Origin of the sequence: Bacillus sp. SIMBA_026, from assembly GCF_046535335.1 — a bacterium.
GTDB lineage: Bacteria > Bacillota > Bacilli > Bacillales > Bacillaceae > Bacillus > Bacillus velezensis.
In genome coordinates this window covers 1-57,671 of the sequence record NZ_JAWRWX010000005.1, presented here as the reverse complement: position 1 = coordinate 57,671, position 57,671 = coordinate 1, and the positions used below count along the sequence as shown (strand labels likewise).

At 47.9% G+C, this 57,671-nt stretch carries 56 protein-coding genes and 1 pseudogene (1 of these 57 running past the window's edge); 43 read left to right on the top strand and 14 right to left on the bottom strand.

Annotation, left to right across the window (positions count from 1 at the left end; genetic code table 11):
* From SB847_RS19250 to cyoE, 17 genes are all read left to right on the top strand, one after another.
* A protein-coding gene (locus SB847_RS19250; protein ID WP_032872342.1) for a tRNA dihydrouridine synthase crosses the window boundary here: on the top strand, positions 1–603 show its 3' portion. Its footprint begins 381 nt before the window's first position; 603 of the gene's 984 nt are visible here — the last part of the coding sequence; its start codon lies beyond the left edge, outside the window; it ends in the stop codon at positions 601–603.
* A 145-nt stretch (positions 604–748) separates the two neighbouring features.
* Positions 749–1,249, top strand: a complete 501-nt coding sequence (locus tag SB847_RS19245; protein ID WP_410565085.1) for a DUF6884 domain-containing protein — start codon at positions 749–751, stop codon at positions 1,247–1,249.
* Between the two features lie 255 nt (positions 1,250–1,504).
* The gene (gene acoA, locus SB847_RS19240; RefSeq protein ID WP_003155540.1) at positions 1,505–2,506 is read left to right on the top strand and encodes an acetoin:2,6-dichlorophenolindophenol oxidoreductase subunit alpha; all 1,002 of its coding nucleotides are present in this window, start codon (positions 1,505–1,507) and stop codon (positions 2,504–2,506) included.
* 1 nt (position 2,507) lies between these two features.
* Positions 2,508–3,536: an acetoin:2,6-dichlorophenolindophenol oxidoreductase subunit beta gene (gene acoB / locus SB847_RS19235; RefSeq protein WP_410565090.1), complete on the top strand. Its 1,029-nt coding sequence runs from the start codon at positions 2,508–2,510 to the stop codon at positions 3,534–3,536.
* A gap of 14 nt (positions 3,537–3,550) precedes the next feature.
* Positions 3,551–4,750 carry a dihydrolipoamide acetyltransferase family protein gene (locus SB847_RS19230; protein ID WP_410565093.1) on the top strand — a complete coding sequence of 400 codons (1,200 nt, stop codon included), beginning with the start codon at positions 3,551–3,553 and terminating at the stop codon, positions 4,748–4,750.
* 14 nt (positions 4,751–4,764) lie between these two features.
* On the top strand, positions 4,765–6,144 hold the full coding sequence (gene lpdA / locus SB847_RS19225; RefSeq protein WP_410565096.1) for a dihydrolipoyl dehydrogenase: 1,380 nt from the start codon (positions 4,765–4,767) through the stop codon (positions 6,142–6,144).
* 106 nt (positions 6,145–6,250) lie between these two features.
* Positions 6,251–8,059, top strand: a complete 1,809-nt coding sequence (locus tag SB847_RS19220; RefSeq protein ID WP_410578342.1) for a sigma-54-dependent Fis family transcriptional regulator — start codon at positions 6,251–6,253, stop codon at positions 8,057–8,059.
* Positions 8,060–8,124: 65 nt separating this feature from the next.
* The gene (locus SB847_RS19215) at positions 8,125–8,307 is read left to right on the top strand and encodes an H-type small acid-soluble spore protein (RefSeq protein ID WP_003155535.1); all 183 of its coding nucleotides are present in this window, start codon (positions 8,125–8,127) and stop codon (positions 8,305–8,307) included.
* A gap of 170 nt (positions 8,308–8,477) precedes the next feature.
* On the top strand, positions 8,478–9,827 hold the full coding sequence (gene glvA, locus SB847_RS19210; RefSeq protein WP_375005083.1) for a maltose-6'-phosphate glucosidase: 1,350 nt from the start codon (positions 8,478–8,480) through the stop codon (positions 9,825–9,827).
* Positions 9,828–9,895: 68 nt separating this feature from the next.
* Positions 9,896–10,657: a MurR/RpiR family transcriptional regulator gene (locus SB847_RS19205; RefSeq protein ID WP_406529583.1), complete on the top strand. Its 762-nt coding sequence runs from the start codon at positions 9,896–9,898 to the stop codon at positions 10,655–10,657.
* Between the two features lie 16 nt (positions 10,658–10,673).
* Positions 10,674–12,260 carry an alpha-glucoside-specific PTS transporter subunit IIBC gene (locus SB847_RS19200; RefSeq protein WP_108654886.1) on the top strand — a complete coding sequence of 529 codons (1,587 nt, stop codon included), beginning with the start codon at positions 10,674–10,676 and terminating at the stop codon, positions 12,258–12,260.
* Positions 12,261–12,447: 187 nt separating this feature from the next.
* Entirely contained in the window at positions 12,448–14,772 is a 2,325-nt protein-coding gene (locus SB847_RS19195) for a peptidase G2 autoproteolytic cleavage domain-containing protein (protein ID WP_410578339.1), read from the top strand.
* A 294-nt stretch (positions 14,773–15,066) separates the two neighbouring features.
* The gene (locus SB847_RS19190; protein WP_410565108.1) at positions 15,067–16,800 is read left to right on the top strand and encodes an ABC transporter ATP-binding protein; all 1,734 of its coding nucleotides are present in this window, start codon (positions 15,067–15,069) and stop codon (positions 16,798–16,800) included.
* Positions 16,781–18,598: an ABC transporter ATP-binding protein gene (locus tag SB847_RS19185; RefSeq protein ID WP_410578337.1), complete on the top strand. Its 1,818-nt coding sequence runs from the start codon at positions 16,781–16,783 to the stop codon at positions 18,596–18,598. Before SB847_RS19190 ends, SB847_RS19185 begins: the two co-directional genes overlap by 20 nt.
* 166 nt (positions 18,599–18,764) lie before the next feature.
* Positions 18,765–19,169 carry a DoxX family oxidoreductase CatD gene (catD, locus tag SB847_RS19180; RefSeq protein WP_410578335.1) on the top strand — a complete coding sequence of 135 codons (405 nt, stop codon included), beginning with the start codon at positions 18,765–18,767 and terminating at the stop codon, positions 19,167–19,169.
* A gap of 16 nt (positions 19,170–19,185) precedes the next feature.
* A complete protein-coding gene (gene catE, locus SB847_RS19175; RefSeq protein WP_101670547.1) occupies positions 19,186–20,043 on the top strand; it encodes a catechol 2,3-dioxygenase in 858 nt (285 codons plus the stop codon).
* A 362-nt stretch (positions 20,044–20,405) separates the two neighbouring features.
* On the top strand, positions 20,406–21,353 hold the full coding sequence (cyoE, locus tag SB847_RS19170; RefSeq protein WP_045207003.1) for a heme o synthase: 948 nt from the start codon (positions 20,406–20,408) through the stop codon (positions 21,351–21,353).
* A 37-nt stretch (positions 21,354–21,390) separates the two neighbouring features.
* Here cyoE and SB847_RS19165 read toward each other — a convergent pair whose 3' ends face one another.
* The gene (locus SB847_RS19165; protein ID WP_044801988.1) at positions 21,391–21,942 is read right to left on the bottom strand and encodes a PadR family transcriptional regulator; all 552 of its coding nucleotides are present in this window, start codon (positions 21,940–21,942) and stop codon (positions 21,391–21,393) included.
* Positions 21,943–22,175: 233 nt separating this feature from the next.
* On the opposite strand from SB847_RS19165, the gene SB847_RS19160 reads away from it, so the two are divergent.
* The 5 genes from SB847_RS19160 to bstA all read left to right on the top strand — a co-directional run bounded on the left by SB847_RS19160 (position 22,176) and on the right by bstA (position 27,455).
* Positions 22,176–22,778, top strand: coding sequence for an NAD(P)H-dependent oxidoreductase (locus SB847_RS19160; protein WP_032872373.1), 603 nt, complete (start codon positions 22,176–22,178; stop codon positions 22,776–22,778).
* Entirely contained in the window at positions 22,769–23,857 is a 1,089-nt protein-coding gene (locus tag SB847_RS19155) for an acyltransferase family protein (RefSeq protein ID WP_410578331.1), read from the top strand. Before SB847_RS19160 ends, SB847_RS19155 begins: the two co-directional genes overlap by 10 nt.
* A 323-nt stretch (positions 23,858–24,180) precedes the next feature.
* Entirely contained in the window at positions 24,181–26,592 is a 2,412-nt protein-coding gene (locus tag SB847_RS19150) for a PEP/pyruvate-binding domain-containing protein (protein ID WP_410578329.1), read from the top strand.
* Between the two features lie 22 nt (positions 26,593–26,614).
* Positions 26,615–26,887 (top strand): ribonuclease inhibitor Barstar, encoded by a 273-nt coding sequence (locus tag SB847_RS19145; protein WP_007408543.1) that lies wholly within the window; start codon positions 26,615–26,617, stop codon positions 26,885–26,887.
* Between the two features lie 25 nt (positions 26,888–26,912).
* Complete coding sequence (gene bstA, locus SB847_RS19140; RefSeq protein ID WP_410578327.1) at positions 26,913–27,455, top strand: bacillithiol transferase BstA; 543 nt, start codon at positions 26,913–26,915, stop codon at positions 27,453–27,455.
* Here the strand turns inward: bstA and SB847_RS19135 are convergent.
* Entirely contained in the window at positions 27,415–29,007 is a 1,593-nt protein-coding gene (locus SB847_RS19135) for an MFS transporter (RefSeq protein ID WP_410578325.1), read from the bottom strand. The genes bstA and SB847_RS19135 overlap by 41 nt on opposite strands.
* A gap of 108 nt (positions 29,008–29,115) precedes the next feature.
* Positions 29,116–29,598 carry a MarR family transcriptional regulator gene (locus SB847_RS19130; protein WP_410578323.1) on the bottom strand — a complete coding sequence of 161 codons (483 nt, stop codon included), beginning with the start codon at positions 29,596–29,598 and terminating at the stop codon, positions 29,116–29,118.
* 168 nt (positions 29,599–29,766) lie between these two features.
* Here SB847_RS19130 and mprF point away from each other — a divergent pair, with 168 nt between their 5' ends.
* The 3 genes from mprF (at position 29,767) to SB847_RS19115 (ending at position 33,977) form a co-directional block, all read left to right on the top strand.
* Positions 29,767–32,337: a bifunctional lysylphosphatidylglycerol flippase/synthetase MprF gene (gene mprF / locus SB847_RS19125; protein WP_224182374.1), complete on the top strand. Its 2,571-nt coding sequence runs from the start codon at positions 29,767–29,769 to the stop codon at positions 32,335–32,337.
* A 94-nt stretch (positions 32,338–32,431) separates the two neighbouring features.
* A complete protein-coding gene (locus SB847_RS19120) occupies positions 32,432–33,316 on the top strand; it encodes a PhzF family phenazine biosynthesis isomerase (protein ID WP_410565138.1) in 885 nt (294 codons plus the stop codon).
* Between the two features lie 76 nt (positions 33,317–33,392).
* Positions 33,393–33,977 carry a nitroreductase family protein gene (locus SB847_RS19115; RefSeq protein WP_410565141.1) on the top strand — a complete coding sequence of 195 codons (585 nt, stop codon included), beginning with the start codon at positions 33,393–33,395 and terminating at the stop codon, positions 33,975–33,977.
* A gap of 38 nt (positions 33,978–34,015) precedes the next feature.
* Here the strand turns inward: SB847_RS19115 and SB847_RS19110 are convergent, their stop codons facing one another.
* The 3 genes from SB847_RS19110 to SB847_RS19100 form a co-directional block, all read right to left on the bottom strand.
* Positions 34,016–34,207 carry a YfhD family protein gene (locus SB847_RS19110; protein WP_003155508.1) on the bottom strand — a complete coding sequence of 64 codons (192 nt, stop codon included), beginning with the start codon at positions 34,205–34,207 and terminating at the stop codon, positions 34,016–34,018.
* A gap of 71 nt (positions 34,208–34,278) precedes the next feature.
* Positions 34,279–34,389 carry a YfhE family protein gene (locus SB847_RS19105; RefSeq protein ID WP_003155504.1) on the bottom strand — a complete coding sequence of 37 codons (111 nt, stop codon included), beginning with the start codon at positions 34,387–34,389 and terminating at the stop codon, positions 34,279–34,281.
* A gap of 57 nt (positions 34,390–34,446) precedes the next feature.
* Positions 34,447–35,346: a TIGR01777 family oxidoreductase gene (locus SB847_RS19100; protein WP_410565145.1), complete on the bottom strand. Its 900-nt coding sequence runs from the start codon at positions 35,344–35,346 to the stop codon at positions 34,447–34,449.
* Positions 35,347–35,437: 91 nt separating this feature from the next.
* Here SB847_RS19100 and recX point away from each other — a divergent pair, with 91 nt between their 5' ends.
* The 3 genes from recX (at position 35,438) to SB847_RS19085 (ending at position 37,888) form a co-directional block, all read left to right on the top strand.
* The gene (gene recX, locus SB847_RS19095; protein WP_029325989.1) at positions 35,438–36,229 is read left to right on the top strand and encodes a recombination regulator RecX; all 792 of its coding nucleotides are present in this window, start codon (positions 35,438–35,440) and stop codon (positions 36,227–36,229) included.
* Between the two features lie 6 nt (positions 36,230–36,235).
* Positions 36,236–36,547, top strand: a complete 312-nt coding sequence (locus SB847_RS19090; protein ID WP_003155501.1) for a YfhH family protein — start codon at positions 36,236–36,238, stop codon at positions 36,545–36,547.
* 147 nt (positions 36,548–36,694) lie between these two features.
* Positions 36,695–37,888 (top strand): MFS transporter, encoded by a 1,194-nt coding sequence (locus tag SB847_RS19085; protein WP_025284446.1) that lies wholly within the window; start codon positions 36,695–36,697, stop codon positions 37,886–37,888.
* 39 nt (positions 37,889–37,927) lie between these two features.
* Here SB847_RS19085 and SB847_RS19080 read toward each other — a convergent pair whose 3' ends face one another.
* The 3 genes from SB847_RS19080 to SB847_RS19070 form a co-directional block, all read right to left on the bottom strand.
* Complete coding sequence (locus tag SB847_RS19080; protein WP_007610158.1) at positions 37,928–38,317, bottom strand: DUF2606 family protein; 390 nt, start codon at positions 38,315–38,317, stop codon at positions 37,928–37,930.
* Entirely contained in the window at positions 38,280–39,191 is a 912-nt protein-coding gene (locus SB847_RS19075) for a trypsin-like serine peptidase (protein WP_265973544.1), read from the bottom strand. The genes SB847_RS19080 and SB847_RS19075 overlap by 38 nt, the downstream gene beginning before the upstream one ends.
* Positions 39,192–39,335: 144 nt before the next feature.
* Positions 39,336–39,488 (bottom strand): small, acid-soluble spore protein K, encoded by a 153-nt coding sequence (locus SB847_RS19070; RefSeq protein WP_003155495.1) that lies wholly within the window; start codon positions 39,486–39,488, stop codon positions 39,336–39,338.
* A gap of 123 nt (positions 39,489–39,611) precedes the next feature.
* Here SB847_RS19070 and SB847_RS19065 point away from each other — a divergent pair, with 123 nt between their 5' ends.
* The 6 genes from SB847_RS19065 to SB847_RS19040 all read left to right on the top strand — a co-directional run bounded on the left by SB847_RS19065 (position 39,612) and on the right by SB847_RS19040 (position 45,627).
* A complete protein-coding gene (locus SB847_RS19065; RefSeq protein ID WP_003155492.1) occupies positions 39,612–39,881 on the top strand; it encodes a YfhJ family protein in 270 nt (89 codons plus the stop codon).
* Positions 39,882–40,012: 131 nt separating this feature from the next.
* A complete protein-coding gene (locus tag SB847_RS19060; RefSeq protein ID WP_044801977.1) occupies positions 40,013–40,540 on the top strand; it encodes an SH3 domain-containing protein in 528 nt (175 codons plus the stop codon).
* Positions 40,541–40,625: 85 nt separating this feature from the next.
* Entirely contained in the window at positions 40,626–40,961 is a 336-nt protein-coding gene (locus SB847_RS19055; protein ID WP_007408558.1) for an SdpI family protein, read from the top strand.
* The gene (locus SB847_RS19050) at positions 40,954–41,814 is read left to right on the top strand and encodes an alpha/beta fold hydrolase (RefSeq protein WP_410565154.1); all 861 of its coding nucleotides are present in this window, start codon (positions 40,954–40,956) and stop codon (positions 41,812–41,814) included. Before SB847_RS19055 ends, SB847_RS19050 begins: the two co-directional genes overlap by 8 nt.
* Positions 41,815–42,024: 210 nt before the next feature.
* Entirely contained in the window at positions 42,025–43,005 is a 981-nt protein-coding gene (locus tag SB847_RS19045) for a glycosyltransferase family 2 protein (protein WP_032872409.1), read from the top strand.
* 36 nt (positions 43,006–43,041) lie between these two features.
* Entirely contained in the window at positions 43,042–45,627 is a 2,586-nt protein-coding gene (locus tag SB847_RS19040; protein WP_410565157.1) for a YfhO family protein, read from the top strand.
* On the opposite strand, the gene SB847_RS19035 is transcribed toward SB847_RS19040, so the two are convergent.
* A complete protein-coding gene (locus tag SB847_RS19035) occupies positions 45,624–46,607 on the bottom strand; it encodes a metal-dependent hydrolase (RefSeq protein ID WP_003155481.1) in 984 nt (327 codons plus the stop codon). The genes SB847_RS19040 and SB847_RS19035 overlap by 4 nt on opposite strands.
* Positions 46,608–46,832: 225 nt before the next feature.
* Between SB847_RS19035 and mutY the strand changes: the two genes are divergently transcribed.
* Entirely contained in the window at positions 46,833–47,930 is a 1,098-nt protein-coding gene (gene mutY, locus SB847_RS19030; RefSeq protein WP_007408562.1) for an A/G-specific adenine glycosylase, read from the top strand.
* Positions 47,931–47,935: 5 nt separating this feature from the next.
* On the opposite strand, the gene SB847_RS19025 is transcribed toward mutY, so the two are convergent.
* Positions 47,936–48,160, bottom strand: coding sequence for a hypothetical protein (locus SB847_RS19025; RefSeq protein ID WP_007408563.1), 225 nt, complete (start codon positions 48,158–48,160; stop codon positions 47,936–47,938).
* 81 nt (positions 48,161–48,241) lie between these two features.
* Here SB847_RS19025 and fabL point away from each other — a divergent pair, with 81 nt between their 5' ends.
* From fabL to SB847_RS19000, 5 genes and pseudogenes are all read left to right on the top strand, one after another.
* Positions 48,242–48,994 (top strand): enoyl-[acyl-carrier-protein] reductase FabL, encoded by a 753-nt coding sequence (fabL, locus tag SB847_RS19020; RefSeq protein ID WP_003155478.1) that lies wholly within the window; start codon positions 48,242–48,244, stop codon positions 48,992–48,994.
* Positions 48,995–49,077: 83 nt separating this feature from the next.
* Positions 49,078–49,230: pseudogene (locus SB847_RS19015) on the top strand (gamma-type small acid-soluble spore protein); the annotation flags it as partial.
* A gap of 159 nt (positions 49,231–49,389) precedes the next feature.
* Positions 49,390–49,656: a YgaB family protein gene (locus tag SB847_RS19010; protein WP_003155476.1), complete on the top strand. Its 267-nt coding sequence runs from the start codon at positions 49,390–49,392 to the stop codon at positions 49,654–49,656.
* Between the two features lie 135 nt (positions 49,657–49,791).
* The gene (ntdP, locus tag SB847_RS19005) at positions 49,792–50,322 is read left to right on the top strand and encodes a nucleoside tri-diphosphate phosphatase (RefSeq protein ID WP_003155475.1); all 531 of its coding nucleotides are present in this window, start codon (positions 49,792–49,794) and stop codon (positions 50,320–50,322) included.
* A gap of 81 nt (positions 50,323–50,403) precedes the next feature.
* Positions 50,404–52,146 carry an ABC transporter ATP-binding protein gene (locus tag SB847_RS19000; RefSeq protein ID WP_130571779.1) on the top strand — a complete coding sequence of 581 codons (1,743 nt, stop codon included), beginning with the start codon at positions 50,404–50,406 and terminating at the stop codon, positions 52,144–52,146.
* A gap of 79 nt (positions 52,147–52,225) precedes the next feature.
* Here the strand turns inward: SB847_RS19000 and SB847_RS18995 are convergent, their stop codons facing one another.
* Entirely contained in the window at positions 52,226–53,290 is a 1,065-nt protein-coding gene (locus SB847_RS18995; RefSeq protein ID WP_007610190.1) for an aromatic acid exporter family protein, read from the bottom strand.
* 210 nt (positions 53,291–53,500) lie between these two features.
* Complete coding sequence (locus SB847_RS18990) at positions 53,501–54,790, bottom strand: glutamate-1-semialdehyde 2,1-aminomutase (RefSeq protein WP_308826586.1); 1,290 nt, start codon at positions 54,788–54,790, stop codon at positions 53,501–53,503.
* A gap of 158 nt (positions 54,791–54,948) precedes the next feature.
* Here SB847_RS18990 and bcp point away from each other — a divergent pair, with 158 nt between their 5' ends.
* On the top strand, positions 54,949–55,422 hold the full coding sequence (gene bcp, locus SB847_RS18985; protein WP_003155466.1) for a thioredoxin-dependent thiol peroxidase: 474 nt from the start codon (positions 54,949–54,951) through the stop codon (positions 55,420–55,422).
* Between the two features lie 124 nt (positions 55,423–55,546).
* Complete coding sequence (gene perR / locus SB847_RS18980; RefSeq protein WP_003155465.1) at positions 55,547–55,984, top strand: peroxide-responsive transcriptional repressor PerR; 438 nt, start codon at positions 55,547–55,549, stop codon at positions 55,982–55,984.
* A gap of 34 nt (positions 55,985–56,018) precedes the next feature.
* Here the strand turns inward: perR and SB847_RS18975 are convergent, their stop codons facing one another.
* Positions 56,019–56,372 (bottom strand): YgzB family protein, encoded by a 354-nt coding sequence (locus SB847_RS18975; RefSeq protein WP_007408568.1) that lies wholly within the window; start codon positions 56,370–56,372, stop codon positions 56,019–56,021.
* Between the two features lie 202 nt (positions 56,373–56,574).
* On the opposite strand from SB847_RS18975, the gene SB847_RS18970 reads away from it, so the two are divergent.
* Positions 56,575–57,459 (top strand): nucleotidyltransferase-like protein, encoded by an 885-nt coding sequence (locus SB847_RS18970; protein WP_007610197.1) that lies wholly within the window; start codon positions 56,575–56,577, stop codon positions 57,457–57,459.
* Positions 57,460–57,671 lie beyond the last annotated feature (212 nt).

Genomic DNA, 57,671 nt, shown 5'->3' with positions numbered 1-57,671 from the left:
GAATTAATACAGGCGGCGAAAGCAGGAGGTCTGCCGGTAAGTGTGAAGACCAGACTCGGCTACACGGATATAGACGAATGGCGCGGCTGGCTGACACACATACTGAAACAAGACATTGCGAATCTTTCCATTCATCTGCGTACAAGAGCGGAAATGAGTAAAGTAGATGCGCATTGGGAGCTCATCCCGGACATTAAGAAACTTCGTGACGAGATAGCGCCAGAGACCCTTTTGACGATCAATGGAGATATTCCTGACCGGGAAACCGGCTTGAAACTCGCTGAACAATACGGTGTTGACGGGATTATGATTGGACGGGGCATTTTTACTAATCCATTCGCCTTTGAAAAGGAGCCGAGAGAGCATAGCAGTAAGGAATTGCTTGATCTTTTGAGACTGCATCTGGATCTTCATGATGAATATTCAAAAGCAGAAGCTCGAGCATATAAACCGCTCCCTCGCTTTTTCAAGATATATCTCCGCGGATTCCGGGGAGCAAGTGAATTAAGAAATCAATGCATGAATACAAAGTCAACAGATGAAGTGCGTGCATTGCTCGATGACTTTGAGAGAAAGTATCTTGATGGGATGGAGCAAGAGTGACATAAACAACTCTTCATCCGGCCCGGAGTTCGGTTTGAATTCCGGGTCTTTTTGTGTGCAGCTTTTACCCAGACATATCCGTCATGCAGAAATAAACGAATAATGGTACATTGATAGGAGATACATCATAAAGGGGGAGAGAAAAATGAAACGACTGTGCATCATCCCCTGCGGCAAGAAAAAAATTTGGGATGTCCATTCAGATACAGGGCCGGTAAGGGCGGAAGACGCTTATCTCAGCCCGTTTCACCAGGCGTGCGAGCAATATGCGAAAGCATTTTTCGATGAGTGGGTGATTTTGTCGGCGAAGCACGGATTCCTTCGTCCGGATGATATGGTTCCCGGAAATTACGATGTCACTTTCGGAACCGGTCATCCGGAGATCATGGCAGCGGACGAGCTGCGCCGTCAATTTCATGAAAAAGGCTTTTCCGACATCGACGAGCTTGTCATGCTTGGCGGGAAAAAATACCGAAGCGTCCTAAACGCCGTCATCGGAGAGCATCAGCATATCACCTGGCCCTTGTCATCGTATAAAGGCATTGGCTACATGCTTCAAGCGCTGAATCGGGCTGTTGAAGAAAAGCATGAACTTGCAGCACGCGGATATGAAAAAAAGAGTGTAACCACTCAAACGCCGCGATAGACTGTATGCAGAAGAATGAAGCAGTTAAAAGATTTCCGAGGAAATAAATACGTCGATCATTGTCAAAGACAGGGTGATGCCCGGTCTTTTTGTATGCCTTAAAACGAGACAAAAGGAACAGATCGAGACAAAATGAGACACCTGTCTCAAACTGTCTCCATTGTAAAAATAAAAACATTCATTTTACGGGCTTCAAAGGCTGGCATGCTTCTTGCATTTATAAGTGTGAACCCTAAATAGAAGGAGGCGCACAAAATGGAATTGTTAAAACGAGAAGGCTTGTCATTAACTGAGGAGAAAGCGCTGTGGATGTACCAAAAGATGCTGGAAATCAGGGGCTTTGAAGACAAAGTGCATGAACTGTTCGCGCAAGGAGTGCTTCCCGGATTCGTCCATTTGTATGCCGGTGAAGAAGCGGTAGCTGCAGGCGTGTGCGCTCATTTAGATGATGGCGACAGCATTACAAGCACGCACAGGGGACATGGCCATTGTATTGCCAAAGGCTGTGATCTGGACGGCATGATGGCGGAAATATTCGGAAAAGCGACCGGACTGTGTAAAGGCAAAGGCGGTTCTATGCACATTGCGGATCTTGATAAAGGCATGTTAGGCGCAAATGGAATCGTCGGGGGCGGATTCACGCTCGCGTGCGGATCAGCGCTCACGGCTAAATATAAACAAACTAAAAATGTAAGCGTTTGCTTCTTTGGGGACGGAGCCAATAACCAAGGGACCTTCCATGAAGGGCTGAACTTAGCGGCAGTATGGAACCTTCCTGTCGTGTTCATCGCCGAAAACAACGGCTACGGCGAAGCGACGACATTTGAGTACGCGTCAGCCTGTGATTCAATCGCCGATCGGGCGGCTGCCTACAACATGCCGGGGGTCACGGTGGACGGAAAAGATATTTTAGCAGTTTATCAGGCAGCCGGGGAAGCGATAGAAAGAGCAAGAAACGGCGGAGGCCCGTCTTTGATTGAATGTATGACTTACAGAAACTACGGCCATTTCGAAGGGGATGCCCAAACTTATAAAACAAAGGATGAAAAGACTGAGCATCTTGAAGAAAAGGATGCCATTCAAGGCTTTAAAAACTATCTTCTAAAAGAAACAGATGCAAATAAACTGTCAGACATCGAACAGCGTGTCAGCGAATCGATTGAAAAAGCCGTCTCGTTCAGCGAGAAGAGTCCATATCCGAAAGAGTCAGAGCTGTTGACAGACGTCTACGTGTCATATGAAAAAGGGGGAATGTGAGATGGCGAGAGTCATAAGCATGTCGGACGCGATCAATGAAGCAATGAAGCTTGCGATGAGAAAAGACGACAATGTGCTTGTAATCGGTGAAGATGTCGCCGGGGGAGCGGCGGTCGATCATTTGCAGGATGATGAAGCATGGGGCGGTGTACTCGGGGTCACAAAGGGGCTCGTACAGGAATTCGGGCGCAACCGAGTGCTGGACACACCGATTTCTGAGGCGGGCTACATGGGTGCGGCCATGGCTGCGGCATCCACGGGGCTGAGACCGATTGCGGAACTGATGTTTAACGATTTTATCGGAACGTGCTTTGACCAAGTGATCAACCAAGGGGCGAAATTCCGCTATATGTTCGGCGGTAAAGCGCAAGTGCCGATCACCGTCCGCACCACATACGGAGCCGGGTTCCGGGCAGCCGCTCAGCATTCGCAGGCGCTGTATGGCCTGTTCACCAGCATCCCGGGTCTGAAGACGGTTGTGCCGTCCAATCCATATGACGCCAAAGGTTTGCTGCTTTCGGCAATAGAAGACAATGATCCGGTATTCTTTTTTGAAGACAAAACGTCCTACAACATGAAGGGTGAGGTGCCGGAAGATTATTATACAATTCCGCTCGGAAAAGCGGATATCAAACGCGAAGGCAGCGACATCACGCTGTTTGCGGTCGGCAAGCAGGTTAATACCGCGCTTGAAGCGGCTGCACAGCTTTCTGAGAAAGGCATCGACGCCGAGGTGCTTGATCCCCGGAGTCTGTCTCCTTTAGATGAGGAAGCGATTTTCACATCGTTAGAAAAAACAAACCGGCTGGTCATCATTGACGAAGCCAATCCGCGCTGCAGCATCGCCACGGATATTGCTGCGATTGTCGCCGATAAGGGCTTTGATTTGCTTGATGCGCCGATTAAGCGGATTACAGCGCCGCATACACCGGTGCCGTTTTCGCCGGTGCTTGAAGATCAATATTTGCCGACACCAGACCAAATTGTCAGCGTCACGCTTGAATTGCTTGGCGAGCCGGCAATGAATTAAAGGAGGGATATAGAATGGCTGTAAAAGTAGTAATGCCGAAGCTGGGAATGGCGATGAAGCAAGGTGAAGTATCCGTCTGGAATAAAAAAGTCGGCGACCCGGTTGAAAAGGGAGAAAGCATCGCCAGCATCAACTCGGAAAAAATAGAAATGGAAATAGAAGCGCCTGAAAGCGGCACGCTTCTTCATATTAAAGTCAAAGAGGGAGAAGGAGTCCCGCCGGGAACGGCCATCTGTTATATCGGGGAAAACGGCGAAGAAGTGCGGGAGAAGGAGGCGCCGGCTCCTGAAAATGCAGGGAAACCGCAATCTGAACCTGAATCTGAACATATTCCTGCTCCTAAAGCCGTGCAAAAGCGTAAACACCGCGTGAAAATATCTCCCGTTGCCCGAAAAATGGCGGAGAAAGCCGGGTTGAAAGTTGATACGCTGAACGGGACGGGGCCCGGAGGCAGAATCGTAAAAGCTGACGTCATCAAGGCCATGAAGACGGAATCTGAACCGCAGTCTTCGGTTCAGACGACACAGCCGGAGGGAAAACCGGCTTCAGCGATGAGAAAAGTGATTGCAGACCGAATGCACAAAAGCCTGCAAAACAGCGCCCAGCTGACGCTGACGATGAAAGCGGACATTACGGAGCTTGTAAAATGGCAGCAGCAGCTCGCCGACAGCGCGAAAAAGCGGAGCGGTGTTAAACTGACGGTCACACATTTCGTATCCCGGGCCGCGGTGCTTGCGCTGAAACAGCATCCTGAGCTGAACAGCTCTTATCAAGAGGAGCGGATCATCACCTATCCATATGTCCACCTCGGGATGGCGGTTTCTCTTGAAAACGGTCTCGTCGTGCCGGTGATCCGGGATGCGGAAAAGCTTTCATTCCTTGAGCTTGCGGATCACATCAGCACATCGGCACGCCGGGCGCGGGAAGGCAATGCTTCCGGAGATGATCTGCACGGATCGACATTTTCTATTACAAATCTTGGAGGTTACGGAATTGAGCATTTCACCCCGATTCTTAATCCGCCTGAAGCCGGTATTCTCGGAGTAGGCGCAAGCTATGAAACGCCTGCGTTTAAAGGAGATGAGCTTGTCAAAAGCACCATGCTGCCGCTGAGCCTTACCTTTGATCACAGAGTATGTGACGGCGCACCGGCTGCGGACTTCCTGAAAACGGTCAAAGCGCTGCTTGAAGAGCCGGCCGGATTGATTTTATAGAGAGGGTGAAGAGATTGACACTAGCCATTATCGGCGGCGGGCCTGCCGGATATGCAGCTGCCGTGACTGCCGCGCGGAGGGGAGAAGAAGTCGTTCTGATCGACAAAGGGCCGCTCGGGGGCACTTGTCTCAATGAGGGATGCATCCCGACAAAGTCGCTTTTGGAAAGCGCGAATGTGCTCGATAAAATCAGGCATGCAAATACATTCGGCATCGAACTGCCGCAAAACATTACACTCAATTGGGCCCGCATGCAGGGGCGCAAACGGCAAATCGTCAGCCAGCTCGTGCAGGGAATTCAATACTTAATGAAAGCAAATCAGATTAAAGTCATCAGCGGGACAGCTTCATTTCTCACAGAGCAGACATTGCTTGTTGAAGGAGAAGGAGGCGCAAAAGACATTCTGGAAGCGGATCGGATATTGATTGCATCCGGATCTGAACCGGCGGAGCTGCCGTTTGCCCCATTTGACGGCGATTGGGTGATCGACAGCAAAGACGCGCTTTCTTTACAGAAAATCCCTTCTTCCCTGCTTATTGTCGGGGGAGGTGTGATCGGCTGTGAATTTGCCTCTTTATTCAGCCGGTTTAAAACGAAAGTGACGGTGATTGAATCGGCTGACCGGCTGCTCCCGGCAGAAGACGGGGAAATCGCCGCCGTTTTTGAAGACTCTTTAAGAGACAGCGGGGCTGATATTCAGACAAAAGCCGCCCTTCAGCGGATTGACAAAGAAAGGAAAACCGCCGTGTGGACAAAAGACGGCAAAGAAATTGAGGCTCAGGCTGATCACGTTTTGGTTGCAATCGGGAGAAAACCGCGTTTGCAAAAGCTGAATCTGGATCAGGCCGGCATCCGGTATTCTCCGCGCGGCATTGAAGTCAATGACCATATGCAGACCAATGTGCCTCATATATACGCATGCGGCGATGCGGCCGGAGGAATGCAGCTCGCGCATGCCGCCATTCATGAAGGTATCACAGCCGCCGCGCATGCCTCGGGAAAGGACAGCAAAGTCAATATGCGGGCGGTGCCCCGCTGTATTTATACATCACCGGAAATGGCCGCTGTCGGGCTGACGGAAACACAGGCGAGAGAGACATACGGAGATGTGAAAATTGGAGAATGCTCATTTTCTGCTAACGGAAAAGCGTTAATTAAACATCAGCATGGCGGCAAAATGAAAATCATTGCCGAACCGGAATTCGGAGAAATCGTCGGCGTGTCAATGATCGGGCCGGACGTGACGGAATTGATCGGTCAGGCGGTCATGATGATGAACGGTGAAATGACGGCGGATATGTCGGAGCACTTTATCGCGGCGCATCCGACTCTGTCAGAAACGCTTCAGGAAGCCCTGCTGAATGTCACCGGACTTGCGGTGCATTCCGTATAACCGGAATACCCTTTCTCAGATGAGAAGGGGTATTTTTCGTTGAAAGCGCTTTATTTTTCCCCTACAATATATGAAAAGATGGTCTGAACAGGGGGGAGCGAATACAATGAATGTCATTCGGAATGATTTTAAAACCTGGAAGCGCTTTGTGAAAGAAGGTGTGCTTGATGAATCCCGTATTCAGAAGCGGGTGGCCGCCTCATGGCACCGCTGCAAAAAAGCCGACGTCAACCCTTATCTCGAAAAGGGGCCGAATGTAATGCCGGCAGATCATTTAGAAAGGCAGGCCGAGAAGCATTCATTATTTTTAGCAGCCTCAATGCCTCATGCAGAAAGAATGAAAACGGCAATGCGGGAAATGGAAATGATGGTTCTCCTGATTGATTCAGACGGCGTTGTCCATTCAGTTGACGGTCACCCGCGCACCATTCATGAAGCGAACCGCATCAATTTCTTAAAAGGCGCCCGCTGGACGGAAACGGCCGTCGGCACGAATGCGATCGGGACGGCTCTTTATACAAATGAGCCGGTCATGATACACGGCTCTGAACATTATTCGCTCGCTTCTCATCAATGGAGCTGTTCCGCCGCGCCGATCCGTTATGAAGACGGGCGGCTGGCGGGTGTCATTGATATTTCCTGCCCCGCCGCCCGCGCTCAGCCTTTTATGCTCGGAATTGCCTCCTCCATCGCTTATACGGCGGAACGGGAGCTTGCCCTAAAGATCAAAATGACAGAACTTGACATGATCAGCAAATTCACCGGGCTGACCCGGTCACACGATCCAATCGTGCTTTGCAATGAAATGAGCCGGGTTATCGCCGGAAGCCGTCCCGTTCAGCATTTTACCGGACATATGCTGCGCGAGCTTGAGGAACAGGGCTATCACATCAAGCAGGCGAAGCGGGAGGAGAACGGTTACACATGCGTTTATTTATCCAAACGAGAAGAAAAGCCGTCTTTTATATTCCATGGTGCGGCAGGCAAAAGCCCGTCATCCCGCCATATGCTTCAGCAGCTGGAGCTTGTCGCCCGAACGGACGCAACCGTTTGTCTTACGGGAGAAACCGGGACGGGAAAGGAGGTTGCCGCCCGGGCGATTCATAACAACAGCTCCAGGAAAAACGGCCCGTTTATCGCCGTCAATTGCGGAGCGGTCCCCGAAAAGCTGATTGAAAGCGAACTGTTCGGCTACTCGGAAGGCGCCTTCACCGGGGCCAAACGGAAAGGACATAACGGCGCTTTGCAAAAAGCCGATAAAGGCACGCTTTTCCTCGATGAAATCGGAGAAATATCACACTCCATGCAGGTCGCTCTGTTACGGGTGCTGCAGGAACGGAAAGTCACCCCGGTCGGCGGGACAAAAGAGATTCCCGTTGACATCAGGATCATCACTGCCACCCACACTGATCTGAGACAGCTTGTCGAATGCAAAAAGCTGAGAGAAGATTTATTTTACCGGCTTCACGTCTGTCCGATCCATCTCCCTCCATTAAGAGAACGCACCGAAGACATTCCAGGACTCTTCCTTGAATTTCAGCGAAATCGCGGCTGGCGCGGGGAGCTTCCTGATGACTTTTTAGACCTATTAAAGAGCCGGAAATGGCCGGGGAACATCAGGGAATTGTTTAATGTATTTGAACGTCTTTCCGTCATGTTCCCGGACGGGCGGCTGTCAGGGCGCCCCATCGCAGCCCTGCTTGAAGCGTCAGGTCTTAAAGAGGCGGCCGAGTCTTATGAACAGGAAGAAGCGTCCCCTGTCTCCATCCGGGAGCACATTCAGAAAAACATCATCGTAAACGCGCTTGAATCGGCGAAGGGGAATGTCACGCTGGCCGCCAAAATGGCCGGAATCCCGCGGAGCACGTTTTACAAACGTCTCAAAAAATTCAAACTCACCGCCGGACAATTGTAAGAAACAAGCATACTTCTCTTGGCTGCCGGACACGTTATGTGTGAGGCCTAAAGGAGGTTTGAGACGTGAATACACAGCGTGCGAAAGACATTTCGGAATCCGCCGCCATGGCGTATGTGACGTATGAAGGAGTTCCGATTTATATTCAGCATGTCAACGAAGACAAGGAAACAGCCAGAATTTTTCCGATCGGAAATCCTCAATTTGAGCAGGAAGTGCTGCTTTCTGATTTACAAGAGCATTTTTGAGAATGGGTCTGCTGATGACAGCAGGCCTCTTTCTTACCTGTGGGAACTTTCCCGCTTTTTGAGAAAAATAACTAAAAATGATTAAATGATCTAACTCCTCCAAACCCGGTACAGATCGGACCTTCTCATGATATAAATAAAATGTAAACGTTATCAGAGGAGGGCTTCACATGACAGACAAATCATTCTCAATCGTTATTGCAGGCGGCGGCAGCACATTTACCCCCGGAATTGTATTAATGCTTTTGAATCACCTGGAAGAGTTTCCGATCAGAAAGCTGAAACTTTATGACAATGATAAAGAAAGGCAGGAGCGGATTGCGGGTGCGTGTGAGGTATTCATAAAAGAAAAAGCGCCGGACATTGAATTTTTGGCGACTGATGACCCAGAGACGGCTTTTACGGATGTTGACTTCGTCATGGCGCATATCCGCGTCGGAAAATATGCGATGCGCGCGCTTGATGAACAAATCCCGCTGAAGTACGGCGTGGTCGGCCAGGAAACATGCGGGCCGGGCGGAATCGCATATGGCATGCGCTCTATCGGCGGTGTTCTGGAGATTCTTGATTATATGGAAACGTACTCGCCTGACGCATGGATGCTGAATTACTCCAATCCGGCGGCGATTGTGGCTGAAGCTACACGACGCCTAAGACCGAATTCAAAAATATTGAACATCTGCGACATGCCGGTCGGAATTGAGGATCGCATGGCGAACATCCTCGGATTATCTTCACGAAAAGAAATGAACGTCCGTTACTACGGCTTAAACCACTTTGGCTGGTGGACGTCCATCACAGACCGGCATGGCAATGATTTAATGCCGAAGCTGAAAGAGCATGTCCGTGAATACGGCTACGTTCCGAAGACGGAGGCCGAACAGACTGAAGCAAGCTGGAATGACACATTCAAAAAAGCGCGCGACGTACAGGCGGCTGATCCGGATACGCTCCCGAACACATATCTGCAATATTACTTATTCCCGGATGATATGGTGAAAAAATCAAACCCGAACCATACGAGAGCCAATGAAGTTATGGAAGGGCGCGAAGCTTTCATTTTCAGCCAATGCGATATGATTACGCGCGAACAATCATCGGAGAACAGTGAAATTAAAATTGATGATCATGCTTCCTATATCGTCGACCTTGCCAGGGCCATCGCCTACAACACAGGGGAGAGAATGCTGTTAATCGTTGAAAATAACGGCGCGATCGCAAACTTTGATCCATCAGCCATGGTTGAGATTCCTTGTCTCGTAGGCTCAAACGGACCGGAACCCCTCTCGGTCGGGAATATACCGCAATTTCAAAAAGGCCTGATGGAACAGCAGGTGTCTGTCGAAAAACTGACGGCTGAAGCGTGGGAAGAGCGGTCATTTCAAAAGCTATGGCAGGCGCTGATCCTGTCAAAAACAGTGCCGAATGCCCGTGTGGCAAGACTGATTCTTGAAGATCTGATGGAGGCTAATAAGGACTACTGGCCTGAGCTTGATATGAGTCCGTCTCCTATTTCCTGATGACAATCTTCCCCGTTTTCTTTATCTGTTATTCTATATAATAGAAAGAAAACGGGGGGATTTTTGGGATGAGTCTTGAAGAACTGGTTAATCAGCATTACACGAAATTAAATGACAACGATTTTTATATTTTAAAATATATATTGAATCATAAACATACGTGCTACCATCTCGGTATCAATGATATGGCGAAAGCCTGCAATGTCTCTCGGTCTTCCATCCTGCGGCTCGCCCAAAAGCTGGGCTTCAGCGGCTACAGTGAATTCCGGGTTTTTCTGAAATGGGAGGATCAGCCTGAAGAGGGCGAGAATATGACGTTTGAAAAGCTGCTGGATGATATTGAAGCCAATGTAAAATATGTGAAGTCAAAAGATATGACGGAGATGTGCCGGCTGATAGATGAAGCAAAACGGATTTTCGTTTACGGATCGGGCACGGCTCAGAGGGTGTGCGCCCGTGAGCTTCAGCGGATGTTTGTATCCCGGCGGAAGTATCTGATTTTAATTCAGGACATCACAGAGTTTGATATCATGTGTGATGATTTTAAGGTTGATGACGTATTCATCATTATTTCTTTATCAGGCGAAACACCCGAATTAATTCCGCAGGTAAGGACCCTGTCCGCAAAGGGAGTTCCGTTTATTTCAATCACCAATCTGAAAAACAACGTACTGGCGCAAACGACGCCGTATAATCTTTATGCGACCAGCAAGCCGGTGACGTTAAGCGATAAAACGGAAATCGTCGCATTTGCCCCGTTTTTTCTGGTGGGCGAAGCGTTATTCCGTGCATATGTTGATTATAAAGAGCTCGAAAATTTTGATAAATAGCGGGAGGTCACGTGAAATGATGCAAAAAGTCCAGCGCTTCGGCAGCGCGATGTTTGTGCCTGTTTTGTTATTTGCATTTTCCGGTATTATTGTCGGTCTGAGTACGCTGTTTAAAAATAAAACGCTGATGGGGCCGCTGGCTGATCCTGACGGGCTTTGGTATCAATGCTGGTACGTCATTGAACAGGGCGGCTGGACCGTCTTTAATCAAATGCCGCTCCTGTTTGCGATCGGCATACCTGTCGCCTTAGCGAAAAAAGCGCAGGCGCGGGCTTGTTTGGAAGCGCTTACAGTTTATCTGACATTCAATTACTTTATCAATGCGATTCTGACGGTTTGGGGCGGGGCTTTTCACGTCGATATGAATCAGGAAGCCGGCGGAACGAGCGGGCTGACGATGATCGCCGGGATCAAAACGCTTGATACGAATATTATCGGCGCCATCTTTATTTCATCTATTGTCGTGTATTTGCACAATCGTTATTTTGATAAAAAACTGCCGGATTTCCTGGGGATTTTTCAAGGATCTTCATACATCGTTATCATTTCTTTCTTCATTATGATACCGATTTCACTTGCGGTGGCATACGTATGGCCGATGGTTCAGTCCGGAATCGGCTCGCTGCAAAGTTTTCTCGTTTCTTCCGGGGCGATCGGCGTGTGGATTTACACGTTCCTGGAGCGGATTTTAATTCCGACCGGCCTGCATCATTTTATTTACTCGCCGTTTGTTTACGGTCCGGCTGTGGCTGAAGGCGGTATCGTCACCTATTGGGCCCAGCATCTCGGGGAATACTCTCAAAGCGTCAAACCGCTGAAAGAATTGTTCCCGCAGGGGGGCTTCGCGCTTCACGGAAACTCGAAAATCTTCGGCATTCCGGGAATCGCGCTCGCTTTTTACGCCACGGCTTCAAAGGAAAAGAAAAAAATCGTCGCCGGCCTATTGATTCCGGTCACCTTGACGTCCATTGTCGCAGGAATTACAGAGCCGATTGAATTTACATTCCTTTTTATCTCGCCGTTTTTATTTGCGGTTCATGCTTTACTTGCCGCTTCCATGGCAACCGTCATGTATATGGCCGGCGTCGTCGGAAATATGGGAGGCGGTTTGATCGAAGCTGCGACCTTGAACTGGATCCCGCTGGCGTCAAGCCATGGCTTGACGTATGTATACCAGATCATCATCGGGTTGTGTTTTACCGCTGTTTACTTTTTCGTCTTCCGTTTCCTCATTCTCAAATTCAACATCGCCACACCGGGCAGAGAAAAAGAGGAAGGACAGGAAACAAAGCTCTATTCGAAAAAGGAGTACAGAGAACGGAAGCAGGCTTCAAAAGAAACAGCGGCGGCAGACGAAACACAGCGGGATACAGCCGCTTTGTATATTGAAGCGCTGGGCGGAAAGGACAATATTACGGAGGTCACCAACTGCGCCACCCGTCTCCGCGTCACTGTCGCTGATGAATCAAAGGTCAAAAGTGACGCCGATTTCAGAGAGCTGGGAGCCCACGGGGTCGTCAGAAAAGGCAGGGCGCTTCAGGTCATTGTCGGATTAGGCGTTCCGCAAATGCGGGAGCGTGTCGAGAAAATATTGAATGGCTAAAATACTGCAGCAGCAGACAATGTGCAGAGCGCTTGTTAATCCGGCGCTCTTTTTATGTTTTGAAAAAATGTATGAATTTGTCATACCTTTGCCACCTGTACATGCAGGAGTGAAAATGAGAGGGTGCAAAAAACGAAATGACTTCTGCGGTATTTAAAATAGCAATTCAAAAATAGGAGGTAAGGCAATGACAAACTATACGACTTTCTTAGGACTTTACAAACCCGATAAGACGGAGGGGATTGAGGTTGAAAGCATTGCTCAAAATTTTGAAGCGATTGACAGCAAAATCGGTGCTGCGCTTAGCAATGGCACGTCAACTTATGAAAATTTAAACGAAAGACTTAACATGTATGAAAACAGATTTGAACATGTGACAGAGCGGAACGTTATGGATTTTGGAGCTAAAGGTGACGGCGTAACGGATGATACGCAGGCATTTCATGATGCCATGGCCGACGGAGGTTATGTCGTAACAGTTCCCGCGGGTGTATTCAGAACATCGGGATTGTTTGTTCCTTCAAATACAATGCTTGTCGGAGCAGGCAAGAAAAGAACGGTCATTAAATTATTAGACGAAACACCGGTCGGCCATTCTGTTCTGACCAACAGTGATTATACGAACGGTAATGAAAATATTTATGTCGGCCATCTCACTTTGGATTGGAACAAGGATACGCGTCCTGCCGGCTGGAAGATTCCGAAAGGCCCCACTTCAAGCTGTTTGCTTTTTGCGAATGTTGACTATTCTTTTGTTGAGCATGTGTTTGCGAAGAACGCCGGCCTGCACGGCTTTGATTCCACGAGCCCGAACTATAACAGACATGGAGAAAAAGATGATCCAACTTATTATCAGCCCAACGGCTGTAACTTTGTAACGTTTTCACATTGTGAAGCAACAGGGTCCGGGGATGATAACTTTACTTGTCATTTTGGATTCCACACTACTTTCAGCCACTGTGTTTCCTATCACCCGATGGGAAATGGGAATGGCACGTCAAATTCAAATTGCTTTGAGATCGATGACGGTTCTCAAGATGTATTTGTAGATAGCTGTGTTGCAATTGGCGGTGCACGCGGTTTTGAAATTAAGGCGCATGACTATGCACCGGCGGCTAAACGAGTTCAACTGGCTAATTGCCGTGCTTACGAAAATGCGATCGGTTTTTGCATTAGACATATTGGCCATCATTTATCGGCTGAGCCGACATCAAAAACTGCCCATGATGTCCAATTAGTAAATTGTCAGGCAACAAATCCTAAACAAAATTCTATATATAAAGGCGTCGGAGCGAGTGCGTTGGTTGTTTCGGGCTATGATTCAGTTAATATAGTGAATTTCCAAGCTATCTGTGAAGATCGTTCATACGATTACAGCAATGACACGATCATTATGATTTATTACAAAGGGCGGTATGTCAATCTGAAGAATATTACGATCCGCGGGTTCCGCTCCGCTGCTCATGATCTGTATGTTCTTGGCGGAGAAAATGCGGTAGGTAAGTGCATGATTGACGGCGTTTTTCTAGTTGACGGCGGCACGACGGGGCTTGCTTTTGGCGGAGGCGTTGATAATTGTACAGTGAGCAATGTATACGGGCATAGATTGGGAGCTGGCAGCGGAACGGTCGGACTTTATTCTTCGGGTCCGGATCTGAATATATCAAATATTGATTTTCAAGGATATGAAACAACATTTCATGTAGGCGGTAAAAAAACACCGTATGAGTTGTTTAAACATAAAGGATCTTCTGTTATGGCATCTAAAGATTCCCATGTTACAGGAACTAATGGCTTTGTCTTCGGTTCTGTCCGGGGACAGGCTGCAGGAGGTTCTCAATCTGGAGTAATCGGTTCATATAATACGATTAACCCAAATGCGAACTCAACTGTATGGGGCTGGGGTTCCGGCAGCACTCCGTCATCAGCCAACAGAAAGATTGAGCTTCACGCAAAAGAAGGAACAATTAAGGCTACGGGAGGCGTAACAGGTTCCTCGACATTCTCTGACTACGCCGAGTATTTTGAGAGCCTGAGCGGGGAAAAGATTCCGACGGGAACACTTGTCACACTTGAAGGTGATAAGATCAGGCAGGCTGAAAAAGGTGACCTCATGCTTGGGGTCATTTCCGAGACCGCCGGAGTGATTCTTGGCGAGTCGAGTTTTCACTGGTCGGGACGATACGTAAAGAATGAATTTGGCGGCTATGTTTATGAAGAACAGAAAGATGCGAACGGCCATACGGTCATGGCGCCAAAGGAAAATCCGGACTTTCGGCCTGAAGAAGACTACGCTTCAAGAGAGGAGAGAGACGAGTGGAACATTGTCGGACTCATCGGCCAGGTATATGTCAGATGCGATGAGACTGTGAAACCGGGAGATTTTATTCACGCTCATAACGGGATTGCAACAAAATCTGATGCTTCAAACCAGCGCTGGCAGGTCATGAAAGTGATCAATGAGTTTGATGCTGGTAAAGGATTCGGGGTCGCTCTCGTTTTCATTCGTTAAATGAAATGACAAAGCATAAATGACCATCCTGAATAGCGGACGCCTTTTTAAAGGCTCCGCTAATTCATTTTAAAATCAAGGCTCCGGTTCAGGAGCTGGTAATAAGAAAAGATAAGACAGCCTCCATATATCTGCACCCCTCATTCCCTCAATTTTTATCCTCAATGATTTCCGTTTTTTTACACAAAGTACATAATAAAAGTACGGGTTCAAGGGTTAATCCTTTATTCATTTAAGACAAACAAATAAAATAAATATACATACATATTGAACAAAGGATTTGGAGGCTTACACATGTCAAAGGCTTTATCATATGTAAAACCGTATTCTCTTTTGGCGGGAATCGCTCTGTTTTTCATGCTCATCGAGCTTGCGGTAGAGCTGATACAGCCCCTGCTGATCGGGAAAATCATTGACGAAGGAATTTTAAAGCAGGATCTCGGTACGGTTTGGCTGTGGGGCGGCGTGATGATCGGACTGACCGCTGTTTCATTCGCATCGGGCATTTTAAATTCATTCTACTCCGCCCACATCAGCCAGAGCTATGCGTATGATACGCGAAAAGGGCTTTTTCAAAAAATTCAATCCTTCTCTTATTCGACGTTTGCACAATTCTCATCCACATCGTTTATCACCCGGCTGACAAACGATGTGACACAGGTCCAAAATATGCTTTTCATGAGTCTCCGGTTTATGCTTCGTGCGCCGTTAATGATCGCGGGCGGCATTATTCTCTCGCTGACCGTCAATGCGAAACTCGGGTTTTTTCTGCTGATCACGGTGCCGATTTTGCTTTTGTTTTTGCTGTGGGTGCTGAAAAGAGGCGGCGCGCTGTTTCGGTCTGTGCAAAAGCGGCTTGATCAGGTCAACACGATCATGCAGGAAAACCTGACGGCGATCAAACTGATTAAAGCGCTCCTCCGTGCAAACCACGAAGTGAAACGTTTTTTGAAATCGAATACGAAGCTGATGGAAAAAACGGTCTCCGCTTTTCGTCTCGTGGAAGCGGCGATGCCGATTTTAATGCTGCTGATGAACATTTGCATTTTGTTTATCTTATGGTTCGGCGCCAAAAGCATTGCTCAGGGCGGAGCGCAGGTCGGCGATGTCGTTTCCGTCATTAACTATGCGACGCGAATTACAGGTGCGCTGTCCGTCCTTCCTTTTCTCATCATGGTATTTTCCCGGGCGAAGGCTTCCGGGGAAAGAATCGGCGAGGTGCTGGAAACAGAAGGCGGCGAGGGAACGGGGCAGGACCCGGCACGGGCGCTTGCAGGCGGGATTGAGTTTCGCGAAGTGTCCTTCCGCTATCCGGGCATGGAAAAAGACGCGCTGCATCACGTGTCCTTTTCTGCCAGCCCAAAAGAGACGGTTGCCATTATGGGCGCGACAGGCTCAGGAAAATCAACGTTTTTTCAGCTGATTCCGCGCCTGTACACGGCTGATTCGGGCAGTATTTTCATAGACGGCAAACCGATCGGTGAATTCTCCGCTTGCGGGCTGCGCAGGGAAATCGGCTATGTTCCGCAGGAAGTGCTTCTGTTTTCGGGCACAATCCGTGAAAATATCGCCTGGGGGCGGGAGGATGCTTCACTAGATGAAGTAATGGAAGCGGCCAAAGACGCGCAAATCCATGAAACAATTATGAAGCTGTCAAACGGATACGACACGGTGCTGGGACAGCGGGGCGTCAATTTGTCAGGCGGGCAGAAGCAGCGGATTTCCATCGCGCGCGCTTTTATCAGAAAGCCGTCCCTCCTGCTGTTAGATGACAGTACGAGCGCGCTTGATCTTCAAACGGAAGCGAAGCTTTTACAAGCGATCCGATCCTATGAATGCACGACACTGATTATTACGCAGAAAATAACGACTGCAATGAAGGCTGACACCATCTTATTGCTTGAAGACGGCGAACTGCTGGCCAAAGGCACGCACAAGGAGCTGATGGCACAGTCTCATCTGTACCGGCAGATTTATGAATCACAATTCGGAAAGGAGGGAGCTGACAATGCAAAAAGACATTCGTAAACCTTTCCGATATCCGAAAATACCGCTCAAATCAAATGAAGGCGGCAGAAAACGCGCGAAAGCAAAAGATACAAAAGGCACGCTGCGCAGAATCTGGTCTTATGTAGCCGAGAAAAAAGGGCTTTTAACCCTTGTGATCATCATGGTAGTCATAAGCGCCATATTCGGCCTGCTCGGACCGTTCGTCATCGGGAAAGCGATTGATCATTTTATCGTCGGACAGACGACAGATGGATTGGCGGGGGTGCTGTTCATCCTGTTTGGGATTTACCTCGTGCAATCATTGTCCTTATGGTTTCAAAACTATTGGATGATCAATATCTCGCAAAGCACCGTGTTTAAAATGCGGAGCGAGCTGTTTACCCATCTCCATGAGCTGCCGATTCCGTTTTTTGATAAACAGCGGCTCGGGGACTTAATGAGCCGGGTAACCAATGATATCGAAAATGTCAGCTCCACTTTAAATACATCCGTCATTCAAGTGCTGTCGAGCGTCATTACATTCGTCGGCACAATCTCCGTCATGCTGTACATGAGTCCGCTTTTAACATTGATCACGCTTTTGATTATTCCGATCATGCTTTTGAGCATTAAATGGATCACCAACCGGACGGGACTGCTGTTTAAACAGCAGCAGAAAAACCTCGGCGAGCTGAACAGTTTTATTGAAGAGTCGATATCAGGGGCGAAGGTCATTAAAGCCTATTCGAGGGAAGACCGCGTCATGGAACAATTTTTAGAAAAAAACGCGGCGTTACAATCATCGGGGTTTTGGGCGCAGACAATTTCGGGATTCATTCCGAAAGTCATGAACTCTTTAAACAATTTAAGCTTTACGATTATAGCGGCGGTCGGCGGGCTGTTTGCGCTGAAGGGATGGATTTCGATCGGATCTATCGTCGTATTCGCCGAATACTCGCGGCAGTTCACGCGCCCTTTAAATGATTTAGCCAATCAGTTCAATACGATGTTATCGGCCATCGCCGGGGCTGAGCGGGTGTTTGACGTGCTGGATGAAAAAGAGGAGCGGGAAGATGAAGAGCATGCACTGTACCAGCCGATCAAAACGGGAGAGATTGAATTCCGAGATGTCTCCTTCGGCTATCAGGAAGACAGCCTGATCTTAAAACACCTGTCCTTCAGCGTTCCGAAAGGACAGTCAATCGCCTTCGTCGGACCGACCGGAGCGGGTAAAACGACCGTTACGAGTCTGATCGCCCGCTTTTACGAGCCGAATAACGGAAAAATCCTCATTGACGGAACGGACATCAAAAAACTGACGAGATCCAGTCTGAGAAAAAATATGGGGTTTGTCCTGCAGGATTCCTTTCTCTTTCAGGGCACCATCAGGGAAAATATCCGTTACGGCCGTCTGGACGCATCTGATCAAGAGGTGGAGGCAGCCGCAAAAGCCGCCAATGCCCACGGATTCATCGAACGGCTCCCGAAAGGCTACGATACCGTCCTTACCCAAAACGGCGCGGGCATCAGCCAAGGACAAAAACAGCTTATTTCCATCGCAAGAGCTGTGCTGGCGGACCCGGTGCTGCTCATTTTGGATGAAGCGACGAGCAACATTGACACAGTGACCGAAGTGAAAATACAAGAAGCGCTCGGCCGTTTAATGGCGGGCAGAACAAGCGTCATCATCGCTCACAGGCTGAACACGATTCAAAAAGCCGATCAGATTCTTGTGCTGAAAGACGGCGAAATGGCTGAAAAAGGAACCCATGCCGAACTTCTCAGGCAGAACGGGTTTTACCGGGAATTATATGAAAGCCAGTTCCGGGAATCATAGATAGGGAAAAAGACCTCCGACAGAGTGCGGAGGTCTTTTTTTGCGAAGGCAAATAGTACTTTTAAGTTATTTTCGTTAAATGTAACAAAATTACTTGACGTAAATAAGTTATGTATATATACTAGCTTACATAAAGTAAGTGATAATAATTTTCAAGGAGGATTTTATGAATAAATCATTCGAAATCGGAACACTGCTTTTAAGGGTTGTAACAGGTATTATCTTTTTTGTTCACGGTTTATCCAAGTTTCAAGGGTTGGAAGGAACTGCGCAATTTTTCCAGAGCATCGGGATTCCGGCCTTTATGGTCTATGTCATCGCGACGATTGAGCTTGTCGGCGGGGTTCTGATCTTTTTCGGTTTGGCAACGCGCATTATCGGCGTTCTGTTTGCCGTCACATTAGTCGGCGCCATCTTCACGGCGAAGCTTTCCTCACCATTTATGGGCGGATCGGAATTTGATTTCATCTTACTGGTTGCGTCAATTCACTTAGCGCTTTCAGGAAGCCGTCTGCTTTCATTGGATCAGCTCCTTTTCAAATCAAAAAAGGGAGAAACTTTTTCAGCATAAGAAAGAAGGCGTTTAAATGACCGGTATTCATCAAGATACGGCAATCGGCTATGTCAAATTGACCATTAAAAATATGGAACGCTCGCTCGGGTTTTACCGGAATGTAATCGGCCTTCAAGTCATCTCGCAGACAGATCGTTCAGCAAGACTGTCAGCAGACGGAAAACGCGTCCTGCTGGTGCTTGAAGAAAATCCAAGCGCCGTCGTTCTGCCGGAGCGGTCTGTCACCGGCCTTTACCATTTCGCGATACTTCTGCCTGACCGGAAAGAACTCGGCATCGCATTGGCCAGGCTGATTGAAAACGGCATCGCGCTCGGTCAGGGGGATCACGCGGTCAGTGAGGCTCTTTACCTGTCTGATCCGGACGGCAACGGTATTGAAATATACGCCGATCGTCCCCGCAGCACGTGGCGCCGGGATGCAGAGGGCAATTATGTCATGCAAACGGCGCCCGTCGATGTGGACGGGCTTTTGGAAGAAGCCGGAGCTGAACGGAAAAGCCGTCTCCCAGAAGGAACTGTTATCGGCCACATCCATCTTCATGTGACGGACTTACAGGAAGCCAAAGCGTTTTACACCGATATTCTCGGTTTTGACATTGTCGGCAATTACGCGGGCATGTCTGCTCTGTTTGTTTCGGCGGGAGGGTATCACCATCACATCGGTCTGAATATATGGGCCGGAGAACATGCGCCGCCGAAACCGGGAAATGCAAGCGGGCTGGATTATTACACCATCGCGCTGCCGCATCAAAAAGAGCTGTCACGTGTGACAAAAGCGCTGACCGATGCCGGCTTTGAGATCGAAGAAAAAGAAGAGGGCGTATTCGTCAAAGACCCTGTATCAGGGGCGGATATCGCATTTACACTGTAAGAAACAACCCTTGCCGTCTAACCGGCAAGGGTTTTTATTTTTCTGAAGTTTTTCTTGAAAAGGCTCGGGAAAGAACGTCTGTGACTGAAGAGAGCGAACATCTCAGTGAGGCGCAAAAATGACGCATGGAGCCCGCCATCGCCGGCCCGAGCTCAGGGCATCCGCTGGATTGAAAATTGTGTCCGTTCGGCGGATCAGGGTGTTGTATGGGCAGAATTTGAATAGAAAAAGGCAAAAGCCGCATCCGGTCACAAGATGCGGCTTTTCATACACAATTTACAATTGTGTGAAAAATGCCCAAAATAAATTGTACTTCCTGATTCTTCCTGATATGATAAGCCGAAAAAGGAGAACCTGAACAAATGAATTCAAATGCAGCACAGACGGAACAGCCGATGAAGCATAACGGAAACCGGGTGACGGTTAAGGACTTTATCATTCTAGCCAAGCCGGGGATTATCATCTCAAATTCACTCGCCGCATTGGGCGGATTTTGGATCGCATGGCTTCAGTCGGAAAGGACGGTCGGAGGGCCCGGTATATTTGCCGCCATGGCGGTTGCTATGATCGGAACGGCGTTAGTCATGGCATCAAGCACTGTTTTTAATAACTTCTTTGACCGCGGCATGGACGCAAAGATGGCGCGAACCCGCACCCGCGCAAGCGTCACGGGGAGAATACCGCCGCCGGTCATGATCCTGTACGGCACATGTCTCGGCGCATGCGGATTCATCATGCTTGCTTCGCTTAATGTACTGACCGCCGTTCTTGGCCTGCTTGCATTTTTGCTGTATGCCGTCGTTTATACGCTTTGGTTTAAAAGACAATCCGTCTGGAGCACATTTGTCGGCAGCTTTCCGGGGGCGGCTCCGCCTTTAATCGGTTATTGCGCGCTGACCGGGTACATTGATATGCCCGCGATTTTGTTATACGCGATTATGTTTTTGTGGCAGCCGCCGCATTTCTGGGCGATCGGAATCAGGCGAAAGGAAGAGTATCGTGCCGCCGGCATTCCGCTTTTGCCGATTATAAAAGGCAATCGCGTCACAAAAATAAAAATGCTGCGCTATATTGCCGTTCTGACTGCGGTTTCGCTGCTCGTTCCTCTATATATAGACGTCAGCCCGTTTTATACCGCGTCCGCTCTCCTGCTCGGGGCCATCTGGCTGTACCGGAGCGTCAAAGGCTTTCAGGCGGCGGATGACACGCAATGGTCGAAGGGGATGTTTTTTTATTCGATTGTGTATTTCAGTCTGCTTTTTCTTATTTTAATGGCTGATTCGTTTATCAATGCGGTTCTCAGAACGTAAACAGGCGGCTTGCAGATACAGAGCCGCCCCGTTTTGTTTATGCTTTTTTGATGAGAGCCAAAATATCTTCAAGCCAGGAAATATAATTCCGTTCCCGCTCAAGCGCTTTTGTCAGCACGAGGTAATGGCCGAAATCAGGAGAAGAAAATGAATCCGCCTCCGCGGACGATGTCATCAGTTCTTGATAACTGTTTTCCAGATCGGACAATTTCTCCTGCCGCTTTACGAGCTGATCGGTGAATAGCTCATCCGCTTCTTCCTGCGTCAAAGCTGAGATGAAATAAGCCTTCAGCATAAATTCATCCTTCACCGTTTCCGGAATCGGTTCTTTTTTCGTCAGCCAGGCAGCAAGCTCCAGCTCTCCCTTGTCAGTCAGCGTGTACATTTTTTTCTCAAGCTTTGTTCCTTGAATCGCAGTGCGAAACGTAATAAATCCCTCAGCCGTCAGTTTTTTTAATTCCGGATAAATCTGGCTGTGCTTTGCGCTCCAAAACTGGCCGAGCTCTTCCTTAAAATAGCTCGATATATCATATCCGCTCAATTCGCCTTTTCGCAAAAGCCCTAAAATCGCGTACTTTAAAATTCTCATGTTGTCCTCCAAGCCCATTCATTTGACAGCTAGTATACCATACGGCCGCTCAAAAACGCAGAAGTGCCGGATGCTTGAAATTGAATCTGCGGCGGCAAAATCAGCGAAAATATGCAGAAAGGGGTTATTGAAACGGCAGCGGAACTGGAAAAAGCCTTTCTCATGTCTTTGCCTCATTCATATGACATCATGATATAATCATTGTAAAAATTAAGAAATACTGGGAGGGACATATGAAGACGGTGATTGTGTATGCAAACCCGGATGAGAACAGTTTCAATGCGGCTCTCGTAAAATACGTCGTCATGGCTTTAAAGGACAGCGGCCGAAGCTATACGGTCATTGACTTATACGCCGACCAATTTGATCCCGTGCTGAAGTACGGCGGCGAAAAAAAGCGCTCTGACATGAACCGGGACGCTGAAACGAAGAAATACCGGAAACTGATGAAAGAAGCGGATCATCTCATTTTCATCTACCCGCTGTGGTGGGGAGGCGTTCCGGCGATTATGAAAGGCTTTTTTGACAGAGTGCTTGTCGCCGGAGAAGCCTACACATATGAAAACGGCCGCGTAAAAGGACTGCTCCGGGCAGAGACGGCACAGGTCTTTTATACGGCGGATTCCCCGGGCTGGTACTTAAAGTGGTTCCGGAAAAACTCGGACTGGATTACGCTGAAAAAAGGCATTCTGCAATTTTGCGGCATTCAAAAAGCCGAGCGGAACCTTTTTTCTGTCGTCAAAACGAGCACACCCGAGCTGCGGGAAAAATGGCTGCGCCAAGCATACGCCAAAGTCCGGCGCGCTTGTGAAAAAGGAGCGGCCGCATGCAGATAAAAGAAATTTTCGTGATTCGCTGCCTGTCCTGTTTAAGTGTGGTTCTGCTTCACGCAGTTTCAATGGTGCTGATGATTCAGGAAGAGTCCTTAGCCAGTGCCGCCCATACGGTTGATGCTTTTCGGACCCTGTTGATGTTCAGCACGCCGGCGTTTATCTTTATTTCGGAATTTCTGCTTGCCAGGTCATACCCGGGAGGCGTTCCCGCGGGTTTTTTAAAGAAAAGGGGCAAAGTCATTTTCGTGCCGTTTCTGTTTATTGCCGCGGTGGATGCCATTTTAATGAAAAGCGTGGCGGAAGAAGGAGCCGGATTCGTTTCAGTGATCGGTAAATTTTTAGAAAATGTGTTTTTAGGAAACTTCATCGGCTACTTCATTCTTGTGATCTTTCAATTTTACATTCTCCATATGCTGCTGCACCGCTGGCTGAACAACACATCTCCCGTGTGGGTGCTGTCTGTTTCGTTTATCATCAACGCCGTCTATCTGGCTTACTTTTCCATCGTTCATCCGCCGGCATCATCGGGGCTTGATTCTATTTTTCCGTTCTTTTGGGTTCCGTTTCCGGGCTGGGTGTTTTATTTCTGTCTGGCATTTTATTGCGGAAAGGAATATCCGCGTTTTTTATCGCTCATCAATCAGTACCGTTATGCGGTTTACTTCAGTGCAGCCGTATCGGCAATATTGATTGTGGCCGTTTCATATATCAGCGGCGGCTCCATTTCCTCTAAGCGTCCGGATATTATGATTTACGCGGTCAGTATGATCTTTCTGTGTTTTCATCTGTTTTCAAAGCTCAAAAAAGTGCCCGCGATTGTGATGATAATCAGCAACTATTCGTTTTCAATCTATCTGCTGCACTCCTACTTTTTAATCAGCGGATATCTTCTGGAAGGCTATTTGCGGTCAATGCCTTTGCCGGCTGCCATCCTTCTTTTATTTTTGATCTGCACGCTCGGTCCCATTTTCGTATCTTGGGTGTGCAACCATTTCAGATACGGATACCTGTTTGTCGGGAAAGTGTATCAGCCGAAGCAGACCAAAAGAAATACAGCGGCGCATCAAGGCCGCACAGTCTGAAAAAAAGGCGGCATTTCGGCCGCCTTTTTTGATACGGAAGTTGACATAACCTGCAAACGGAACCCCCCGCGGCAAGCCGGCAGCGAATGCCAGGCAAGCAGTATCGGTCAGCCTATCTCTAATTTTAATAGCGCTTTCACTATGATGCTGAAGACCCCCGCCTGCGGCCGTTTTGACGGATGCATTTATGACAACATAACGCCATCGATTTTCTCCCTTGTGAAGACCGATATATTGTATACTTATAGGAAATACTTTCAAAAAAAGTGAAAAAGAGAAAAACTGTGAGCTTGGATGAACGACTAAAAAGGAGCGGGGACATTATGAATGACTGTGTCAAAACATTCGGAGAACTTCCGGCCGAACTTTATTCCTTTGCGGGAGGAAAAGGAAGCATTCTCTCTAAAATGTATCAAAGCGGGTATCCTGTGCCTGAAGGGTTTGTGATTTTGCCGTCTGCCTTTCAGGACGGACAGCTCCGCCATCAGGCGAGAGAGGCTGTTGATCAATATGTGAATTCCATCCGCAACCGCCATGCATCTGCGTTGTTTGCCGTACGCTCATCCGCGCTGAGCGAGGATTCCGCTCAGGCTTCCTTTGCCGGAGAATTCGATACGGTGTTGAATGTCAAAACAGATCAAGACATGTTCAGGGCGATTGATGAAGTCCGCCGATCGACACAGTCAGAAAGAGTAAAAGCGTACAGCGCCGTTCAGGGAATGGAAGATGAGCATGAAATCGCAATCGTCATCCAGCTGATGATACCGTCTGAGATATCCGGAGTGCTGTTTACCGCAGATCCGATTACGGGGAGCAGGCGGGAGATGACAGGCAATTACGTCTACGGTCTCGGGGAGCAGCTTGTTTCCGGGGAAGCCGATGCCTATTCTTTTAAACTGGCACGGCCCAAGAAAAAATATGACGGCCCCGGGGAATTTCGCAAATATGCGTCAAAGCTCTATAAACTGGCGAAAAAGCTGGAAAAAGATCTTGGAGGGCCGCAGGATATTGAATGGGCTGCCGCGGGCGGGACATTGTATATTCTTCAATCCCGCCCGATTACGACCTTACAAGCCGGAAATCTGGAAACCTATGAATGGAATGATTCTTTCAGCGGTGATTTTTTATGGACAAACACAAATATAGGAGAAGCGATTCCCGATGTGATGACGCCGCTGACATGGTCGCTCCTCCGGAATCTGGATGAAGAGTCGGGCATTATTCCGGGCTATTATGTCTGGTCCGGCAATATTTGCGGCAGAGCCTATAACAATATGAGCCAGCCTCTTTCCGTTCTCGCCGCTTTCGGTCTGAATCCGAAAGGCGGAAAAATAGGAAAAATGATGAGCGATACATTGGGAGAAATCCCGGCGGAAATGAAGATTCCTTTATATCCGTTCTCAAAGTATGAACTTTTGAAGATCATCCCGAAAAAACTGAAACCGTATCTGTCGAAAATGAAGCAAGCGAAAAAAAACATGTCCTCCTACTTGGACGAATCGCCCGAGTGGTGCCGAAATATTGAGGAAAAGCTGAAACGTGCCGAGACGGAGCGGGCATTATTAGCGATATGGAACAATGAGATCTATCCGTATTTATGCAACGCGTGGTTTGCGTTAATATCCGGCGGGCGTGATTCTGCGCAATCCTCTTCGTCGTTAACCTCTCAATTAACAAAACTCGCAGGGATAGAAGATGCGAATCTCCTGCTTTCCAATCTGAGGGGAAAAGGCGGACTGGCCAGCCTGGAGCCGATTATCGGCATTGATCAAGTCATGAAAGGCCGTATGAGCGAGGAAGAATACCTCAGGAACCAAGGCCACCGTGGCCCGCATGAATACGAACTTTCCATACCGCATCCGGGAGAAAACCGGGATTGGCTGACGAAGCAGATCAAAGAACACAAGGAGTCGGGTATTGATGCCGAACAACTGCTTTTGAAACAGCAGCGGGCGCATGAACAGGCCTTCCGAAGATTTGAAGATAAGTATCCTCATAAGGTCAAATGGCTCAAAGCCAAAATGGAAAAAGCGTCAGAATACGCGAATATTAGAGAAACAACCAGATCCGAATTTGTCAGGGTGTACCGGACAGCCAGAACATTCGCGCTCAGAGCGGCGGAAATGACCGGCATGAAGGACGATATTTTCTTCCTGTATCTGCATGAAATAACCGATCTGCTCGCGGGGAAAGAGCCGGCGGTTGCGTCGATTCAAGCGAGAAAGCAAAACTATGAAACCTATAAAAAACTGCCGCCGTTCCCATCCGTTATTAACGGAAGATTCAATCCGTTTAAATGGGCTGAGGATCCTGACAGAAGAGCTGATTATTACGATGCTTTTATGCCTGCGGAAACTGATGATGCGCATACTTTAAAAGGTTTCGCGGGAGCGGCCGGGAGAGTGGAGGGCATTGTCCGTGTCCTTGATGTTCCGGAAGACGGGGATTCTTTTGCGGCGGGGGAAATTTTAGTGACGTCGACAACCAATGTAGGCTGGACCCCGCTTTTTCCAAGAGCGGCTGCTATCATAACGGACGTCGGCGCCCCTTTGTCCCACGCGGCGATCGTCGCCCGGGAACTGGGGATTCCTGCCGTTGTCGGGTGCGGAAATGCAACGTCAAAACTGAAAACGGGGGACAGGGTGGCCGTTGACGGCGGGCAAGGCATCGTCCAGCTGGAACCGCGGCAGACTCCGGCCACTTCTGAAGAGGAAAATGGTAAACTGATAGAATAAAAACATGGGAAAGGAGCCGCGCATGAATAAAGCAGTTATTAACGGGGAGCAAATCAGAAGTATGAGCGACCTGCACCAGACATTGAAAAAGGAACTTGCCCTTCCTGAATACTACGGTGAAAACCTTGACGCTTTATGGGATTGTCTGACCGGCTGGGTGGAATACCCCCTCGTTTTAGAATGGAGACAGTTTGAACAAAGCAAGCAGCTTACAGAAAATGGCGCCGAGAGTGTGCTTCAGGTCTTTCGTGAAGCGAAAGCGGAAGGCTGCGACATCACCATCATACTTTCATAATACGATCAGCGGGAGAGAGACAAAAATGGAAAAACAAACCCTAAGCTATCCGATTGGAGAATATCAGCCGGCTGAATCGATTTCGGCCGGACAGAAACAAGAATGGATCAATGCGCTGGAACACGCTCCGGCCAAACTGAAACAAGCTGTCAGAGCGATGTCGGACAGTCAGCTTGATACGCCTTACCGAGAAGGGGGATGGACTGTCCGCCAAGTGGTTCACCATCTGGCGGACAGCCACATGAACGGCTATACCCGGTTTAAATTGAGCTTAACGGAGAATGAACCGGAAATCCGTCCTTATGATGAAAAAGGCTGGGCCGATCTTCATGATTCCAAAACCGCCGCTTGCGGAGATGCGCTTGAGCTGTTAGCGATCCTGCACAGAAGATGGGCCGCTCTTTTGCGCTCCATGACGGAAGCCCAATTCAAACGGACATACTTCCATCCTCTATCTAAAGAGACGATTACGCTGGAACAGGCGCTCGGACTATATGTCTGGCACTCTGAACATCACATCGCCCATATTACTGAGCTTTCCCGGCGGATGGGCTGGCATCTGTCTTAGAGGATGCCGGCTTCCAGAAATACGCCAAAACAGCCGCAGACACAATCGTGCATAATGAAATGACGGCGGCTGCCGTATAAAGATGGTGGTAGCCGCTGGAAATGCCCGCTTCAATTGCATCAGAAACCGCTTTTTTGACGGCGGGAACGGGGATTCGGCTCACTTGCTCCTGCAACGAAGAAAGTCCGCCGCCGATATTGGGCGTGTGCGCCTGATCAGCGGGAATGCCGCTTTTCGCTAAACGGTTTTTGATGTCATCTCCGATCCGGTCAAAGCCCGCTGTAATGAAGCCGGCATATAAAGCCGGAGCGAGCGTCAGCCCGACCTGCCTTACGAGTGACAGCGTGCCGAGCGCTGTTCCTTTGTTTTGGCCCGCCGTTTCTGATACAAGCACATTCAGCGGAGCCCCGAGCAGAAATCCGAAACCGACCCCCGCAATGACACTCGCTGTGACAAATTCCCATTTATCCGTTACCCATAACGGAAACAGGCTGAAGCCTGCAAATGCGATGGCGCCTGATACAACCGCGGAGAAGACCGGCCCTTTTTTATCCGTGATCGCCCCGCCGAGCCACGCTCCGATTCCTGACGCCAACGCGAGCGGCGTCATCCAATAACCCGCTTTCTCCGCCGATACGTGCAAATATTGCTCCGCATAAGAAGGAATAAAAATGACCGCAGCGAGCAGCCCTCCCGATAAAAATCCGATGACGAGCGTCCATTGAAACACTTTATTTTGCAGCAGCGAGTAGGCAAGAATCGGATCGCCCCCTCGGTTTTCAACCCGCTTTTCGACTTTAAGCAGCACCAGAAAGAGAAGTGCCGCTCCCAAAAGATACCCGTACACCTTTACGTTCATTATGCTTTCTGACAGCTTCGCCCCATCGAGATTCGTGATACCGATCATACAAGATAAGATCGCAAGAGACAGCAGCATTGTGCCGGCGAGGTCAAGCCGTTTCGCCTCAGGCTCTTTCGTTTCAGCGATAAACAAACCGCCGCACACAACCAAAGCGGCGGCAATCGGCAGGTTAATCAAGAACAGCCAATGCCACGACCCGGTTACATCAAGCAAAAAGCTCCCGATATTCGGTCCGAGGACGGCCGCCATACCGTTCATCGCCCCTAAAAGCCCGAGAGCTTTCCCCTGTTTCTCCTTCGGAAGCACGGCCAGCACATGCGAACTCCCGATAATAAAAATTCCGCCGCCGCCAAGGGCCTGAATGAGCCGTGCCGCCAAAAACATCGGGAAGCTCTGACTGAGTGCGACAAGCAAAGAGCCGAGTCCGAACAGCCCGACTTCAATCATAAACAGCTTTTTCCGCCCGTATCGGTCCGACAGCTTGCCGACAATCGGCACACTGACACTGAGTCCCAATGTGTAAAGGGTCACTCCCCACGATCCCCATGAAGGAGAAACATCAAAAGAGCTGTTAATCGTCGTCAGAGCAGCGGAAATAATTCCGTTGTCCAAGGCCGCCATGAACACACCGATCGTAAAGAGAGTGATGGCCCGGCTCTGGTTTTTTTCTGTTTGCAATGACTCCGGCATACTGATCAATCCTTCCGTTTTTAATTCACTTCGAATATATTATTCACTTCAAGTGAATTAAATGTCAAACAAAAAAAGGCCGCCGATACCGGCAGGCCTTTTTCATCTCTATGCCTGTTTGGAAGAATCAAGCGCTCTTGCCAAAATGGAAAGCCCTTGATTGACCGTTTGTTTTTCTTCAGCGGTCAGCGTTTCCAATGAACGCTTCAATTTTACATGTCCTTTTTGATAAAGGCTGCGGAAAATATCTTTCGCGTTTTCCGTTAATTGAACGACGACTGAACGGCGGTCTTCTTCTGACGGAGCGCGTGTAATGAAACATGATTTTTCTAAACGGTCAAGCAGCCCCGTCGTATTTGAAAGGGAAGCGCCCATTTTCTCCGCTATGTCACTCACCTTAAGCGTCCCGTGGTTGTTCAGAAGCATCAGCACCTTCATTTGCGGCATGCTCATATCAAGCTTCATCCACTCCGACACATCGCCGAGGCCCGCCGATGTCATCACTTTCATGTACAGCACCCAAATATCCCGTTCCTCAGGAGAAAAAATATCGCCGCCTAATACCGTTGTATCATGCAGATTATAATCCATCGTCTCACTTCCTCATTCATACTCCTGCATACCATATTACTGATTTTAATCAGAGAAAGAAAGTTGCAGGCGAGTTTTGTTTGAATGTGAGGTGGTAGTGTATAATATGTTGGAGATTATTGGGGGAATTATAATAAATAAGCTATTTTATGATGATTGGAGAGAACATTGCTGACTAAAAAGAATGCCTTATCGATATTAAAAGTATTATTTCCTATTGCAGTTTTGCTTTTAGTCATTTATCAGTCCAAAAAGGAATTGACAGACCTTTCTTTTAAACGAACGCTGTACATTATTAACGGGATTGAGCGTTACGATTTATTTATTCTCGTTCTGCTCGGCCTTCTTGCCGTCAGCGCGATGTCCTTTTATGACTTTGTGCTGAAACGGACGCTTCGCCTCAACATTCCGAATTGGAAAGTATTCAGGGTCTCCTTTATCGCCAATTCCTTTAACAATGTCCTTGGATTCGGCGGCCTGGCGGGCGTCGGGCTGCGGACGATGCTTTACAAAGAACATACGAATGACGTAAAACGCCTCGTCGCAGGCATCGCCTGGCTTACGTCCTCAGCGCTGCTCGGGCTGTCCGTCTTCAGTATCCTGACCATCGCCCGGGTTCTGCCGGTTGGAGAGATTACAGGTGAGAAACCGTGGCTGTGGGCTGTTATCGCCGGAGTGGCGCTTATTGTGCCGGCAGCCTTAATCGCCGCTGGGATCAACAATAAAAAAGCTGGCGCAGAAGACGGTGAAGCAAAACCGAGGCATCCGGTTTTTTCTTACATCGGGGCATCGTTTGCCGAATGGTTTGCGGCGGCCGTCGTCATGTATTATTCCCTGTATGTCATGGGGATTCACGCGGATGTCCGCCATGTATTCGGGGTATTTGCCATTGCCGCTATCGGGGGAATCATCAGCCTTGTGCCGGGAGGATTCGGTTCGTTTGACCTTCTGTTTCTGCTCGGCATGCAGAATATGGGCTTTCCCCAGGAGGCGGTTGTGACATCCATCGTCATCTACCGGATTGTGTATTCATTTATTCCGTTTGTGTTCGGGCTGTTCTTTGCGGCCGGCGACTTAACGGAAAATACGCTTAAACGGCTGGAATCAAATCCGAAGATGGCGCCTGCCGTGGAAACGACGAACGTGCTTCTCGTATTCCAGCGCGCCATCTTAATCAGGGTGCTTTACGGTTCGCTGTCGCTTTTGGTTTTCGTGTCGGGAGTCGTTGTGCTTGCGTCCGTCGCCCTGCCGATCGACAGGGAGACGGTCATTCCGCACATTCCGCGCCCGGCGCTCCTTGCGTTTAACGCGTTATCGCTAAGCGCGGCTTTGATTCTATTAATTTTGCCGATTGAATTATACAAACGGACGAAACGTTCTTATTCAATGGCGGTTGCCGCGCTGGTCGGCGGTTTTGTGTTCAGTTTCTTAAAAGGAATGAACATCAGCGCGATCTTTATTCTGCCTGTCGTCATCGTATTGCTTGTGCTGTTAAAGCGGCAGTTTATCAGAGAGCAGGCATCGTATACGCTCGGCCAGATGATTTTTGCGGCCGCTCTGTTTATTATCGCCTTGTTTAACTACAATCTCATTGCCGGCTTTATTTGGGATAAAATGAATCGGCTCCTGCGCCACGACTATTTCGTCCATAACAATTCGCACATTACATATGCCACGATGACGGCCATTATTGTTGTGCCGCTGTTTTTCCTTTTGTTTACGTTCTTTTATCATAAAAGATCGAAGCCGATCGGAGAAGAGGCCGATCCTGAACGGCTGAAGTCCTTTTTGGCGGAAGAAGGCGGAAATGCGCTCAGCCATCTCGGCTTTCTCGGGGATAAGCGGTTTTATTTCTCAAGCGACGGCAAAGCGCTTTTATTGTTCAGCCAGATTTCCAGAAGGCTTGTCGTGCTCGGTGATCCGTCAGGACAGAGAGACTCTTTTCCGCTTGTGATTGAGGAATTTCTGAATGAAGCGCATAAGCAGGGGCTGAGTGTCATGTTTTATCAGATCGAACGTGAAGATCTGGCGCTGTACCATGACTTCGGCTATAACTTCTTCAAGCTTGGAGAAGAAGCGTTCGTGGATATGGAGGCCTTTACGCTCTCAGGTAAGAAAAAAGCGGGGCTGCGGGCGATTAACAACAAATTTGACCGCGAAGGCTACACATTTCATGTCGGGGAACCGCCGTTTTCCTCCGAGTTTATCGCCAAGCTGAAAGACATTTCGGACGAATGGCTCGGACCGAAAAAAGAGAAAGGTTTTTCCCTCGGTTTCTTCGACCGGGATTATCTGGAACAGGCGCCGATTGCTTACGTGAAAGACGCAGAAGGGGAGATCATTGCTTTTGCCAACCTGATGCCGATGTATCAGGAAGGCGAGATATCCGTCGACTTGATGCGTTATCGGAAAAGCGCGCCGAACGGTATTATGGACGCGCTTTTCATCCGTCTGTTTCTCTGGGCGCAGGAAAAAGGCTATACCACCTTCAATATGGGCATGGCGCCTTTGTCAAATGTAGGAACGGCTTTTACATCTTTCTGGTCGGAAAGAATCGCGGCCGTCATCTTCAACAACGTCCGGTATATGTACAGCTTCAGCGGGCTGCGGGCCTTTAAAGAAAAATACAAACCGGAGTGGCGCGGGAAATACTTGGCATACCGCAAAAACAGATCGCTGTCCGTCACGATGATCCTCGTCACCCGCCTGATCGGAAAAACCAAAAAAAGACGCCGTTAACAGGCGTCTTTTTTTAAAAATAATTGACTAAAAATTCTAATTTCACTCTGTTATACTGAATAACATGATCATAAGGTGAAAGGAAGGCTGATGAATGAAACAGGCAACCGTGTTTAAATATGAAGCGTTTTCCGATATTCCGGATTTGGGAAATCCCGCGGGAATCGTCTTTAACGGAGATGATTATTCAGATGAAGAGATGCAGATGATCGCCGAAATGGCAGGGTACAATGAAACCTCATTTCTCTGTAAAAGCGGAGAAGCCGATCTGCGCATCCGCTATTTTACACCCGGCCACGAAATGAATTTATGCGGACATGCTACCGTCGCCTCTCTTTACGCATTAATTGAAAAGGGAAGGCTTCAGGCTGATCAGACATATCAAATTGAAACAAAAGCCGGCATTCTTCCCGCAAAAGCCGCTGAACGAAACGGCCGGGTATACATCACACTCAAACAGGCTCCCCCGCAATTTCTGCCGTTTACGGGAGACAAAGAAAAGCTTGCGGCCTCGCTCGGGATTACGGCTGATGATTTTCACAGCGAGCTGCCGATTGTTTACGGATCAACGGGGATCTGGACACTGATTGTTCCGCTGAGATCACTTAAAGCATCACGGAATATGGTGCCGGACAACGCACAATTCCCCGCTGTTTTGTGCGATCTTCCGAAAGCGAGCGTTCATCCGTTTTCTCTTGAAACCGTTCATCCGGAAAGTGATCTGCACGGACGCCATTTTTCTTCCCCTTTCTCCGGTACGACCGAAGATCCCGTCACGGGAACCGCTTCAGGCGTCATGGCGGCCTATATGCGGCAATACGGAGGCTCCGAAGCCGAATGCCTCACGATTGAACAAGGTCAGGAAATCGGGAAAGACGGAAAAGTGGAAATCAGGATTACAGAAGATAACGAAAAGATGAACATCAAGATGACGGGAACGGCCGTGTATGCCGAAACAATCAATTTTCAGCTTCCGTAACGGTTTACAAAAGCCGGTCGTATCCGTTATATTATAAATGATAATCATTTTCATTTGGATAGGAAGGTGAATCGGCATGCCGAAAACCGAACAATTACAGCAAAACGAAAGTCTTGCACATACAATCAGAAACAGAAGATCCATCCGGTCGTTTAAACCGGAAACCGTACCTTCTGAAGTCATATTAGATATGCTTGAAACGGCCGTTTACGCACCGAACCACAGACTGACGGAGCCATGGCGTTTTATCTACGCAGCAAGCGAAGCGGGAAAAGCAAAGCTTGCGGACAGCTACGTCTCATTTTTCAAAAAGATAAAAGATGATTTCAACGAGGAAAAAGAGCGGAACATGAGAAAAAACCTCAGCGCCGTTCCGGGATTTTTACTGGTCGTCTTAAAAGAAGATGAAAATGAATTTACGAGAAACGATGATTTCGCGGCGCTGAGCGGCATGATTCAAAACCTTCAGCTTCTCGCGCATTCAAACGGCATCGGCATGGTCTGGAAAAGCGGCCGCATCATGTATGACAAACAGGTGCACCAAGACTTCGGTCTTGCTGACAATGAGCGCTTTGCCGCCATCATTCAAACGGGCTATCCGGACGAACAGCCTAAGGCGAAAGAACGGACGCCGGCAAAAAACCTGTTTACCGAACTGTAAAAAAATCCCCGTCTCTATACAGAGGCGGGGATTTCGTATTAGCGGGTTTTGCTTTTTGCTCTGTTGTCAGCGGCTTTCATCCGCGCCTGCGCTTCACGGTCAGCGGAATCAGCAAGCTCGCTTGAATATTCCTCGTACGTGCCGTCTGTTTCGCGTTTCAAAGCATCCGGAACTTGAGGAAGTTTTTGTTTGTTTTTATCACGGTTTTTGTGAGTATGATTTCTGCCCATATCAATCGCCCCCCTGAAAAAAGTGATATCAAACAAACATAGTATCTGCCCGGTCCCGATCTTTATTCAGTTTATTTCCGTTTGGCTGCTCTTTCCGCTTTTTTGAATTCACCGGAATAAAGGACTTCCTGCATTTTTTTCAGATTGGCTCCCTGCTGATGTTTTTCGCGCTTCTTTTCCATAAAAGAAGACCCTCCTTCAAAACAGAATACCAATAGGATTGGCTTTTATTTCCGTTTTTATGCAGATAAGAGATCCTTTAAAGCCAAATCAAGTTCTTCATATGTAAATTGAAAACCGGATGTCAGCGCCTGCTCAGGCAGAGCGCGCTGGCCTTTTACGATCAGCAGGCTCATTTCTCCCAAGGCCTTCTCCAGAAAAAGTTCCGGTACGGGAATCCAATGGGGGCGGTGCAGGACGCCTGCGATCGTCTTTCCGAATTGCTTCATTTCTACGGGGTTTGGCGATGTCACATTCATGGGACCGGACAAGTCATCATGCTCCGCCGCATAAGCGATGAGTTCCGCGGCGTCATCCACATGAACCCATGACAGCCATTGCCGTCCAGAGCCGATGGTGCCGCCGGCTAACAGCTTATAAGGGAGAACCATGAGCGGCAGGGCGCCTTTTTCACCGAGCATCACACCGAATCTGGCATATACCGTCCGGATGCCGAGCGCTTCAATTTTCTGGCCTTCACGTTCCCACATATGAGCCGTATGACTGAGAAAGTCTTCATTTGACGTATCTGACTGTTCGGTGAACGTTTTTTCTGTGCTTGTGCCGTAAATGCCGACGGCGCTGGCCTGAATCAAAGCCCGGGGTTTTTTCGGCTGCTGCTTCATAATCCGTCTGACTTCTCTCGTCGCTTCTACCCGGCTTGAGATGATTTGTTCCTTCGTTGTGTCCGTCCAGCGGTCAAAGATGGATTTGCCGGCGAGGTTCACCCATACATCAATAGGAGGAAGCTCGCGCTCAGGCGCCGCGTTTTCGGCCAGCCATTGAACATATGTCACATTTTTTTGTTCGGTTTCTCTCTGTTTTCTTGATAAAATATAGACATGATGTCCCCGGCGGGTAAACACACCTGTCAGATGCCGGCCCAGAAAACCAGTGCCGCCTGTCATCGCGATATTCATATCCATCTCTCCTTACACGTTGATACATATACTGTACCTCATTTGCCAAAAAGAAAAACGCCTGAACATCGGGGCGGGAAAGGAGACCGGGATGCCGTTTATTACAAAAATATCGACCCAAAAGAAAAATACCGAGCGCTTCAACATCTTTCTTGATGAGAAATATGCATTCAGCGTCGACGCCGACGTGCTTGTGCGTTATGACCTGAAAAAAGGGAAAGAACTGGACGAGCTTGACATTCTTGAAATCCAGTACGGCGATGACGTGAAAAAAGCCTTTAACCGCGCCGTGGAATTTTTATCATACCGGATGCGCTCTGAAAAAGAAGTCCGGGATCATCTGAAGAAAAAAGAAACACCGGACATGGTCATTTCTGAAGTCATCCATAAACTGTACGATTACCGCTACTTAAATGACAAAGAATTTGCCGAAGCCTATGCGAGCACCCACAAAAAAACAAACGGCAAAGGCCCTGACGTCCTGTTCCGCGAGCTGAAAGCGAAAGGAATAGACGACGATACCATCAAGGAGACGCTCAGCGCGTTTACATTTGATGAGCAGATACAAGAAGCGCTGAAACATATCGGCAAAATCCTGAAAAAGGACAAAAAGCTGTCCACAAAAGAGATCAGACAGCGGGCGCAGATGCAGCTTCAGCGAAAAGGTTTCCCTTTCGACGTGATCAATGCCGCTCTGGAGCAGACGGAGTATGAAAATGATGATGAAGCCGAGATGGAAGCTCTGAAGGCTCATGCGGAAAAAGCGATCAGGAAATACCGCTATGACGGCAGCTATGAAAGCGGAATGAAGGTTAAACAGTACTTATTCAGAAAAGGATTCTCGATTGACGATATTGATCAATTCTTGCAGGAAGAGGAGTAAACTGAAATGGACAAACGATACAGTCAAATGACGCCTCATGAACTACAGACAGAAATTGCGGGACTGACGGAAAAAGCGCGAAAAGCTGAACAGATGGGCATTGTAAATGAACTGGCCGTGCTTGAACGGAAAATTACGATGGCCAAAGCTTACATGCTGAACCCGGAAGACTTTCGGCCCGGCGGGGTGTATCAGATAGAAGGTTCTGATGACACTTTCCGCATTGATTACATCAACGGCGTATTCGCCTGGGGACACAGATCTTCCCCGTCTGACGGGGAAGAAGCACTGCCGATTTCCGTTTTAAAAGAAAAATAATAACAAAAGAGGCCGGTTCCGGCCTCTTTTTCTTTTCGGGCACATTCGTTTCAACCTTTCAGTAAAAAATGATTGAATTCATTTTTGATATCTTTTAAGATGGAATTCGTTGTTTTTTAAATAAAAAGGAGGCGATTTACGTTGAATATCAAAATGAAACAGCCATCTGTGAAATTAATGATTTTTGTTTTAATGATCTGCACATTTTCCATCGGGTATACGGAATATGCTGTCATGGGTATTCTGACGTCGATTGCCGATGACTTTCATATACATGTATCTTCAGCGGGCATGCTTGTTACGGCGTACGCGGCAAGCGTCTGCCTGACGGGCCCGATCGTAACCATTATCGCGGTTAAGCTGCCGAGAAAACCGGTGCTGCTGGGGTTGATGGGCATCTTCGTCCTTGCCAACCTGATGAGCGTCTTTGCGCCGAACTTCGCCGTGCTGGCGATTTCCAGAATTTTATCCGCATCCATTCACGGAGCCTTTTTTGCGATCGCCATGGTGTTTGCGAGTGAAATGGTGCCGCCTGAAAAACGTTCCGCCGCCGCGGCTTCCATGAACGGCGGATTAACCGTGGCGCTGATGCTCGGTGTCCCGTTCGGCTCATATTTAGGAGATGCCCTTAACTGGCGGGCCGTCTTTTTCATTATTTCCGTTTTAGGCATGATCGGGCTGATCGGACTGATGCTGGTCGTACCGAACCGGAAACCGAAAGTGATTCCGATGCTGATGAATGAATGGAGTGTCTTTAAGCATAAACAAGTGATTTTTTCCTTTGCGATCACCATTCTCGGCTACTCAGGCGTATTTATCGCTTACACGTTTATTGAGCCGATTTTAAGAGATTCAGCGGGGTTCGGCACAGTCGGCATTACAGGCGCATTATTTGCCTACGGTCTCGGCGGAGTGGCGGGGAATTTCTTCGCGGGGAAAGTGCCGCTCAAACTGCTGACACGCACGATGATCGGTGTGATGATCGGCTTGATCGGCGTCTTGGCGATTTTCCCTTATATCGCCGTTTTTCCAGCCGCCGCGGTTTCAGCGACATTTTTATTCGGCGCATGTGCGTTCGGCACGCCGCCGCTTTTGCAGACCAAGGTTATTTCTTCCTCTGAAAACGGCACGACAATCGCCGCTGCGGTGAGCGTTTCCGCTTTTAACCTGGCAAACGCGCTCGGCGCCTGGATCGGCGGATTGATTCTCGGCGGAACGGGATCTTACTCATGGCTGTTTGCCGGCGGTGCGCTGATGACGGCTCTCGGACTTGTGCTTTCCACGTTCGCTCATCTGTCTGAGAAGAAAGATGTTTATGAATACCAAGTGCATAAAGGATAACAAAAAGCTTGCAGGGGATATTCCGCCTGCAAGCTTTTTTCAGTGTTTCAATGTAATGCTGATCACCGTATGTTTATCACTCTCAGCTAAGGAAATATTCCGGGTTTCCGGTACTCCGTCTTTTTCAAAAACGACGGCATAGGTTCCTTTCACGCCGCTTTTCCATGCAATCTCGCCGTGGTGATCAGTCTTGCCTATTATCTCTCCGCGGTCTATATTCGGCTGATGATCTGACTCCGCCGCTTTCATCACGGTGACCGTCACACCGGCCGCCGGTGAACCGTCTGCATCCTCAGCATGGAGCGTAACGGGCAGTGCTTTTTTGGCGGCGGAATCATCCGCTTTGCCGCATCCGCATAAAACGGCCGCCGCGAGAAAGAAAACAAAAGCTTTATTGATTTGACCAATATTGAATGTTGTCGAATACACTGTTTGTCACCCTTGTTCCCAGATTGTAAGACGACCCGCCGTTTGTATGAATGGCAATGGCGGTCTGGCCGGTGTCGCTGTAATTGCGGTAAACGGGCGATCCGCTCTGGCAGCCGAACGTATCTGTCGTGTAGGTGAGTTTATATGTCTCGGCAGAACGTATCGGCTTGCTGTCCGACCACATGGAACCGGACACTTTGTCGCACGGATATCCTGTCACGGTTGAGGAAAGCCCGGCCGGACTGGAACTGTTGGTCGTCCGGTAGCCGTACCAGCCGACAGTATTCCCGGGCGACCCGTTTACTTTGATTGCGCCGTAGTCGTAGTTTGTGTCACCGTTTTCTGTCCATCCTTTGACACTGTAGAATGTCTTTCCTGAATAAGAGCCGTACGGGTACGATGACCCGTTGCGGCCGGGAGCTGCCGTAATTTTCGATGCCCAGCCGTTTTTCTGATCATACACGCAATGTCCCGCCGTAACGATCGTGTCGGCATTGACAAAAAAACCGGTGCATCCGTAGGTGCTTGTGCTGCCGCTGTATGTGACGGTCAGCTGTGCTGTTGCGCGATATGGAAATGATGTTGTAGGAGAAATTCTGATTCGTTCGTCTGTTCCAATAATACTGGAAGGCTTTAATGACTTGATGTCAGCTTTGCTGTTTTGTGCAAGCTGCCTTTTGGTGAGGCCCGTTCCTTCATAAGCGGGGGATGTCTGTGTTGTTTGTACAGGCTGATTCAGATTGGCGTCAAACTCCTCACCGCTGTTTGATACAGATGTCTGCGGGCTGCCCGCTGCTTCAGCTGAAACAGCAAATAATGAAACTGACAGTAAGAATGCGGTAAGGCTCAGCAATCGTTTGGAAACTGTCTTCATTTTATAAAACCCCTCCTTTTTTGTCTACCGGCTTTCGGTTGAACATTTAACATATTATGGAATTTATTTAGCGTTATGACCGCAAAAGGATGTTTTTTTCCGCAAAAAAGAGACCGGGTCATTCCCGGTCTCTTACGGTGTGTGTTATCGTCTGCCTGAAGCTCTCATGCGCTCTTGCGGGTGCGAATTAATTGAACCGTCCGCGCGTTTAGAAGCGTAGTCATCCTTTGCCCGCGGTTCGCCTTCAAACTTATTATTGTTCTGATTAGGAAATCCTTTTGCCTTGTTCCGGACCATTTGTTTTCCCCCTCGGCCAATATCAAAAGGTTGCGCCTTCTGGACTGAAGACGTAAAGTTAGTATATGCCTGTGACAAGCTGCGTAAAAGCAGCAGGTTTTCCCAAGGAAAGGAGACAGAGACATGAATACATATATCGACAAACTGACGAATTTGCTGCTTGAGAAAAATGACATGCTCAGCTATTTGCAAGCGCGAACTTGGGTTGAGCTTTTATGGGGAGATTTCGAAGCGACTTACGCAAAAGCCGGCCGCCCGTATCAAGGAGAGCAAATGACAGAACGCGTCGTCAAGGAATGGATCGAATCATACGGCAGCAAGCTCCATATGTTCCAGAGCGTTCGGGAAGACGTTTCTCATTATTTGGATCAAAGCAGGGGTCTCCTGCATTAACATAGCAGTTCGCCCGCCGGATACCGTCCGGCGGTTTTTTCTTTTTATAAAAGAAATGGCAAAATCATGTTTGACGACCCGCGGAATGTGGAAATGTGTAATAACTTATAAAATAGCGGGGAGGAACCACAATGAACATGAAAAAGGGGTTAACCGCATTTATTCCGGCCGCAGGACTTTGCTTATTTTTAGCCGCAGGCACCGTTTTTTTTGATCCGGCAGCGAATGCCGCAGCAGTTCACCAGACAAAAATAGACACCGCAGCAGATACATATATCGTGAAAGCAGGAGAACTTAACGTCCGCAAAGAACCAAATAAACAAGGGTCGATTATCGGCACGCTTCGTTCAGAGGATTCCGTAAAGGTAAAACGGCTTCAAGGAGCAGATTGGGCTGAGATTGACTACAAAGGTCACAAAGCCTATATCTCCACACATTTTCTGATGAAGCAGCCGGTGAAGGCGGTGACGGCGAAACAAACCGCTTTTTATACGCCGACTTTGGAAACCGGCAAAAAAGGGTTCGTTAAAGCGGGTGAAACCGTCAATGTGCTCGGCTGGGGGTTCAGCCATGACGGAGGGTTTGACCGTAAATGGGCGTACGTCACATACGGCGGGAAAGCAGGTTATGTGAAAACGGCCGACTTAACTCGAAAATAAAGATTCAGGCAGGCGAATGAGCCTGCTTTTTTTCTGAAACCTTTCGCCTTTCCTTTCGTAAAAGATGAAAAGGAGAGTGACGGATATGATAATGGTAATCGGCGGCCTTCTGATGGCTGCGGCCGGCATTTTAGTCACATTTTTTCCGCCGAAGTCGATCAACAGCCTGTACGGATATCGGACGAAGCGCTCTATGGCGGATGAGTCGCAGTGGAAAGAAGGCAATCGATTCAGTGCGCTCCTCATGATTTTGTTCGGCCTTATATCGGCGGCAGCTGGATTTGCGGGCAGCCTGCTTATCCGGCTGACTCAGCCGTTCGCCCTGATCGTTCAGGCCGTATTGTTGATTGCGATCAGCGTACTGATCATCGTCTTAACAGAAAGAAGATTGAAACAAACGGGGAGGAGAATCGATGAATGACATTACGTTTCACATGATCGAAACAAACGGAGTGACGCTGCACACGGCTTCAGCCGGTCCGAAAGACGGTCCTTTGGCGGTGCTGCTGCACGGGTTTCCGGAATTCTGGTACGGCTGGAAGAGCCAGATCAAACCGCTGGCGGATGCCGGATACCATGTTGTCGTGCCTGATCAGCGCGGCTATAATCTCAGTGACAAACCGGAGGGCATTGAAAACTATACCATTGATACGCTCAGAGACGACATTATCGGGCTGATCACGCATTTTACAGATGACAAAGCCGTCGTCATCGGCCACGATTGGGGAGGAGCCGTGGCCTGGCATTTGGCATCCACGCGGCCGCAATACGTAGAAAAATTGATCGCGGTCAATATCCCGCACCCGGCGGTTATGCGGAAGGTCACACCGTTCTACCCGCCGCAGTGGAAGAAAAGCTCTTATATCGCTTTCTTTCAGCTTCCGGAAAAGCCGGAACGGAGATTGTCTGAAGACGATTACCGCGTATTGGATCACGCGATCGGCTTATCCGAACGCCCGGCGCTTTTTTCACGGGAAGATGTCGACAGCTACAAACAGGCATGGGGCAGAAAAGGAGCGCTCACGGCGATGCTGAACTGGTACCGGGCGATCAGAGCCGGCGGTTTAGGCCCTGCCGTTCCGCTTGAAATGCCCGTTCCGTACCGATTAATATGGGGCGTCAATGACCGCGCGCTGAGCAAAAAGCTCGCCAAGGAAACAAAACGGATGATTCCAAACGGCGACTTAATCTTTATAGACGATGCCTCACATTGGGTCATTCACGAAAAACCGCGCATCGTCAGCCATTTGATTCATGAATACCTTCAGCAATAAAGTCTGTCCCGCGTACAGACTTTTTCTTTTTTTTCTCATATCTGCCGAAAAACATGACAAAATATAAACCATATGCAGAAAAAATTTTCTGCCCGTGTAACAAAAAAAGGGTTTAAACGTCATTAAAAAAAGGAAAAGCCTTACTGAAGTTTTGCGGACAATTCCTTTAAGGCCGTCCTAAAAAAAGAATAATACAAAGAAGGTGCCTTCATGAAACAAAGGTTAATCTCAATTATTATTCCGTCTTACAATGAAGGGAACAATGTCAAGCTCATCCATGAATCTTTAAAAAAAGAGTTTCAGACGATTCATTATGACTATGAAATTTTCTACATCAATGACGGAAGCGCGGATGACACCCTTCAGCAGATTAAAGAACTGGCCGCCAGAAACCATCGCGTCAAATACATATCTTTTTCCCGCAACTTCGGGAAAGAAGCGGCCATTTTGGCAGGATTTGAACACGTGCAGGGCGAAGCGGTAATCGTGATGGACGCCGATCTGCAGCATCCGACCCATCTGCTGAAAGACTTCATTCAAGGCTATGAAGAAGGGTATGACCAAGTCATCGCGCAGCGCAACCGAAAAGGGGACAGCCCTGTGCGTTCCGTGCTTTCTTCCCTGTATTATAAATTTATCAATAAAGCCGTCGAAGTGGACCTGCGTGACGGGGTCGGAGATTTCCGCCTGCTGAGCCGGCAGGCCGTTGATGCCCTTTTGAAGCTGAGTGAAGGGAACCGTTTCTCGAAAGGGCTGTTCTGCTGGATCGGGTTTGACCAGAAAATCGTATTTTATGAAAATGTCGAAAGGAAGAACGGCACGTCCAAATGGTCATTCAGCAATCTGTTCAACTACGGAATGGACGGTGTCGTCTCCTTCAACAACAAGCCCCTGAGGGTATGCTTTTTCACCGGTATTCTGATATTGCTTCTGTCGATGGTTTATATTGTAACGACCTTTGTTCAGATTCTGACACACGGCGTGTCCGTACCCGGATACTTCACCATTATTTCCGCCGTGCTGTTTTTAGGGGGCATCCAGCTTTTGAGTCTCGGCATCATCGGAGAATACATCGGCCGGATTTACTATGAAACAAAAAAACGCCCGCACTATTTAATTAAAGAAGCGAATATAACATACGGAGAACAAAATGAAACGAATTATACAAAAAAGCGCAAGTGGAACCATTAAACAGCCGCCGCTGTGCGCAGGGTCTGGGGACGTTGTATGAAAAAAAATAAATGGATCTTGCCGGCAGCCTGTGTGCTGGCTGCGGCAGCCGCTCATATTTTTTTCTTGAAAGAGTGGTCGGCAGGCCGCTATATGACGGGGTCTGGAGACGGGATCGCCCAAATGGCGGTCTTCAAAAAGCTGCTGTTTGATCAATATATGAACGGCAGGCTGTTTTACAGCTATTCGTTCGGACTGGGCGGGGGAGTGTACAGTCAGCTCGGCTATTATTTCTCTACTTCTTTTCTATTCCTGTTTATCTCCGCCGCTGTTCGCTTTTTGCAGCTTATTCAGCTGACGGGTGAGGCTGATGCGCTGTTTTGGGCGCAGGCCTCTGTTTTTATCAGCATCGCCAAGCAGAGTTTCATCATTTTCACGGCGGCGTGTGTGTTCCGTTATTTCGTCAAACGGCCGGTGCCCGCTTTTGCCGGCGCCGTGTTGTACGGGGTCTCGATTATCTACTTCCGGCATGAGGTGTATTGGGACTTTTTCACTGACAGTATGGTGTGGCTGCCGTTGCTCGTGCTCGGCGCGGAAAAAATCATCAGGGAAAAAAAGCCGGCGTGGTTTATCTTCGCCTGTGCACTGACATTGATCAACAACTTTTATTTTGCGTATATTAATCTGATTTTCATCGGCATTTATATCTTATTCAGGTGGATGATTCCCCTTGAAGGCAATGAGGCGAAAAGGCTCACTCAATGCAGGATATTTATTCTGTCGGGTCTTCTCGGGTTCGGCATAAGCGCAGTTTCCTTTATTCCTGTCGTATACGGATACCTTCATAATCTGCGGCCGCCTTATTCAGAGCATATTGCTTGGCTTGATTTTTCCGACAACATTTTATTTTCTAGCCGGATTATCATCCTGCCGGCGGCTTTTTTGCTTTTTCTATTTACATTTACTTTATATAAAAACCGCTTGTTCCGGCTGTTTGCGGGAATCAGTCTGCTGTATATTCTGTTTCACTTCAGTCCATTCGCGGCAAGTGCCTTTAACGGTTTTTCAGCTCCGCAGAACAGGTTTGAATACGTCCTGTGCTTCACGATTGCCGGAACGGTTTCAGCCGGGCTTTCTAAGCTTTCAGACATCAGCATGAAGAGTATGCTGATGTCCGCCGTACTCGTCGTTCTGCTCTATTGGAGCCAGGTGAGGCGGTACAGTCTGGATATTTCTGATCACGCCAACCTGCCCGTCATCCTTCTTCTGGTGCTGAGCATAGCCGCTTTCTTTGCAGCAAAGACAAGACTGAAAGGCGCGGTGCCCGCCGTCTATGCCGTCATATTGCTTACAGCTGTGCTTACGGCTAATACATATGAAAAATATGCTTTATCAGAAGGCGGGAAGATTTATACGGTATCGCATACATTTATGACGGGTGCTGACTATAAAGGCAAAGAGCAATCGGAGCTCATTCAGCGTCTGAAAGAAAAAGACCCTGATCCGTTTGCCCGTTTAGATTGGATGAACGGTGTTTTCAATAACACCCCGATCATATACGGGTTCAACGGATTCAGCGTATACTCAAGCATACTGAACCGTAATCTGCTGTCTTTTTACTGGAACGACCTCCAGATTGACATGGGCAGAGAAAGCGTCAGCCGCTATGCGACATTAGGAAACAGGGCTAATTTATACAGCCTGCTTTACGGAAAATATTATATGACGGAAAAAACAAACGAAGCCGGCGTGCCGTACGGGTTCAAAAAAATCATGGAATCAAACCATTATGCGGTTTATCAAAATCAATATGTGCTTCCGTTCGTACGGACAGCCGATCGCGTATATAACGAGGGCGGCCTGAAAAAAGCTCCCGCCCTTGCCAGGGAACGGGCAATGCTTGACGGGATCGTCATGGAATCAAGCACAATCAACACGAAAAAAGCGCCTGAGGCGAAAAATATGATCCGCCATGCAGAGGTAGCGGCCGAACATGGCGATTATCATAACGGCATCCTGACGGTAAACGAAGACGGCGGCGGCCTGATCATTACGCCGCAAGCCGCTAAGATGGACGGCGGCGATTATTACGTCAGCTTTTATTTGAAGAATAAAGCGAAGGACCAGGGCTTTACATTAAAAGTGAACGATTACACGACAACGAGAAAATCGAATCAATCCATTTACAAAACAGGTGTCAACGATCTTACTGTGAGAGTGCCGAAAACAAAAAACATCCAAATCCGTCTGCCGAAAGGGTCGTATCAGCTTGACAGACTGGCGCTTTACGAAGAACGGTACGATACGCTGAAAAGCGCATACCGAAAAGCGGAAAAAGAACCGCCGGCCGATCTCAGCTGGCGCGGAAATACGCTTCATATCTCGTATGAAAACAAAACCCGCGCGCCGTATATCATGCTTCCGATTCCATATGAAAAAGGCTGGGAGCTGAAGATAAACGGCAGACAGGAGCAGATTGAAAAAGCGGATTATTCCTTTATCGGATTTAAAGCGCAAAAAGGAAAAAACGATATTCAATTAACGTATTACCCGCCGTTTTTTAAACCCGCGGCCGCTCTATCGGTGATCAGCCTCGTGTTTGCGGCTATATATGTGAGAAGACAAAAAAAGCCCGGCTCTTAAACAGAGCCGAGCTTTAATTTTTTCTGCAGTTTTTCCTCGCTGAAAATCCAGCCCGTGTAAGAAGAGAGAAGCTCTAAATCATGACTGAGGTGGACGATGGCGACAAAAGGATAGTGGCCTTTGCTCCGGTAGCGCAAATCAATAAAGCGCACCTCATAATGATCTTTAAAGGTATCGACCTCCCACCTGTAAACGGGGGAAAATGAAAGAAAGGCTGCAATATTTTCGTCCTGTTTCGCGGCCTTCATCACATCGGTTTCCGGAACGGGCACGCGGTTGAATGTATCCAATATCACGACATGGCCGTCAAGGCTTCTGCCGACATAAAAGGCATGCGCCGTCGTCACGGCGATACGCCACTGCCTGAATTTCATCGTCGGCGAAATAATGATGGTTTCAATCTCCTCTTCAATCATTTCGCGCAGCCTTCGCTTTATCCGCAGCTGCATCAAAAAACGGACGGCGTAATATCCTGCGAGGATGATATAAAGCATCAGAAAGGTCACGCCCGGATGACCTCCGATATACCACACAGCAATCGCGGCCAAATGGCTGACGAAAATAAACGGATCAAAGGTATTGATTAAACCGAGAGCGATCCACTTTCTCGAAAACGGGCGGATGGCCTGTGTGCCGTACGCGTTAAAAATGTCAACAAACACATGCAACACGACAGCGAGGAGCGTCCACAGCCACAGGTGCAAAAAGTTCGCTTCCGGATAAAACATAAACAAAATACCCGGAATCAGAACGGACCAAAATAAAACGGCGGGAATGGAGTGCGTGAACCCTCTATGATTTCGAATATAAACGGCATTATTTTTCAGTTTCAATATGGTATCAATATCAGGTGCCTGAGAGCCGGCAAGAGCGGCGATCATAACTGCCTGAGACATGGGGGTGTGCATGCCGACGGCAGGATCAAGAGTTGCGATTCCGCCAAGCGCGATACCCATGACAACGTGAGTGCCAGTATCCATTGTTGACCTCCTAGCAGGCGTTAACAATCAGTCGCCCGCATATTTCGCATTATAAGATATTCCCCATTTTCTGTTTGCCCAATCATGGCGTTTATCCGCCGTTCTCATATGTTTCCGCTTTTTCTTTATCACTATTTAATGTAACATATTATCGTAACGTGCCCTAAGTTTACACCAAAATACGGTGTCAAGAAAAGCGGAACCCGAAACATCTGAGGAGAAGATATGAACGCACTTGAAGAAAAAATGAAACAAAAAGATATAGACAAATTTCGCGAGGACTTAATTACATGGTTCGAAAGAGAACAGAGAATTCTGCCGTGGAGAGAAAATCAGGACCCGTATCGGGTGTGGGTGTCAGAGGTGATGCTGCAGCAGACGCGCGTAGATACCGTCATTCCTTATTTCCGGCGGTTTGTTGAGCAATTTCCGACCGTTTCAGCGCTCGCTGAAGCCGATGAGGAAAAAGTGCTCAAAGCCTGGGAAGGGCTAGGTTATTACTCCCGTGTAAGAAATCTGCAAAGCGCCGTAAAAGAAGTGCATGAGCGATACGGGGGAGTCGTCCCTGCCGAGGAAAAGGAATTTGGCGGACTGAAAGGCGTCGGCCCTTATACAAAAGGCGCCGTGCTCAGCATCGCATACAACAAACCGATTCCCGCCGTAGACGGTAATGTGATGCGTGTCATGTCGAGAATTCTTTCCATATGGGACGATATCGCAAAACCTAAAACCAGAACCATTTTCGAACAGGCGGTATCAGCTTTCATTTCTCATGAAAAACCATCTGAATTCAATCAGGGTTTAATGGAGCTCGGCGCGATCATCTGCACCCCGAAATCGCCGTCCTGCCTGCTTTGCCCCGTACAAAAGCACTGCTCGGCATTTGCGGAAGGGACAGAGCGGGAGCTGCCCGTTAAAAGCAAAAAGAAAAAGCCCGGAATAAAAACAATGGCAGCCGTTGTGCTGACAGACGATCAAGGCGATGTCTATATTCATAAACGGCCGCCAAAAGGCTTGCTCGCCAACTTGTGGGAGTTTCCGAATACCGAAACCCAGAAAGGAATCAAAACCGAAAGAGAGCAGCTTGAAGCCTATTTAGAAAAAGAGATGGGAACAACCGCTGAAATCGGGGAGCTGGAAGGCATCGTAGAACATGTTTTCACCCATCTCGTCTGGAATATTTCGGTCTTTTTCGGTAAAGTAAAACAAGTGTCGGATACAACGGAATTCATACGGGTCACAAAAGAGGAGCTCGAGGAATACGCATTTCCCGTTTCCCATCAAAAGATATGGAAAATGGCGGAAGAAAGCGGCCGCCTGTAAAAGCGTCAGTCATAGCTGACGCGAGTGCCGTGGCCGTAATCCGCTTCATTCCGTTTCAGTCCGCCGCGGGCTTCGATTTCCTGAATCAGTTCCCGGTATTTGGACTGGCCTTCTTCGTTTAAATACGGCATAATTTGCTGGAAGGCATGATGGAAATAGGCGAGCTCTGAATCTCTCCAATCTTTTTTGGGCATCATGGCCAATTCGCCCATATCACGTCCGACATACATATAAAAGACCCCTTTCAACACATATTGCTTTTATTGTTTGTTGAATGAAAAGAACTATACACAGCAAGGAGCTGAGGAAAAATGGAACAAAATAAATGCGCACTGATCACGGGAAGCAGCCGCGGCGTCGGGAAAGCAGCCGCCATCAGACTCGCGGAAAAAGGATACAACATCGTCATCAATTACGCCCGCAGTAAAAAAGCGGCATTAGAAACCGCCGAAGAAATTGAAAAACTCGGCGTGAAAACGCTCGTCATTAAAGCCAATGTCGGCCAGCCGGCAAAAATCAAAGACATGTTCCGCCAGATTGACGAAACATTCGGCAGACTGGACGTGTTCGTCAATAACGCGGCTTCAGGCGTGCTGAGACCGGTTATGGAACTTGAAGAAACACACTGGGACTGGACGATGAATATCAATGCGAAAGCATTGCTTTTCTGCGCCCAGGAAGCGGCAAAGATGATGGAGAAAAACGGAGGCGGCCACATCGTCAGCATCAGCTCGCTAGGCAGCATCCGCTATCTTGAAAACTATACGACGGTCGGTGTCTCAAAAGCCGCTTTAGAATCGTTAACCCGTTATCTGGCGGTTGAGCTGTCTCCAAAAAATATCATCGTAAACGCGGTGTCAGGCGGAGCGATTGATACGGACGCGCTGAAGCATTTCCCTAACAGAGATGAACTGCTGGAAGATGCCCGCCAAAATACGCCGGCCGGCAGAATGGTCGAAATTAAAGATATGATCGATACGGTGGAGTTTTTAGTTTCTTCAAAAGCGGACATGATCCGCGGCCAGACTATCATAATTGACGGCGGACGCTCTCTGCTCGTATAAGTTTTAAAAAAGATGAATAGCCTTATCATCTCCTGCGCATTCTAAAGTGCGTGGAGGTGATAACAATGGCAAACTCAAAATTCAGCAAAACAGACGTTCAGCAGGTGAAAAGACAAAACCAGCAATCAGCTTCCGGTCAGGGTCAATTCGGCACTGAATTCGCCAGTGAAACTGATGCGCAGCAGGTTAGAAAGCAAAACCAATCTGCTGAACAAAACAAACAGCAAAACAGCTAATCACTGAAACGAAAAAGCACTTCATCTTCGGATGGAAGTGCTTTTTTTGTTGCCGAAACGACAAAACTTGTGATTCCTCTACAGAATGAGTCAAAGGGTTTTCCGGCGGAAAATCGAAATGGTAAGGAGTATCAACCTAAAAGCCTAAGGAGGAACCCGATGTCAGAGTTTGAAAAGCTTGTAAGTGAACAGATGAAAATCATGGATCAGCTTCTCGAGCTGCAGTCAGAACTTGACCGCTGCCGGCAGGTGGAAGCGGAACTCATCAGTCTGGAAAGAGATGCAAAGCTGGACAATGTACAGGACGAAATTGCGACAAAGCGAAAAGACCTGGCCGGCATACAGGAGTTATTCCAAAGGCAGACAGAGCAAGTCATCCAGTCTTATCGCAGCACGGAAAAGCCGTCTTCCTATGTGCAGAAATGAATGTGCCATTCCGGAAGCGGAGTGGTTCTTTTATTTTCATTTTTTAATTCGTAACGTTATAATAGTGAAAAGACTTGTCGGAAAGCAATTGCGGCTGCATTGACTGCAGGGCTTTACAGAAAGTAGGGGAGAAATATGGGATATCCCAAGGAAGGAGAAACCATTCAAATTCACAGCTATAAGCATAACGGGCTGCTTCATCGAATTTGGAATGAAACGACGATTTTAAAAAGTACGGAATTGTGTATCATCGGAGCCAACGACCGGACAATGGTGACGGAATCCGACGGACGGACGTGGGTGACGAGAGAACCGGCGATCTGCTACTTTCATGCCCGTCAGTGGTTTAACGTCATCGGAATGCTGAGAGATGACGGGGTGCACTATTATTGCAACATCAGCTCGCCGTTCGCTTATGACGGAGAGGCCATCAAATATATTGATTACGATTTGGATGTCAAGGTGTTTCCGGATATGACGTATAACATTCTTGACGAGGATGAATACGATGACCACCGCAAATCAATGAATTACCCTAAAGAGATCGACAGTATTCTGAAGGAGTATCTGAATACGCTGCTGCACTGGATTCATCAGCGGAAAGGACCGTTTGCTCCGGAATTTGTTGATATGTGGTATGAACGGTATCTGCGCTATACAAAATAAAGATACAATAAAAAACCTGTTGGGGTGTCAACAGGTTTTTCACATGGGCTCACACGCCTTAAAGAGAGAGGGGGATAAAGTGTGGGCGTAATCAGACGCTATATGCAATTTGTAAAACCTTATAAAAAACAAATTTTTATCACAGTGTTAATCGGCATCATAAAATTCTCCATCCCGCTGGCTCTCCCGCTTCTGTTAAAATACGTGGTCGATGACATTATTCAAGGGAGCGGAACGGCAAGCGCTAAAACATCATCGCTATTCACGATAATGGGCATCATGTTCGTGCTGTTTTTAATTCTGCGTCCCCCGGTAGAGTACTATCGGCAATACTTCGCGCAATGGACGGGCAGCCGGGTGCTCTATGATATCAGGGGAGTATTGTTTGACCATATTCAAAAATTGAGCCTGAGGTTTTATGCCAACACGAGAACGGGCGAAGTCATTTCCCGGGTGATAAATGATGTCGAACAGACAAAAGACTTTGTCATAACGGGACTGATGAATATCTGGCTTGATATGATGACGGTGCTGATCGTCATCTGCATTATGTTTACACTCGATGTTAAGCTGACATTGATATCTGTCATTTTGTTTCCGTTATACGGAATTTCAGTGAAATACTTTTACGGCCGTCTCCGAAAACTGACACGTGAGCGTTCTCAGGCACTCGCCCAAGTTCAAGGACATTTGCACGAAAGAGTTCAGGGGATGCCCGTTATCAGAAGTTTCGCCATTGAAGATTATGAACAAGCCAATTTTGATGAAAAAAACGGACATTTTCTGGACAGAGCGATCCGTCATACGAATTGGAACGCAAAAACGTTCGCAGTCGTGAATACCATTACGGATTTGGCACCGCTGCTCGTTATCGCGTTTGCGGGTTATTTTGTCATAAACGGCCCGCTGACGGTAGGGACGATGGTTGCGTTCGTCGGCTATATTGACAGAATGTACAATCCGGTCAGAAGATTGATCAACTCATCGACGACGCTGACCCAGTCGATCGCTTCAATGGATCGCATATTTGAATTTATCGACGAGCCGTATGAACTGACTGATAAACCGAATGCACTAAAAGCTGACGACATTAAGGGCGAAGTCGAATTCCGAAATGTCTCGTTCCGTTATGAGGAAGGAAAAGAAACGATTTTGCAGAACGTTTCCTTAAAGGTGACAAAAGGGGAAACCGTCGCGCTCGTCGGGATGAGCGGCGGCGGAAAATCGACGCTTGTCAGCCTCATACCGCGTTTTTATGATGTATCCGGCGGCAGCCTGCTGATTGACGGAACGGATATTCGCGAGTATGAAGCGAGAAGCCTCCGCAATCAAGTCGGAATGGTGCTTCAGGATACGTTTCTGTTCAGTGAGACGATTCGTGAAAATATCGCCATCGGTAAACCGGGAGCGTCTCTGGATGAGGTGGTTGCGGCTGCGAAAGCGGCAAATGCCCATGAATTTATTATGAACTTCCCCGAAGGCTACGAAACCAAAGTCGGCGAACGGGGCGTCAAATTGTCAGGCGGGCAGAAACAGCGGATTTCCATCGCGCGTGTATTCTTGAAAAATCCGCCGCTGTTAATCTTGGATGAAGCGACATCGGCTCTTGATCTTGAAAGTGAACACTACATTCAGGAAGCGATGGAAAAGCTTGCGAAAAACCGGACGACATTTATCGTCGCCCACAGGCTGTCCACGATTACGCACGCGGATAAAATTGTCGTCATGGAAAACGGCGCCGTCGTCGAAACCGGCACGCACGAGGAATTAATGGCCCAAGGCGGCCAGTACAGACACTTATTTACGATTCAGAATTTGAACTGATACAAAAACTTATGCCGTCCGAATGGGCGGCATAAGTTTTTTTGAATGCAAAAAAACCCGGTTTTACGGAAGCACCGGGTTACTCTTCGTCTGTTTCTAATTCGCTGTCTTTCGGGTGGTATGTCTGAAAACTCGTAATTAATGTATCGAGATGCTCCAGCTGCTCGCGGTATTCCGCAACCGCAGCCATAATGCTGAGCATATTGTAATCAAGCAGTTCATCCTCGCAGTTCTGCTGATTTTTCAAGAAAGACTTCGTCAAAAGCTGTTTATATCTTATGCTTTCTTCAGCATCGTCATCATGCGGTTTGATCTTGCCGACCGTCCGCATCAGAATCCTTTCGTGCCAATGAAGCAGATAATCAATTTCTTCTGTCAGCGTCTCCTGAAATTCCTCCGGCATATGATAAATCTCGTTTTCATAGCGGTGCAGCTTTTTCAGCGTATCAAGCGCCCGATTTGCCGTAATAATCGCCTGTCTGAATAAAACAAGCTTGCGCGACTTTACATACGTCGTTTTCTTAAAGTAGCTTCTCTCCTCTTTATAAAGAAGGTACGTATGATCAAGCTTCATCATCTTTTCCTTCAGCTTCTCAATATCCTCTTTCAATATCGAGTGTTCCGTGGACTGGCGCATCGTCAGCCTGATCCATTTCATGATCTCATCGGTATATTCAACCGTATGATGAGTCAGCTTCGTTTCGTATTTCGGCGGAAGAAACACAAGGTTCACAATAAAAGAAGACAGCACGCCTAAAATAACGGTGCTTGTTCGTATCAGAGCGAACGTCAGGAAGCTGTTTCCCGGTGTTTCTAAAATTGCGATAACCGTCACGAGCGCAATCGAAATGGTGTGTTCAATTTTCAGTTTTAACATGATCGTGATGACAATCACTGCGGTCAATCCGATCATAATCGGACTCGGTCCGAAAATCAGTCCGAATGCCGTAGCGATGACAGCGCCGATGATATTTGCCTGAACCTGATCAATAATAATGAGAAAAGACCTGTAAATAGAGGGCTGTATGGCAAATATAGCTGCAATCCCGGCAAAGATCGGCGACGGAAGTCCGATCCATGATGCTAAGTAGAGCGCGAGCGTAATCGCAATCCCTGTTTTAAAAATGCGGGCACCAAGTTTCATTGGTTTGTGCGTGCATTCCTTTCTCTAATAAATTATGTGCCGAACGAACGGCTGACACTTACATTTCCCTGTCGGCTGATTTGCTAAACAATAAAGTAATATACAGGGATCATACCAATTATTCAAGGTCTTTTTTTTGAAAAAACCATTATCTCACAAATCGGACAAAAAGAACAAGCGGAAGCCCCGGGCTCCCGCTTGTTTCAGCAGTTATTTTTTCATATGTCTGAACGCATCTTCAACGGCTTGTAAAGTGGCGTCGATATCCTCTACAGTATGTGCGGTTGTGATAAACCAAGCTTCATACTTCGATGGAGCGAGATTGATGCCGCGCTCAAGCATCAGCTTGAAGAATTTGGCGAATGCTTCTCCGTCCGTATTTTCCGCCTGCTCGTAATTGACGATCTTTTCATCAGTGAAGTAAACCGTGAGCGCGCCTTTTAAACGGTTGACGGTGATGGTAATGCCATGTGTCTCCGCATGGGCGAGAATGCCTTGCTCAAGTCTGGCGCCGAGCTCATCAAGCCGCTCATAAACGCCTTCTTCCTTCAGCACTTCCAGGCAGGCGATGCCTGATAGGATAGATGCCGGGTTTCCGGCCATCGTGCCGGCTTGATATGCCGGGCCGAGCGGAGCAACCTGCTCCATGATCTCTTTTTTGCCTCCGTAAGCGCCGATCGGCAAGCCGCCCCCGATAATTTTACCGAGCGCCGTTAAATCAGGCTTCACTTGAAGAAGATCCTGCGCGCCTCCGTACATAAAACGGAACGCCGTGATCACTTCATCATAAATGACGAGCGCACCCGCTTTATGGGTCAATTCATTTACCTGTTCTAAAAATCCTTCTTCAGGTTCAACGATGCCGAAGTTGCCGACGATCGGCTCGACGAGAACCGCTGCAATTTCCGAACCCCATTTATCCAGCGCGGCTTTGTAGCTTTCAATGTCATTGAAAGGAACGGTAATCACCTCATTGGCGATGCTTTTCGGCACGCCGGCGGAATCAGGGGTGCCGAGCGTAGACGGACCGGAACCCGCAGCGACAAGTACGAGATCAGAATGGCCGTGATAGCAGCCTGCGAATTTAATGATTTTTGTCCTGCCTGTATAAGCGCGTGCAACCCGGATCGTTGTCATTACCGCTTCAGTGCCTGAGTTTACGAATCGTACTTTATCAAGTGAAGGAATGGCCTCCTTCAGCATTTTGGCGAAAGTGACCTCATGTTTGGTCGGCGTCCCGTACAGCACGCCGTTTTCAGCCGCTGTTTTAATCGCTTCAGTAATATGCGGATGGGCATGTCCGGTAATAATCGGGCCGTAAGCCGCTAAATAATCGATATACTGATTCCCGTCTACATCCCAGAAATAAGCGCCGTTCGCTTTTTCCATCGCAACGGGTGAACCGCCGCCTACCGCTTTATAGGATCTGGACGGGCTGTTCACGCCTCCGACGATATGCTCTAACGCTTCCTTATGAAGTTCAACTGATTTTGTATACAAAAAATGACCCTCCTAATATCTCCTTACATCATGTTCTATTGTAGCATGCTTCATTGCGAGCACAACGGGTTCATGCTTCCAGAAAAGAGCGGGGGGATAACGGTTGTAATCTTAACGTGAATTGGATACGCTTAATAAAAAACCCGGAGGTATAAGAAATGACGATTGAAATCGGACAAACAGCACCGGATATGAAATTAGTGAATGACAGCGGGGAAGAAGTAGCATTGACGGATTTTAAAGGGAAGTACGTCGTTCTCTATTTTTATCCGAAAGACATGACACCCGGATGCACGACGGAAGCATGTGATTTCCGTGATCAGCACGAAAGTTTCGCGGGGCTTGATGCGGTTATTATCGGAGTAAGCCCTGACAGCCGTGATAAACATGAAAAATTTAAGCAAAAACACGATCTTCCTTTCCAGCTCCTCGTTGATGATGAGCACAAATTGGCGGAAGCTTTTGATGTGTGGAAGCTGAAGAAGAATTTTGGGAAAGAATATATGGGTATCGAGCGATCCACTTTTTTGTTAGACAAAGAAGGCCGTCTTGTGAAGGAGTGGAGAAAGGTAAAAGTGAAAGATCACGTTGCCGAGGCGCTTCGAGAATTGGAACAAATTGCGTCTAATTAATGGACAAATGCTGAACTCACGGGGTTTTCTTCAGATTACATTTGACAGGAGACCGGAAAAAGATGTACACTAATTATAAACATTATAAAGTAAGAATCTTTTTTAGAAGAGAGGTGCATGACGGATGGCTGCACATGAATTAAAAGAAGCCTTAGACACGTTGAAGGATACGGGAGTCCGGATTACTCCTCAACGTCATGCCATTCTGGAATATCTCGTGGATTCTATGGCGCATCCGACAGCGGACGATATATATAAAGCTTTGGAAGGGAAATTCCCTAATATGAGTGTTGCGACAGTGTATAACAATTTGCGTGTATTCCGGGAAGCGGGGCTTGTAAAGGAACTGACGTACGGAGATGCGTCCAGCAGGTTTGACTTTGTCACCTCTGACCATTATCACGCCATTTGTGAAAGCTGCGGAAAAATCGTAGACTTCCATTATCCCGGGCTTGACGAAGTAGAACAGCTTGCGGCTCACGTCACGGGGTTTAAGGTAAGCCACCACCGTTTGGAGATTTACGGCGTCTGCCAAGAATGTTCCAAAAAAGAAAACCACTAAACGAAGCTGACCGCTTTGATACGGTCAGCTTCGTTTATTTTACACTGTTTTTTCTGTTATAAGACTCATCGAACGCTTTGCCTTCCAATCCTTTATCCAATGTGAGCGGCTCTCTGCAATGCATGCACATATCCACTCTGCCCAGAATCTTCGTTTCTTTCTCGCAAGCGGGGCACATCACCCGGACCGCTTTTGTGGACAGCATGCCGATCCAAAAATAAACGGCGGTGCTGAGCCCGATCGACAGCAGGCCGAGAATCATAAACAAGCTGGCAAGCAAAACAGACTGCTTAAAGAACAGCCCGATGTACATAATGATAAACCCAACGAAAACCAAACTTAACGCAAACGTTCTGATCTTATTAATTTTGCTTGAGTATTTCGCCATGGCCATCCCCCTCTCGTTTAACTATAGCACAAAACAGATGGCATATTCTTCATGTTTTCGTAAGAAAAGGGAAGAATAAATATGGCACCTGAAAGGAAATTTGTTATAATAGTGCAATGTGTTTAGAAAAAAGGACTTTCATGTTTTATCATAGAAATGTAGAAACAATAGCTAGTGAAACAATCGCATTGGAGGAATCGTAATGGACAATCTTCTCCGTCCAATTTACCAAGAAAGAGCAAGTCATCCCGATACGCTGGCCGTCCTTATGATTGAGAGAAGGAGTAAAGCATCATCCATCACGGATAACTTTGATGCGGTCATGCTTGTCATTGTCAAACAGGCTGATGAACCTCTTTTTATAAAGCATTATGAATTCGAACAAAAAACCGCTTCTTTACATATTGTAACGGATGCTCTGCTTCAGGAATGGATTCTGCTTGGGACCAATAGAAGAGTCATAGATTGGATCATCAACGGCAAAGTGCTGTTTGACCGCAATGAATATATATCTGAACTCAATGACCGGCTCAGCACTTTTCCTTTCGCCGAGCGGAAATTAAAGATCGGAATGGAATACGGCAAGCTGATCAGAAGATTTGTAGAAGGAAAAGCGTTTTTTGAAGCTGATCATTTTCTGGATGCATATTATGCGGTAGTGCATGCTCTTCACCACTTGGCCCGCATAGAAGTGATTGACCGGGGATTTTATCCCGAAACGACAGTCTGGAACCAGGTCCGTCACATTGAGCCGCAGGTATATAAGCTATATTCCGAACTTGTCGAGAGTCACGAAAGTTTGGAGAAAAGGCTCGAATTATTATTCTTAGCAAATGATTTTCTCATCCATTCAAAAGCTGAAATCGGTTCTGCGCATCTTTTTCAAGTGATGAAAGAAAAAGAAATGTGGCAGTTTGGAGAATTGCTTCAGCACCCTGAACTGGTGCACTTCACCCAAGATCTTGGTGTCATGCTTGATTACCTGACGGAAAAAGGCTTTGTTGAAGTATCTCAAATAGAGACCAAAGGGCAGGAAGTATATCATCGAGGATATTCTTTCAAAAAAAGTGTTGACGCTGAATTATAGGCATGGTATATTATTAAACGTCGCTGATGCGCTTCAACAAAAAGCTCACAGCGGCGGAGAAATAAAAACAAAAAAACATTTGACAGCAACTCGCTGAAATGTTATACTGAAAAAGTCGCCCCGAGATGAGGTTGAAATGATCTTTGAAAACTAAACAAGACAAAACGTACCTGTTAATTCAAAGTTTTAAATAAATCGCACAGCGATGTGCG

Excerpts from the sequence above, each read along its gene's own strand:
- SB847_RS19245 (WP_410565085.1), top strand. The coding sequence starts at position 749 with ATGAAACGACTGTGCATCATCCCCTGCGGCAAGAAAAAAATTTGGGAT.
- acoA (WP_003155540.1), top strand. The coding sequence starts at position 1,505 with ATGGAATTGTTAAAACGAGAAGGCTTGTCATTAACTGAGGAGAAAGCG.
- acoB (WP_410565090.1), top strand. The coding sequence starts at position 2,508 with ATGGCGAGAGTCATAAGCATGTCGGACGCGATCAATGAAGCAATGAAG.
- SB847_RS19230 (WP_410565093.1), top strand. The coding sequence starts at position 3,551 with ATGGCTGTAAAAGTAGTAATGCCGAAGCTGGGAATGGCGATGAAGCAA.
- SB847_RS19220 (WP_410578342.1), top strand. The coding sequence starts at position 6,251 with ATGAATGTCATTCGGAATGATTTTAAAACCTGGAAGCGCTTTGTGAAA.
- glvA (WP_375005083.1), top strand. The coding sequence starts at position 8,478 with ATGACAGACAAATCATTCTCAATCGTTATTGCAGGCGGCGGCAGCACA.
- SB847_RS19205 (WP_406529583.1), top strand. The coding sequence starts at position 9,896 with ATGAGTCTTGAAGAACTGGTTAATCAGCATTACACGAAATTAAATGAC.
- SB847_RS19200 (WP_108654886.1), top strand. The coding sequence starts at position 10,674 with ATGATGCAAAAAGTCCAGCGCTTCGGCAGCGCGATGTTTGTGCCTGTT.
- SB847_RS19195 (WP_410578339.1), top strand. The coding sequence starts at position 12,448 with ATGACAAACTATACGACTTTCTTAGGACTTTACAAACCCGATAAGACG.
- SB847_RS19190 (WP_410565108.1), top strand. The coding sequence starts at position 15,067 with ATGTCAAAGGCTTTATCATATGTAAAACCGTATTCTCTTTTGGCGGGA.
- SB847_RS19185 (WP_410578337.1), top strand. The coding sequence starts at position 16,781 with ATGCAAAAAGACATTCGTAAACCTTTCCGATATCCGAAAATACCGCTC.
- catD (WP_410578335.1), top strand. The coding sequence starts at position 18,765 with ATGAATAAATCATTCGAAATCGGAACACTGCTTTTAAGGGTTGTAACA.
- catE (WP_101670547.1), top strand. The coding sequence starts at position 19,186 with ATGACCGGTATTCATCAAGATACGGCAATCGGCTATGTCAAATTGACC.
- cyoE (WP_045207003.1), top strand. The coding sequence starts at position 20,406 with ATGAATTCAAATGCAGCACAGACGGAACAGCCGATGAAGCATAACGGA.
- SB847_RS19165 (WP_044801988.1), bottom strand. The coding sequence starts at position 21,942 with ATGAGAATTTTAAAGTACGCGATTTTAGGGCTTTTGCGAAAAGGCGAA.
- SB847_RS19160 (WP_032872373.1), top strand. The coding sequence starts at position 22,176 with ATGAAGACGGTGATTGTGTATGCAAACCCGGATGAGAACAGTTTCAAT.
- SB847_RS19155 (WP_410578331.1), top strand. The coding sequence starts at position 22,769 with ATGCAGATAAAAGAAATTTTCGTGATTCGCTGCCTGTCCTGTTTAAGT.
- SB847_RS19150 (WP_410578329.1), top strand. The coding sequence starts at position 24,181 with ATGAATGACTGTGTCAAAACATTCGGAGAACTTCCGGCCGAACTTTAT.
- SB847_RS19145 (WP_007408543.1), top strand. The coding sequence starts at position 26,615 with ATGAATAAAGCAGTTATTAACGGGGAGCAAATCAGAAGTATGAGCGAC.
- bstA (WP_410578327.1), top strand. The coding sequence starts at position 26,913 with ATGGAAAAACAAACCCTAAGCTATCCGATTGGAGAATATCAGCCGGCT.
- SB847_RS19135 (WP_410578325.1), bottom strand. The coding sequence starts at position 29,007 with ATGCCGGAGTCATTGCAAACAGAAAAAAACCAGAGCCGGGCCATCACT.
- SB847_RS19130 (WP_410578323.1), bottom strand. The coding sequence starts at position 29,598 with ATGGATTATAATCTGCATGATACAACGGTATTAGGCGGCGATATTTTT.
- SB847_RS19120 (WP_410565138.1), top strand. The coding sequence starts at position 32,432 with ATGAAACAGGCAACCGTGTTTAAATATGAAGCGTTTTCCGATATTCCG.
- SB847_RS19115 (WP_410565141.1), top strand. The coding sequence starts at position 33,393 with ATGCCGAAAACCGAACAATTACAGCAAAACGAAAGTCTTGCACATACA.
- SB847_RS19110 (WP_003155508.1), bottom strand. The coding sequence starts at position 34,207 with ATGGGCAGAAATCATACTCACAAAAACCGTGATAAAAACAAACAAAAA.
- SB847_RS19105 (WP_003155504.1), bottom strand. The coding sequence starts at position 34,389 with ATGGAAAAGAAGCGCGAAAAACATCAGCAGGGAGCCAATCTGAAAAAA.
- SB847_RS19100 (WP_410565145.1), bottom strand. The coding sequence starts at position 35,346 with ATGAATATCGCGATGACAGGCGGCACTGGTTTTCTGGGCCGGCATCTG.
- recX (WP_029325989.1), top strand. The coding sequence starts at position 35,438 with ATGCCGTTTATTACAAAAATATCGACCCAAAAGAAAAATACCGAGCGC.
- SB847_RS19090 (WP_003155501.1), top strand. The coding sequence starts at position 36,236 with ATGGACAAACGATACAGTCAAATGACGCCTCATGAACTACAGACAGAA.
- SB847_RS19075 (WP_265973544.1), bottom strand. The coding sequence starts at position 39,191 with ATGAAGACAGTTTCCAAACGATTGCTGAGCCTTACCGCATTCTTACTG.
- SB847_RS19070 (WP_003155495.1), bottom strand. The coding sequence starts at position 39,488 with ATGGTCCGGAACAAGGCAAAAGGATTTCCTAATCAGAACAATAATAAG.
- SB847_RS19065 (WP_003155492.1), top strand. The coding sequence starts at position 39,612 with ATGAATACATATATCGACAAACTGACGAATTTGCTGCTTGAGAAAAAT.
- SB847_RS19060 (WP_044801977.1), top strand. The coding sequence starts at position 40,013 with ATGAACATGAAAAAGGGGTTAACCGCATTTATTCCGGCCGCAGGACTT.
- SB847_RS19055 (WP_007408558.1), top strand. The coding sequence starts at position 40,626 with ATGATAATGGTAATCGGCGGCCTTCTGATGGCTGCGGCCGGCATTTTA.
- SB847_RS19050 (WP_410565154.1), top strand. The coding sequence starts at position 40,954 with ATGAATGACATTACGTTTCACATGATCGAAACAAACGGAGTGACGCTG.
- SB847_RS19045 (WP_032872409.1), top strand. The coding sequence starts at position 42,025 with ATGAAACAAAGGTTAATCTCAATTATTATTCCGTCTTACAATGAAGGG.
- SB847_RS19040 (WP_410565157.1), top strand. The coding sequence starts at position 43,042 with ATGAAAAAAAATAAATGGATCTTGCCGGCAGCCTGTGTGCTGGCTGCG.
- SB847_RS19035 (WP_003155481.1), bottom strand. The coding sequence starts at position 46,607 with ATGGATACTGGCACTCACGTTGTCATGGGTATCGCGCTTGGCGGAATC.
- mutY (WP_007408562.1), top strand. The coding sequence starts at position 46,833 with ATGAACGCACTTGAAGAAAAAATGAAACAAAAAGATATAGACAAATTT.
- SB847_RS19025 (WP_007408563.1), bottom strand. The coding sequence starts at position 48,160 with ATGTATGTCGGACGTGATATGGGCGAATTGGCCATGATGCCCAAAAAA.
- fabL (WP_003155478.1), top strand. The coding sequence starts at position 48,242 with ATGGAACAAAATAAATGCGCACTGATCACGGGAAGCAGCCGCGGCGTC.
- SB847_RS19010 (WP_003155476.1), top strand. The coding sequence starts at position 49,390 with ATGTCAGAGTTTGAAAAGCTTGTAAGTGAACAGATGAAAATCATGGAT.
- ntdP (WP_003155475.1), top strand. The coding sequence starts at position 49,792 with ATGGGATATCCCAAGGAAGGAGAAACCATTCAAATTCACAGCTATAAG.
- SB847_RS18995 (WP_007610190.1), bottom strand. The coding sequence starts at position 53,290 with ATGAAACTTGGTGCCCGCATTTTTAAAACAGGGATTGCGATTACGCTC.
- bcp (WP_003155466.1), top strand. The coding sequence starts at position 54,949 with ATGACGATTGAAATCGGACAAACAGCACCGGATATGAAATTAGTGAAT.
- perR (WP_003155465.1), top strand. The coding sequence starts at position 55,547 with ATGGCTGCACATGAATTAAAAGAAGCCTTAGACACGTTGAAGGATACG.
- SB847_RS18975 (WP_007408568.1), bottom strand. The coding sequence starts at position 56,372 with ATGGCGAAATACTCAAGCAAAATTAATAAGATCAGAACGTTTGCGTTA.
- SB847_RS18970 (WP_007610197.1), top strand. The coding sequence starts at position 56,575 with ATGGACAATCTTCTCCGTCCAATTTACCAAGAAAGAGCAAGTCATCCC.